The 56,570-nt window shown below is 59.6% G+C and carries 54 protein-coding genes and 1 riboswitch (2 of these 55 running past the window's edge); of the genes, 33 read left to right on the top strand and 21 right to left on the bottom strand.

Annotation, left to right across the window (positions count from 1 at the left end; translation table 11 throughout):
* The 4 genes in view from BKA12_RS11730 to mnhG are tightly spaced (each overlapping or abutting the next) and all read left to right on the top strand, a layout consistent with a single transcriptional unit that may run on beyond the window.
* Positions 1-778 carry the 3' portion of a Na+/H+ antiporter subunit D gene (locus BKA12_RS11730; protein WP_338087520.1) on the top strand. It extends 917 nt beyond the left edge of the window, so the window shows 778 of its 1,695 coding nt (coding positions 918-1,695); its start codon lies beyond the left edge, outside the window; the stop codon is at positions 776-778.
* The gene (locus BKA12_RS11735) at positions 775-1,383 is read left to right on the top strand and encodes a Na+/H+ antiporter subunit E (RefSeq protein WP_246361694.1); all 609 of its coding nucleotides are present in this window, start codon (positions 775-777) and stop codon (positions 1,381-1,383) included. The genes BKA12_RS11730 and BKA12_RS11735 overlap by 4 nt, the downstream gene beginning before the upstream one ends.
* Complete coding sequence (locus tag BKA12_RS11740) at positions 1,380-1,649, top strand: MrpF/PhaF family protein (RefSeq protein ID WP_183644109.1); 270 nt, start codon at positions 1,380-1,382, stop codon at positions 1,647-1,649. Before BKA12_RS11735 ends, BKA12_RS11740 begins: the two co-directional genes overlap by 4 nt.
* On the top strand, positions 1,646-2,065 hold the full coding sequence (gene mnhG / locus BKA12_RS11745; RefSeq protein ID WP_183644112.1) for a monovalent cation/H(+) antiporter subunit G: 420 nt from the start codon (positions 1,646-1,648) through the stop codon (positions 2,063-2,065). The genes BKA12_RS11740 and mnhG overlap by 4 nt, the downstream gene beginning before the upstream one ends.
* A gap of 63 nt (positions 2,066-2,128) precedes the next feature.
* On the opposite strand, the gene BKA12_RS11750 is transcribed toward mnhG, so the two are convergent.
* Complete coding sequence (locus BKA12_RS11750) at positions 2,129-2,398, bottom strand: DUF4235 domain-containing protein (protein WP_338087521.1); 270 nt, start codon at positions 2,396-2,398, stop codon at positions 2,129-2,131.
* A gap of 95 nt (positions 2,399-2,493) precedes the next feature.
* Positions 2,494-2,634, top strand: a riboswitch (TPP riboswitch).
* 40 nt (positions 2,635-2,674) lie between these two features.
* Here BKA12_RS11750 and BKA12_RS11755 point away from each other — a divergent pair.
* The 3 genes from BKA12_RS11755 (at position 2,675) to BKA12_RS11765 (ending at position 5,727) form a co-directional block, all read left to right on the top strand.
* Complete coding sequence (locus tag BKA12_RS11755; RefSeq protein ID WP_183644114.1) at positions 2,675-3,295, top strand: ECF transporter S component; 621 nt, start codon at positions 2,675-2,677, stop codon at positions 3,293-3,295.
* A 120-nt stretch (positions 3,296-3,415) separates the two neighbouring features.
* Positions 3,416-4,912 carry an ABC transporter ATP-binding protein gene (locus BKA12_RS11760; RefSeq protein WP_183645104.1) on the top strand — a complete coding sequence of 499 codons (1,497 nt, stop codon included), beginning with the start codon at positions 3,416-3,418 and terminating at the stop codon, positions 4,910-4,912.
* 56 nt (positions 4,913-4,968) lie between these two features.
* Positions 4,969-5,727 carry an energy-coupling factor transporter transmembrane component T family protein gene (locus BKA12_RS11765; RefSeq protein ID WP_183645107.1) on the top strand — a complete coding sequence of 253 codons (759 nt, stop codon included), beginning with the start codon at positions 4,969-4,971 and terminating at the stop codon, positions 5,725-5,727.
* 25 nt (positions 5,728-5,752) lie between these two features.
* On the opposite strand, the gene BKA12_RS11770 is transcribed toward BKA12_RS11765, so the two are convergent.
* Entirely contained in the window at positions 5,753-6,643 is an 891-nt protein-coding gene (locus BKA12_RS11770) for an aminodeoxychorismate lyase (RefSeq protein ID WP_183644116.1), read from the bottom strand.
* Between the two features lie 153 nt (positions 6,644-6,796).
* On the opposite strand from BKA12_RS11770, the gene cls reads away from it, so the two are divergent.
* Positions 6,797-8,209, top strand: a complete 1,413-nt coding sequence (gene cls, locus BKA12_RS11775; protein WP_183645110.1) for a cardiolipin synthase — start codon at positions 6,797-6,799, stop codon at positions 8,207-8,209.
* A 23-nt stretch (positions 8,210-8,232) separates the two neighbouring features.
* Here the strand turns inward: cls and pabB are convergent, their stop codons facing one another.
* Together pabB and BKA12_RS11785 are read right to left on the bottom strand one after the other, a co-directional pair.
* A complete protein-coding gene (gene pabB / locus BKA12_RS11780; protein ID WP_183644119.1) occupies positions 8,233-10,293 on the bottom strand; it encodes an aminodeoxychorismate synthase component I in 2,061 nt (686 codons plus the stop codon).
* Positions 10,293-10,829: a low molecular weight protein-tyrosine-phosphatase gene (locus BKA12_RS11785; RefSeq protein WP_183644121.1), complete on the bottom strand. Its 537-nt coding sequence runs from the start codon at positions 10,827-10,829 to the stop codon at positions 10,293-10,295. The genes pabB and BKA12_RS11785 overlap by 1 nt, the downstream gene beginning before the upstream one ends.
* Before the next feature lie 520 nt (positions 10,830-11,349).
* On the opposite strand from BKA12_RS11785, the gene BKA12_RS11790 reads away from it, so the two are divergent.
* A complete protein-coding gene (locus BKA12_RS11790; protein ID WP_183644123.1) occupies positions 11,350-11,817 on the top strand; it encodes a hypothetical protein in 468 nt (155 codons plus the stop codon).
* 206 nt (positions 11,818-12,023) lie between these two features.
* A complete protein-coding gene (locus BKA12_RS11795) occupies positions 12,024-12,683 on the top strand; it encodes a hypothetical protein (RefSeq protein WP_183644124.1) in 660 nt (219 codons plus the stop codon).
* A 93-nt stretch (positions 12,684-12,776) separates the two neighbouring features.
* Here the strand turns inward: BKA12_RS11795 and BKA12_RS11800 are convergent, their stop codons facing one another.
* Both BKA12_RS11800 and BKA12_RS11805 read right to left on the bottom strand, forming a co-directional pair.
* A complete protein-coding gene (locus BKA12_RS11800) occupies positions 12,777-13,808 on the bottom strand; it encodes a trypsin-like serine peptidase (protein WP_183644127.1) in 1,032 nt (343 codons plus the stop codon).
* Between the two features lie 151 nt (positions 13,809-13,959).
* On the bottom strand, positions 13,960-14,583 hold the full coding sequence (locus BKA12_RS11805; RefSeq protein WP_183644131.1) for a LysE family transporter: 624 nt from the start codon (positions 14,581-14,583) through the stop codon (positions 13,960-13,962).
* A 192-nt stretch (positions 14,584-14,775) separates the two neighbouring features.
* On the opposite strand from BKA12_RS11805, the gene dnaK reads away from it, so the two are divergent.
* From dnaK to BKA12_RS11830, 5 genes are all read left to right on the top strand, one after another.
* Entirely contained in the window at positions 14,776-16,638 is a 1,863-nt protein-coding gene (gene dnaK, locus BKA12_RS11810; RefSeq protein ID WP_183644134.1) for a molecular chaperone DnaK, read from the top strand.
* 12 nt (positions 16,639-16,650) lie between these two features.
* Complete coding sequence (locus BKA12_RS11815; protein WP_183644137.1) at positions 16,651-17,346, top strand: nucleotide exchange factor GrpE; 696 nt, start codon at positions 16,651-16,653, stop codon at positions 17,344-17,346.
* 143 nt (positions 17,347-17,489) lie between these two features.
* Positions 17,490-18,479 (top strand): DnaJ C-terminal domain-containing protein, encoded by a 990-nt coding sequence (locus BKA12_RS11820; RefSeq protein WP_183644140.1) that lies wholly within the window; start codon positions 17,490-17,492, stop codon positions 18,477-18,479.
* 14 nt (positions 18,480-18,493) lie between these two features.
* The gene (locus BKA12_RS11825; RefSeq protein ID WP_183644144.1) at positions 18,494-18,925 is read left to right on the top strand and encodes a heat shock protein transcriptional repressor HspR; all 432 of its coding nucleotides are present in this window, start codon (positions 18,494-18,496) and stop codon (positions 18,923-18,925) included.
* 123 nt (positions 18,926-19,048) lie between these two features.
* Positions 19,049-19,513, top strand: coding sequence for an SRPBCC family protein (locus BKA12_RS11830; RefSeq protein WP_183644147.1), 465 nt, complete (start codon positions 19,049-19,051; stop codon positions 19,511-19,513).
* On the opposite strand, the gene trmB is transcribed toward BKA12_RS11830, so the two are convergent.
* Positions 19,487-20,236 carry a tRNA (guanosine(46)-N7)-methyltransferase TrmB gene (trmB, locus tag BKA12_RS11835; RefSeq protein ID WP_183644151.1) on the bottom strand — a complete coding sequence of 250 codons (750 nt, stop codon included), beginning with the start codon at positions 20,234-20,236 and terminating at the stop codon, positions 19,487-19,489. The two genes, BKA12_RS11830 and trmB, sit on opposite strands and share 27 nt — an antisense overlap.
* 33 nt (positions 20,237-20,269) lie before the next feature.
* A complete protein-coding gene (locus BKA12_RS11840; RefSeq protein ID WP_183644154.1) occupies positions 20,270-21,772 on the bottom strand; it encodes a polysaccharide deacetylase family protein in 1,503 nt (500 codons plus the stop codon).
* A 265-nt stretch (positions 21,773-22,037) separates the two neighbouring features.
* On the opposite strand from BKA12_RS11840, the gene BKA12_RS11845 reads away from it, so the two are divergent.
* The 4 genes from BKA12_RS11845 to clpB all read left to right on the top strand — a co-directional run bounded on the left by BKA12_RS11845 (position 22,038) and on the right by clpB (position 26,979).
* Positions 22,038-22,502: a YccF domain-containing protein gene (locus BKA12_RS11845; protein ID WP_183644156.1), complete on the top strand. Its 465-nt coding sequence runs from the start codon at positions 22,038-22,040 to the stop codon at positions 22,500-22,502.
* A 24-nt stretch (positions 22,503-22,526) separates the two neighbouring features.
* Positions 22,527-23,030 carry a VOC family protein gene (locus BKA12_RS11850; RefSeq protein ID WP_183644159.1) on the top strand — a complete coding sequence of 168 codons (504 nt, stop codon included), beginning with the start codon at positions 22,527-22,529 and terminating at the stop codon, positions 23,028-23,030.
* A gap of 118 nt (positions 23,031-23,148) precedes the next feature.
* On the top strand, positions 23,149-23,700 hold the full coding sequence (locus BKA12_RS11855; RefSeq protein WP_183644162.1) for a YceI family protein: 552 nt from the start codon (positions 23,149-23,151) through the stop codon (positions 23,698-23,700).
* 690 nt (positions 23,701-24,390) lie between these two features.
* Positions 24,391-26,979, top strand: a complete 2,589-nt coding sequence (gene clpB, locus BKA12_RS11860; protein WP_183644164.1) for an ATP-dependent chaperone ClpB — start codon at positions 24,391-24,393, stop codon at positions 26,977-26,979.
* A 63-nt stretch (positions 26,980-27,042) separates the two neighbouring features.
* On the opposite strand, the gene BKA12_RS11865 is transcribed toward clpB, so the two are convergent.
* Positions 27,043-27,792, bottom strand: coding sequence for a hypothetical protein (locus BKA12_RS11865; protein WP_183644167.1), 750 nt, complete (start codon positions 27,790-27,792; stop codon positions 27,043-27,045).
* A gap of 238 nt (positions 27,793-28,030) precedes the next feature.
* Here BKA12_RS11865 and BKA12_RS11870 point away from each other — a divergent pair, with 238 nt between their 5' ends.
* Together BKA12_RS11870 and BKA12_RS11875 are read left to right on the top strand one after the other, a co-directional pair.
* On the top strand, positions 28,031-28,264 hold the full coding sequence (locus BKA12_RS11870) for a DUF3073 domain-containing protein (protein WP_183644170.1): 234 nt from the start codon (positions 28,031-28,033) through the stop codon (positions 28,262-28,264).
* Complete coding sequence (locus BKA12_RS11875) at positions 28,264-29,217, top strand: Sir2 family NAD-dependent protein deacetylase (protein ID WP_183644173.1); 954 nt, start codon at positions 28,264-28,266, stop codon at positions 29,215-29,217. The genes BKA12_RS11870 and BKA12_RS11875 overlap by 1 nt, the downstream gene beginning before the upstream one ends.
* A 35-nt stretch (positions 29,218-29,252) precedes the next feature.
* On the opposite strand, the gene purM is transcribed toward BKA12_RS11875, so the two are convergent.
* From purM to BKA12_RS11900, 5 genes are all read right to left on the bottom strand, one after another.
* Complete coding sequence (gene purM, locus BKA12_RS11880) at positions 29,253-30,425, bottom strand: phosphoribosylformylglycinamidine cyclo-ligase (protein WP_183644176.1); 1,173 nt, start codon at positions 30,423-30,425, stop codon at positions 29,253-29,255.
* Positions 30,422-32,089 carry an amidophosphoribosyltransferase gene (gene purF, locus BKA12_RS11885; protein ID WP_183644179.1) on the bottom strand — a complete coding sequence of 556 codons (1,668 nt, stop codon included), beginning with the start codon at positions 32,087-32,089 and terminating at the stop codon, positions 30,422-30,424. The genes purM and purF overlap by 4 nt, the downstream gene beginning before the upstream one ends.
* A gap of 84 nt (positions 32,090-32,173) precedes the next feature.
* Complete coding sequence (locus BKA12_RS11890) at positions 32,174-32,455, bottom strand: hypothetical protein (RefSeq protein WP_183644181.1); 282 nt, start codon at positions 32,453-32,455, stop codon at positions 32,174-32,176.
* Between the two features lie 93 nt (positions 32,456-32,548).
* Positions 32,549-32,917: a sterol carrier family protein gene (locus BKA12_RS11895; RefSeq protein WP_183644184.1), complete on the bottom strand. Its 369-nt coding sequence runs from the start codon at positions 32,915-32,917 to the stop codon at positions 32,549-32,551.
* A gap of 5 nt (positions 32,918-32,922) precedes the next feature.
* Positions 32,923-33,930 (bottom strand): asparaginase, encoded by a 1,008-nt coding sequence (locus BKA12_RS11900; RefSeq protein ID WP_183644187.1) that lies wholly within the window; start codon positions 33,928-33,930, stop codon positions 32,923-32,925.
* A 32-nt stretch (positions 33,931-33,962) separates the two neighbouring features.
* Here BKA12_RS11900 and purD point away from each other — a divergent pair, with 32 nt between their 5' ends.
* Positions 33,963-35,258 (top strand): phosphoribosylamine--glycine ligase, encoded by a 1,296-nt coding sequence (gene purD, locus BKA12_RS11905; RefSeq protein WP_183644190.1) that lies wholly within the window; start codon positions 33,963-33,965, stop codon positions 35,256-35,258.
* Entirely contained in the window at positions 35,255-36,160 is a 906-nt protein-coding gene (locus tag BKA12_RS11910) for a phosphoribosylaminoimidazolesuccinocarboxamide synthase (protein ID WP_183644193.1), read from the top strand. The genes purD and BKA12_RS11910 overlap by 4 nt, the downstream gene beginning before the upstream one ends.
* A 146-nt stretch (positions 36,161-36,306) precedes the next feature.
* Here the strand turns inward: BKA12_RS11910 and BKA12_RS11915 are convergent, their stop codons facing one another.
* Genes BKA12_RS11915 through BKA12_RS11930 form a run of 4 tightly spaced genes read right to left on the bottom strand, consistent with a single transcriptional unit; the run spans position 36,307 to position 43,262 of the window.
* On the bottom strand, positions 36,307-38,127 hold the full coding sequence (locus BKA12_RS11915) for an ABC transporter ATP-binding protein (protein WP_183644196.1): 1,821 nt from the start codon (positions 38,125-38,127) through the stop codon (positions 36,307-36,309).
* A complete protein-coding gene (locus BKA12_RS11920) occupies positions 38,128-39,951 on the bottom strand; it encodes an ABC transporter transmembrane domain-containing protein (RefSeq protein WP_183644200.1) in 1,824 nt (607 codons plus the stop codon).
* Between the two features lie 59 nt (positions 39,952-40,010).
* Positions 40,011-40,991: a metallophosphoesterase gene (locus BKA12_RS11925; protein WP_183644202.1), complete on the bottom strand. Its 981-nt coding sequence runs from the start codon at positions 40,989-40,991 to the stop codon at positions 40,011-40,013.
* 3 nt (positions 40,992-40,994) lie between these two features.
* Complete coding sequence (locus tag BKA12_RS11930) at positions 40,995-43,262, bottom strand: transglycosylase domain-containing protein (RefSeq protein ID WP_183644205.1); 2,268 nt, start codon at positions 43,260-43,262, stop codon at positions 40,995-40,997.
* 36 nt (positions 43,263-43,298) lie between these two features.
* On the opposite strand from BKA12_RS11930, the gene BKA12_RS11935 reads away from it, so the two are divergent.
* From BKA12_RS11935 to BKA12_RS11945, 3 genes are read left to right on the top strand one after another with little or no spacing between them, the layout of a single operon-like run.
* Positions 43,299-43,454: a Sp36 family protein gene (locus BKA12_RS11935; RefSeq protein WP_183644208.1), complete on the top strand. Its 156-nt coding sequence runs from the start codon at positions 43,299-43,301 to the stop codon at positions 43,452-43,454.
* A 53-nt stretch (positions 43,455-43,507) separates the two neighbouring features.
* Entirely contained in the window at positions 43,508-43,984 is a 477-nt protein-coding gene (locus BKA12_RS11940; RefSeq protein ID WP_183644211.1) for a RidA family protein, read from the top strand.
* A 4-nt stretch (positions 43,985-43,988) separates the two neighbouring features.
* The gene (locus BKA12_RS11945) at positions 43,989-45,011 is read left to right on the top strand and encodes an NUDIX hydrolase (RefSeq protein ID WP_246361695.1); all 1,023 of its coding nucleotides are present in this window, start codon (positions 43,989-43,991) and stop codon (positions 45,009-45,011) included.
* A gap of 113 nt (positions 45,012-45,124) precedes the next feature.
* On the opposite strand, the gene BKA12_RS11950 is transcribed toward BKA12_RS11945, so the two are convergent.
* On the bottom strand, positions 45,125-45,802 hold the full coding sequence (locus tag BKA12_RS11950) for a Crp/Fnr family transcriptional regulator (protein ID WP_183644214.1): 678 nt from the start codon (positions 45,800-45,802) through the stop codon (positions 45,125-45,127).
* A 289-nt stretch (positions 45,803-46,091) separates the two neighbouring features.
* Between BKA12_RS11950 and BKA12_RS11955 the strand changes: the two genes are divergently transcribed.
* Complete coding sequence (locus BKA12_RS11955; protein WP_183644217.1) at positions 46,092-47,324, top strand: MarP family serine protease; 1,233 nt, start codon at positions 46,092-46,094, stop codon at positions 47,322-47,324.
* 161 nt (positions 47,325-47,485) lie between these two features.
* On the opposite strand, the gene acs is transcribed toward BKA12_RS11955, so the two are convergent.
* Complete coding sequence (acs, locus tag BKA12_RS11960) at positions 47,486-49,432, bottom strand: acetate--CoA ligase (protein WP_183645116.1); 1,947 nt, start codon at positions 49,430-49,432, stop codon at positions 47,486-47,488.
* 293 nt (positions 49,433-49,725) lie between these two features.
* Between acs and BKA12_RS11965 the strand changes: the two genes are divergently transcribed.
* Genes BKA12_RS11965 through BKA12_RS11975 form a run of 3 tightly spaced genes read left to right on the top strand, consistent with a single transcriptional unit; the run spans position 49,726 to position 52,284 of the window.
* Positions 49,726-50,790 (top strand): hypothetical protein, encoded by a 1,065-nt coding sequence (locus BKA12_RS11965; protein WP_183644220.1) that lies wholly within the window; start codon positions 49,726-49,728, stop codon positions 50,788-50,790.
* Position 50,791: 1 nt separating this feature from the next.
* Positions 50,792-51,583, top strand: coding sequence for an endonuclease III (gene nth / locus BKA12_RS11970; protein WP_183644223.1), 792 nt, complete (start codon positions 50,792-50,794; stop codon positions 51,581-51,583).
* Complete coding sequence (locus BKA12_RS11975; RefSeq protein WP_183644227.1) at positions 51,580-52,284, top strand: NUDIX hydrolase; 705 nt, start codon at positions 51,580-51,582, stop codon at positions 52,282-52,284. Before nth ends, BKA12_RS11975 begins: the two co-directional genes overlap by 4 nt.
* Positions 52,285-52,288: 4 nt before the next feature.
* On the opposite strand, the gene BKA12_RS11980 is transcribed toward BKA12_RS11975, so the two are convergent.
* Positions 52,289-54,040 carry a bifunctional 3'-5' exonuclease/DNA polymerase gene (locus BKA12_RS11980; protein ID WP_246361696.1) on the bottom strand — a complete coding sequence of 584 codons (1,752 nt, stop codon included), beginning with the start codon at positions 54,038-54,040 and terminating at the stop codon, positions 52,289-52,291.
* 136 nt (positions 54,041-54,176) lie between these two features.
* Here BKA12_RS11980 and BKA12_RS11985 point away from each other — a divergent pair, with 136 nt between their 5' ends.
* The 3 genes in view from BKA12_RS11985 to BKA12_RS11995 are tightly spaced (each overlapping or abutting the next) and all read left to right on the top strand, a layout consistent with a single transcriptional unit that may run on beyond the window.
* Positions 54,177-55,364, top strand: a complete 1,188-nt coding sequence (locus BKA12_RS11985) for a CpaE-like family protein (protein WP_183644230.1) — start codon at positions 54,177-54,179, stop codon at positions 55,362-55,364.
* Positions 55,361-56,569 (top strand): TadA family conjugal transfer-associated ATPase, encoded by a 1,209-nt coding sequence (locus tag BKA12_RS11990; protein ID WP_183644233.1) that lies wholly within the window; start codon positions 55,361-55,363, stop codon positions 56,567-56,569. The genes BKA12_RS11985 and BKA12_RS11990 overlap by 4 nt, the downstream gene beginning before the upstream one ends.
* On the top strand, positions 56,557-56,570 hold the beginning of the coding sequence (locus BKA12_RS11995; protein WP_183644236.1) for a type II secretion system F family protein. 781 nt of this gene lie beyond the right edge of the window; only the first 14 of its 795 coding nucleotides appear in the window; its start codon is at positions 56,557-56,559; its stop codon lies beyond the right edge, outside the window. The genes BKA12_RS11990 and BKA12_RS11995 overlap by 13 nt, the downstream gene beginning before the upstream one ends.

Below are 56,570 nucleotides of genomic sequence, written 5' to 3' on the forward strand. Positions count from 1 at the left end.
CTTTACGCTGACGAGCCACATTGGATACATGCTGTTCGGCCTCGCGCTCGGCAACCACTTGGGGCTCGCTTCGGCGGTCTACTACGTGGCGCACCACATTATTGTGCAGACCTCGCTCTTCCTCGTGACGGGCTTGATCGAACGCCGCGCTGGCACGTCCAACGTGGACCGTTTGGGCTCTCTCGCAAAGCTCTCGCCGCTGCTCGCAGTCCTGTTCTTCATCCCAGCGATGAATCTTGCAGGCATCCCGCCGTTCTCCGGATTCTTGGGCAAGCTGGGACTCATTCAGGGTGGCGTGGAAAGCGGCACCCCGATTGCGTGGGTCCTCATTGCGGGCGCCATCCTGACGAGCCTCTTAACCTTGCATGCGATCGCTCGCGTCTGGAACCGCGCCTTCTGGCGCAAGGCGGAAGACGCCGAGAATCCTGACCCGCTCTTGACCACGCACATCCCGTCCCGTCGCGAAGCCAAGCGGAATAGCACGTTGGCTCGCGAAGCGGCGATGGTTGCGGCTGCCACGCAGAACCCGGCTTCCGCTGCCGTCAACAGTGACGTTGGGGAAGAGCCAGAAATTACGACGGCGAAGCTGTTGCCCGCACCCATGGTTCTGCCCACCGCGGCGCTAGTGGCACTTGGTGTGGCACTGACGGTTTTCGCCGGTCCGCTCTTTGATCTGGCTGACCGCGCTGCATCCAACATGTTGGACCGCTCGCCCTACATTGAAGCAGTCATGGGGTCGGCGGATGGCGTCCCAGAACATCACGGAGGCAACGAATGAGCCCTCTGAAGAGGATGAAGCAAGCGCGTGACCGCTCCAAGCTCACGCTCATCAACGAAGTTCCGCTGCTCGTCTGGCTCGTGTTTGTCTGGGTGGTGCTCTGGCAGAACTACTCGTTAGGCAATATCGCCTTCGGGCTGATTTTGGCGCTCGTGATCGTGAACTACTTCCGGTTGCCGCCAGTGGAGCTCTCCGGTCGGTTCAACATTTGGTACGCCATTCTGTTCGTGGGTGATTTCATCAAAGACATCTTCGTGGCTTCCTTCCAGCTCGCGTGGGCGGCGCTCACGCACCCCACGCGTATCAAGAATGCTGTGATCGGTGTGCCCCTCCAGACGCGTCAGGACTTGATTGTCACGTTCGTTGGACACGTCACCACGCTGATCCCGGGCTCGCTCGTGATCGACGTGGATCGCCGCACTTCCACCCTGTATTTGCACGTGTTCAACGTGAACTCCCAAGAGGACCTCGAAGAGATGCGACGCAAAGTCTGGCGCACAGAACGCCAAGTGCTCAGCATCATGGGCACTAAAGAGGAATATGAGGCGATGAAGGCCCAGCACAAGAACGCTCAGTCTAAGAAGGCCCCGGAGGTGGCCAAATGATGACCATCGTGTTGTGGATCTGCGGCATCATGATGTCGGCGGGAGCAATCGGAGCCATCTATCGAGTAGCAAAGGGCCCGTCGATTTTGCAGCGCGTTCTCGCGACGGACGTCTTGTTGGTCATCATCGCGAGTGCTCTAGCCATCGACATGGCCATCAATAAGCACACCAACCACATGCCGTTTGTGCTGATCGCTTGCGTGGCCGGTTTCATTGGCTCCGTCACGGTGTCCCGATTCGTCTACCAGCGGGACGGCATCAAATGATCACTCCAGAAAGCTGGGCTCCAGCCCGCGACATCATCGCCGCCATCCTCATGCTGATTGGCGCTTTCATGTCCATGGCCGCAGGCATTGGACTGTGGCGCTTCCCGGACTTGCTCTCGCGAATGCACGCCGCCACCAAGCCCCAGGTCTTGGGATTGTTCTGCTTCTTACTCGCCGTCGTGGTAGAGCTGAACCAATGGGTCTGGCTACCGGTCTTCGCGCTCGCATGGGGTCTGCAGTTGCTGACGTCTCCGGTCAGCGCGCACATGGTGGGCCGCGCGGCCTACCGCACCAAGCACTTGCGCCAGGACATCCTGATCAAGGACGAGCTAGCTGAAGTCGTGGATGCGGCCATGAAGAAGCAGGCCAAGATCAACAAGCAAGTGTCCAACAACCAAACAGACTCCAGTAATTAGGCACAAGAAAGGACGGTTGCCAGAGTTCCGCAAGTGGTCTCCGGCAACCGTCCTGAAAAGCGTTTAGACCTCGTCGAGGTTGCGTCCAAACTTCTGGATAGCGCGCTGCGTGCCACGGTTGGTCAGGACCTGGATGACGCCCATGACGATGGACGAGAAGACCGTGAAGGCCAAAACCTGCCGCAGCGACTGCTCACGCTGTGCATCGGCGTCCATCATGTTTGGCGACTCTTTGCCGGTCGACTTCTTCCACACAATGTCAACGACCTTCTTGCCGAGCATGCCAGCGGCGAGTGACGCAAGGGTTGCACCAAGCTTCAAAAAAACGTTCACGAGTTCTCTCCTGACGGTTCAATTCGGGTGACGACGCGAGGCATCGCCGTCGAAGTGTCTAGTGACAGCATATAGCGCGCTACACTGGTTCAACTGATAAACGACAGGGGAGCGCAAGGATTTTCCGGAACCAGAAATGGGGATGGGGAAGACAAAGCGCTGAGAGTGCGGTGAGCCGCAGACCCTCGAACCTGATCCGGCTAGTACCGGCGCTAGGGAGTCGAGTTTCTCGGGGTGCGCCGATGCACCCTCCCCTCCTTATACAAGGAGGATTCTTTGAGCACGTCACTATCCAGCCCCGCCAACAAGGTTTCACTCGCGTGGCGTCCCACGGACATTGTGGTGGCAGCGGTTCTCGCCGTCGCATGCGGCATCATCTTCTGGGCGTGGAACTCTTCGTACCAAGTCTTGGCCCCGCTTTGGGCGGCGTTCCCACCCGCTTCATCGCTGATCAACGGCATGTGGTTGTTTCCAGCAGTGCTCGGTGGCCTCATCATCCGTAAGCCCGGTGCCGCAGTGTTCGTCGAGCTCGTGGCCGCAGTGATTTCCGCATTCTTGGGATCCAGCTTCGGCATGACCGTGCTTGCCTCAGGCCTCGTTCAGGGCTTGGGCGCAGAGCTTGTCTTCGCGTTCTTCTTGTACCGCAAATTCCATGTGATCGTCGCAATTCTTGCTGGTCTTGCTACCGGTTTGTTCGGCGGCGTCAATGACGCATACATCTTCAACTGGTTCCCCGAATACTCGGAGACCTGGAAGCTCGTCTACGTGCTCGGCAGCATGGTCTCCGGCGCTATCGCCGGCGTGGTGGCATGGCTTGTCACTCGCGCGCTGGCCAAGACCGGCGCTCTATCCAGCATGCGTTCGCGTCACGCCGCCGTAGAACCAGCAACCCGCTAAAGCGGCCCGAGACTAAAGAGTCACCTCATTTCTGTTTTCGAAACAACCACAGTGACCAGTCGCGTCACCCCGGCCGACGTGCACGCTAGCCAATGGAGCTGGCGGCACGCCGGCCGGGAGATGCCGGCTGTCGCGAACCTGGACCTCGAAATCGAACCGGGCCAAAAGGTCTTGCTCGTGGGTCCTTCGGGCGCGGGGAAATCCACGCTGCTTCACGCCATGGCGGGCGTCCTGCACCCGGACGAAGACGTTGAATCCACGGGAACCCTGGAACTCAACGGCCAACCGGCATACGGCCAGCGCGGCATCGCCGGCCTCATGCAACAGGACCCAGAAACGCAAGTGATTCTCTCTCGCGTCGGTGACGACGTCGCGTTCGGCGCCGAAAACCTCGGCGTCCCACGCGAAGACATTTGGCCGCGCGTCCACGATGCGCTCGCAGCAGTGGGCCTCGACGTGCCGCTGGATCACTCGACCTCGCGCTTGTCCGGCGGTCAGAAGCAGCGCCTCGCGCTCGCGGGAATCCTCGCGATGCAACCTGGCCTCTTACTGCTCGACGAACCCACCGCAAACCTTGACCCCGATGGCGTCCTCGAAGTCCGCGACGCCGTCCTCCATTCCGTCGCGCGCACGGGCGCCACGTTGATCGTCGTTGAGCACCGCCTCGCCGTCTGGGCTCGCCACATGGATCGCGTGCTAGTCCTCGCTCCGCACGGCGGCATCACGCACGATCTTCCGCCCGCCGCGCTCTGGAACGATAACGCGTTGCGCCGCGAGCTCGCCGCCGCAGGTGTGTGGGTTCCGGATTTTGAGTACGACGACGCTGGCTCACCTCCCGCTGCCCCTTCAATTTCCGTTGCCCACTCATCAGTTGCGGAAAACTCAGAGCCGCTGCTGGCTGCCCTTGACCTTTCCGTATCGCGGGAGTCGCCTCGCAAGGCATCGCTCTTCCGGCGCCACGACCCGAAGCGCACACCGGCTGTTACCGGGATCGACCTGAGGCTAGCTCAAGGCGAAGCCGTCTCGATCGTGGGACATAACGGCGCCGGAAAGTCCACGCTGTTGCTCACGCTTGCGGGTCTGCTCGAAAAACATGCCGGTGTGGTGAAGGCGGGTAGCGGGGTGCGCGGAGTGCTTGCTTCAGCCGACCCCTTTGCTTGGAAAGCGCCGGAACTCGTGAGCCGCATCGGCACCGTTTTTCAAGAGCCCGAGCATCAGTTCGTCACGAACACCGTGCGCGACGAACTCGCGTTTGGCCCTCGCCATGCCGTGGACAAGACCACGGGCGAGCGTCTTTTCACGGATGAAGATGTAGCTGCCCGCGTCGAGGATCTCCTGACGCGTTTGCGGTTATCCGACGTCGCCGACGCCAACCCCTTCACCCTCTCCGGCGGAGAAAAGCGTCGCTTGTCCGTCGCTACGGTTCTCGCGGCTGGGCCCGAGGTCCTGCTGCTCGACGAGCCGACCTTTGGACAGGACGCCAACACGTGGCGAGTGCTCGTGGACTTGCTGCGCGAAGAACTCGCCGCGGGTAAGACGATCGCTGCAGTCACGCATGACACCGCGTTTTCAGAAGCCCTAAGTGCACGCATCTATCGGGTAGGTGCGGAATCTTGAGCGTGACGAATTTCGACATTTCAGCGGCCGACAAGCAGCGTCGCAGCGCGGTACTCATGCGGGCGAATCCGCTGTCCAAGCTCATCGCGGTACTCGCGGCCACCATCCCGCTGGTAGTCACTATGGACTTCGTGAGTGCGGCCGTGGTGCTCGTGGGTACGCTTGCTCTCTTGCCGCTGTCCGGCGTTTCGCCGCTCTTGTTCTTCAAACGCGCGTGGATCCTGGTGGTGGCTTCGCTCTTGACCGTATGGGGCACCGCGCTGATCGCCGAAGACTCGGGCCGTACGCTCCTGGACTTAGGCATCTACACGGTTTCGGAGGGCTCGCTCAGTCTGGCAGCGGCCACCGGATTGCGTGCGATTGGCATCGCGATTCCGGCCGTCTTGGTCATGGCTTCCACGGATCCCACTGACTTGGCTGATGCGCTGGCTCAGCGTGCCAAGCTCCCGCACCGCTTTGTCCTCGGGGCACTGGCGGCCATGCGATTGCTGGGACTGCTCGCCGAAGAGTGGAAGACCTTGGGCATGGCCCGGCGTGCTCGTGGCGTGGGTTCTTTCGGCTCGCCACTCGAACGACTCAAAGCGAACGCTGGTCAGGCGTTCGGACTGTTGGTCCAAGCTATTCGCCGGGCCTCACGCCTCGCGATGAGCATGGAGGCGAAAGGCTTCGGGGGAGCGCACCGCACCTGGGCACGCCCCTCCACTTTCTCGTGGCTAGACCTCTGGGTAGTCTTCGGCGGTCTAGCGCTAGGCGCACTCGCCGTGTGGGCGGCGATGGCCGCCGGCACGTGGCACGTCGTGTGGATGAACCACTAGGCCCCAACCTGCTCGGCAGGGCCAATTACATGATCTGGTCGACGAGCTCCTGAAGATCGCGGTGCAACTCGGCATCGCGGGAGATCTTGGTGCCATCGATCGAGTTGATCGGCGCCAGCAAGCGCACGGAAGACACGAGCCACACGGCGTCGGCTTCCATCAAGTGGTGTGGCTCCAGTGGACCGTAGCCCAAGTCCCAGCCAGCCTTCTCGGCAGCGGCAAAGATCGCGCCCTGAGTGGTGCCAGGGAGGATGCCGGTCTCAAGGATCGGCGTCGTCAAGGTCTTGACGCCGTCGACGGTGCTTGCGATCAGCACAGAAGACGTGGGGCCTTCAAGAACCAGCCCGTCCGTCGAGGTGAAGATGACGTCATCGGCACCCTGATGGTGAGCGTGGCGCAAAGCGGCCATATTCACGGCGTAGCTCAGGGTCTTGGCGCCCATCAACAGCCACGGCGCGCGGTCGGCGACGGTGGAGTCGTAACCGCGGTCCAAGAGGATCACGTCGATGCCCTTTTCGCGCTGCTCCAAGAGCGAAGCTGAAAGCGCCGAGACCATGACCCACGCGACGCCGTGGTCGGCGTCTTCGCCGCCTCGCGTCACTACAATCTTCACGGCCGCTTCGAGCGTGGCCTGAGCTGCGTCGTCGTAATCCTTCAAGAATTCGGCAACCGCGGTATCAACGGCGCCGCGCAAGGCCTCCTCCGAGGGAAGCTTGATTTCCAAAGCCGCCGCAGAGGCCTGCATGCGGGACAAATGCGCATCCAGTTTGCGGACTGCGCCGGCGCGGTAATGCGCGGTTTCGAAGATGCCGTCACCGCGGGTCACGCCCTGGTCCAAAACGGACAATTGGGGCTGCTGTGGGTCCGCAATGCGGCCCGCGGGAGATGCTGAATCGACAAAGACAAGAGCGGTCATGGCGTCCAGCCTATAACCGCGAGGGCGCGCTTGCGGAACCTAATAAGCTGTACTTCATGAAGATCCGTCCCGCTTGGAGTGCCAGTGTTTGATTTCGTCTGGCCGTGGGGCGAATTACCCGGCTGGGTGTCAACAGTCTGGACCGTCATTGACATGATGATTCGTATTGTCATGTTGGGTGTGGTGCCCGGTAACCGTAGGCCTACGACGGCGATGGCGTGGCTTCTAGCAATCTTCTTCATTCCCATTCTGGGCTTAGCGCTGTTCGTGCTGTTTGGGAATTACCGGATGTCTCGGCGGCGGACGCTGCGGCAAATAGTGGTGAACGAGCGTGTGCTCGAAGAGACCAAACACCTTGAGCTGGACGATGAAGACCAAGACGCCCCCGAGTGGGTACGCTCAGCCGTTCAACTGAACCGTCAGCTCGGCGCGATGCCGGTAGTTCAGGGCAACTCCGTGGAGTTCTTGACGGATTACCGTGAGTCCATTGTGGCGATGACCGAGGCGATCCGAACTGCCCGGAACTACGTTCATATTGAGTTCTACATTGTGGGCGAGGACGAAGAGGTCACCGGCCCGTTGCTGGATGCTTTGGTGGCGGCTGCTGATCGCGGCGTCAACGTGCGCTTCTTGTTCGACCACTTGGGAACCATGCGCGTGGCGGGTTACCGCAAGTTCTTGAAGCGATTGAAGGCGTCCAAGATCGACTGGCGCCGCATGTTGCCGCTGGCACCTGTGCACCGTCAGTGGCGGCGGCCGGATCTGCGTAACCACCGCAAGATCTTGGTGGTGGACGGAACCGTGGCGTTCACCGGCTCCCAGAACCTCATTGAACCTGGTTACCTTCGCAAGGCATCGCAAAAGCTTGGCCGCGAATGGGTAGAGCTCATGGCGCGCGTGCAGGGTCCGCTGGTTGCAAGCCTCGACGTGGTCTTCACCACCGATTGGTCTCAAGAAACTGACGAGAACCTGCTGGACGACGTCCGCGCCATCACGCCGCTCAACGTTCCGGGTGCCGTCACGGGTCAGGTTGTTCCGTCTGGTCCGGGATTCGCGGCGGAAAATAACCTGCGTCTGTTCACCACCCTGATCTACTCGGCCACACGCGAGCTGCGCATCACGAGCCCGTACTTTGTTCCAGACGATTCGCTGCTCTATGCCGTGACTACCGCTGCCCAGCGCGGCGTCAAGGTGAAGCTCTACGTTTCCGAGCGCGGCGATCAGGCGCTGGCACATCACGCACAGCAGTCTTATTACTTGGCGCTGCTTCAGGCGGGAGTAGAGATCTATCTCTACGAAGCCCCGCACGTGCTGCACACCAAGTGCTTCACCGTGGACCACGAGGTGGCGGTGTTCGGTTCTTCCAACATGGATATGCGTTCCTTCTCCCTCAACTTCGAAGTCAGCATGATGCTGTTGGGCTCTGAAATTGTGGATCGTCTCGATGCGGTCATGGACGAATACGAGGCCCACTCCAAGCGCGTGAGCCTAGGCATGTGGAATGCACGGAAGCCTTTTGAACGTTGGAAGGACAACGTCGCGCGACTGTCGGCGACCTTGCAGTAAGGACCGTTTTTCCTCACCGGTTCTTATCCGGGGAACTCCGTGCCCAGCGTGCTGAGCACGCCGAATGCCTTTGCGCGTAGCTCATCCCACTCTTCCTCGGGGTTGGAGTCCGCCGTGATGGCGCCGCCGATCCCCAGAGACAGGTCCCACGTGCCGTCCTCGAGGTGCTTCATGACGAGCGTGCGGATCACCACGGAGAGGTTCATGCCGCCGTTGCGTGAGAAGTAACCGATGGCCCCCGAATAAATCCCGCGAGGATGGCCGTCTTCGAGCCGGTCCAGAATACCCATCGTGGAAATCTTCGGGGCACCGGTCATGGAGCCCGCGGGGAACGCCGCTCGAACAGCCTCGGCGCGAGAGACTTCTGGGCGCAATTGGGCATCAATTGTCGAGACCATCTGATGAACGGTCGCGTAGCTTTCCACTGCGAGGAGCCGCGGAACTCGTAGCGTGGCTGGATCCGCCGAGCGCACCAGATCGTTGCGGAGCAGGTCCACGATCATGATGTTTTCCGCGCGGTCCTTCGTGGAAGTGGCAAGCTCTTCTTTCAGCCTCGCGTCTTCTGTTGGATCAGCTACGCGGCGGCGTGTGCCCTTGATCGGCTCGGCGCGCATGAGTCCATCTCGCGACATGGACATGAAACGTTCCGGCGATGAGCTCGCAATGCTCACGTCGCCGAATGTGCCGTATACCGCATACGGCGCGGGGGAGCGGTCCTTGAGCGCTTGATAGACCTGCCACGGTTGTACGTCCGTGGCCGTCGCATTCAGCGTGGTGGTCAAGCAGACTTCGTAGGTGTTGCCCTCGAAAATCTCCCGCTGCGCTTCCTGGATGTTGGCCACGTAGGAGTCGTGAGTATCGCGGACAGCAAAGCCATCCGAGAACGTTACTAATGAGGCGCCATTACTACTAGGTGTTTCTTCACCTAGTAAACTCATCGCCTTATCAACAGAGTCAAAGAAATTCGCGGAATCTCGGGCCTCAAGCGCCAATGCGTGAACATCATTCGTCTCGTGATCAACCACCACCGCACGTGCGGCATGAATGAGCGCAGCGTCCGGCGTCGGCGATCCGCCTACATCGGAACCACCAAATTCGCGCTTTAACTCGTACCCGAGCCAGCCCATCCATCCCAGCTCAAAATCCAAGCCTTCGAGCGCAACTGGGGGCTGCGTCGTCGTCATCCGGCGATCCCACGCATCATCCAGCCAGTCAAAAAATGGACCCGGCACCTTTGCCGTTGCGCCCTGATGGCGGATGGTGGTTTCGCCGCTGACATGGGTCGCGACAGCACCCAGCGCGCCTGAAGCGTCCGCCAAGATCGAATAGCGATTGCGCCCCAACGGATCAACCGCGCCGGCGGAGGAAGAATGCAGCAGGAACGCTTCGGGGGAGGCGCCAAACAACTTTTCAAAGAGTACGACGGCGCCATCTTGCGTCAGGCCGCTCGGCATCTGGAAGGTTTGGGCTTGCGCTGGGATGGCTCGCTGTTCTTCGATCTCTGGGCGGAAGCGCTCACGAACTGCGGGCAGCTCCGTGAGTGCGCGAAGTACGGCTTCGGCCTCGGCGGCGCTACCACGAGCGGTATTGACCTCGATGTCTGGGATGACTGGGCCATCTTCGGAGTTGAGCCAGCGCTCTTCTTGGTCGGCCCAACGGTCCCAATGGGGCGCGTAGGTGTCGCCGTCGCGCTCAAGCGCGCGCTGTTTGCGGTCCTCGTCATTGAGGGAGACCCAAATGTGCGCGTCGATGAAACGGGAGGCTTGGAGTGCGTTAGCGCCGACGCCTTCAATGATGACGACCGGAGCCGGGGCTGTGGTTCGCTTCTCGCCGTCACGATCCTGATACCAATCCCACGCGAACCAATGAGCGGTCTCGCCCCAGAAGAGTGGCTCGGCGACCTTTTTGGTGTAGCGCTCAATGCCTGCTTCTAGGCCATCCCACCCCGGATAGATGTCCTCGAGATGGAATAGAGCAACCGGCCGATGCTTCCGGAGGAGAGTGGCGAGCTCGAGAGCAAGCGTTGATTTGCCAGCGCCAGAGCGTCCGTCAATGGCGATGATGGTGCTTGAACTTCGGGACATTAGTCCTGATCGTTGTCCTCTCCGGGCGGTGATTGATGACGGCGCGGGTTTTCATGGATTTCCCGCACGTAGTCAATGATGCCCGGAATTGCGGCGGAAATGAGATCGCGCACGGTTTCGAAGTCGCTCATTTCGCCATACCAAGGGTCGTAAATGCCCTGAGCTTCCACGCCGTGGTGGGCAACCTTCGGGTCGAAAGCCCGAATCATGCGGACCTTGGCGCGGTCATGAGCAGTGGGGGCCATGTGGCGAAGCGTCATGTAATGCTCGGTGTCTAAGGCCAGCACCAAGTCCACGTTGTTGAACTCGACGACTTCGAACTGGCGGGCCACATGATCCTCGGCATCAAGGCCGAGTTCCCTCAAGATGGCGAGGGCCCGCGGGTCGATAGGATTTCCGACTTCCCAGCCGGTGGTTGCGGCCGAAGTGACGAAGACTTCGAAAAGTCCGGCCTCTTCTGCTGCGGCGCGGATCATGTGTTCTGCCATGGGGGAGCGACAAATATTACCTGTGCAGATGACGGCAATCAGAGTCATGAAATGAATGTAGTCCAGATTCCTCGGTTTGCAATGTGGGACCTCACTTTTACCCCAAGGTCAATGGGTAGTCATATTGCCGACATACTTACATTGCATGTCTCTGATAAGGGATAACTTCAAAATCAAGCGGAACACACCGGCTTCCCCACGGCCGTCCGTTCAACGAAATTCCCCATTTCTTGTCCTCACTTTTTTGTTTTACTCGCATAAAGGTTGAGCTATGTCCGAATCTACGGTTAACGCGCCTTCGCGACGCAAAGTCGCTCAAGGAATTGCGTGGTCTGTCCCTGTAATTGCAACTGCATCATTGGCACCGCTTGCTGCGGCCTCGCCGTCGCGATGCCCTAGTGTGACTCCTGGTGGATCCGGTGATCCGTGTGGGCTGAATGCACAGGTTTACACGAAAATCGATTACACCCATGTACTGGACGCAGACTCCCCATATCTGGAGATTACGCAACGCCTTCAGGTCCTTCTTCCCGTAGGGGCCACGCTGAACACGGGCCAGTCCGTCACGTTGACCATCGATATTGGTGGCGTGAAGACGGGAATTATTCCTTCTGCGATTCTTGATCCAGCGGTAAGTCAGCTTGACGTGACCGTCACAAAGACCTTAATCAACAGCGATACCGGAACACGCCTAGAGGTCGTCATTACGGCGAAAAATAACTACACGTTCAGCTCTGCAATTTATCTACTCTTGACGGTGAGGATCCCGGTGGGAAGCCTCGCAGTCGTCAACCCCGGCGGTGTCTTAGGCCAGGGAATTACCATTCAATTGGTAGCAGTCTCGGCGACGGGTGCAAGCGGCTGCGGAGGCACAGGAAGCATTCTGAATATTCCGATCCCACTTGGTAACGATCTAAATAATTTGACGCAACTTCGCAAATTCGTATTAGATAGGGTGGGCGCGCTGATAAATACCGGTCTCAACGTCTGCTTGCCGTTAGGACTTGGCAACCTGGTAGTGAATCTTAACCTTTAGCTGAAGAGGCAATCTTGTTCAGGCTTGGTGCGTGTGAACATCGCGTGAAGACTGGCTTAATTGTTGATTACTAAATACTTGTAGGTTTCTGTATTTCTCCCTATCCACATAGGATGAAGAGGAATCTCTAGACGCCGTCGCTGTATTTCAGCGGCGGCGATCTATTTGTCTCTCAGATTCTCGTGTCGTCAAAGGTTGGGCTCCACATGTCAGAAACCGGTTTGAGCGCGCCCAAGCGCCGCACTGTATCCAAGGGAATTGCCTGGTCGCTTCCCCTAATCGCCGCAGCTTCTGCTGCACCATTCGCCGCCGCGTCTCCGCGACGTTGTGCCGTTTTCTTCGATCCTTCAGCGTCGACTCCTCCAACAGGCTGCGTATCTCCGCCGCGGTCTGTTTTGACAAAGGTCGCGCACACATCCAATGGAAGCGCTAATCTCACCTATTACGTAAAATTCGGTGTGCCAAGCAGCATCGTTCTGAAAAAAGATCAAACGGTGACGTTCAACTTTACGGATGTATCTGCAACTATCGAATCGCCGCCCGTTTCTCCATCGTCGGACGCTAACTTTACATACACTGTAGCCCTCAGCGGGACTCAGATCACCGTGACGGCAACGGCTCGTCAAGACCTTACGGGACCCGTAGACTCTTCCTTTGCTCTGAAGGCAACGTTGTCAGGTTTCTCGCCTGAAGACATAAGCGCGTTCACCATGACGGGCACCACTACGTCAGGCGGAACGGGCTGCTCGGTTGGTAGCCCATACACGCGTACCATTCCGTTGTACAGAGGAAACAGCGCGAAAACCCTGGCCAACGCTTGCCGCGTGGGCAGCGCGGCAAATGCAACCTATTACCATTACGTCTAATAGGTTCTTCGAAATCAAGGTGTGGGGTCCGTCAGCTTTACCTGACGGACCCCACACTCTTTTTCTCTCTACAAACCGGTGTTGGCTTTTTGATTAGCGAACAGCGGCATCTTGGTAGGCCGACTGGATAACGCTGCCCCAGTACGGTCCGTACATCACGGTTGACTTGGATCCGTAGCCGTAGCTATTGACCGAGTTCTGGTATCCGCTCGAGGACGTTCCGAGGAACCAAGGACCACCTGAGGAACCACCCGTCATGTTGCACGGGATTCCCTGGCTGTTGAAGGCAGGGTTGTAAGGGTCGTTAGACGCTTTGCCCGTGCATGAGTACAGGGTTTCGCCGTTGAACGGCCGAGCCGCTGGGTAGCCGAAGGACTTGTAGGTCTGGCCACGGGAAGCATTGAACTGCACTCCGGAAGCACCGACGGCCTGCGAGAGCGTCTTGCCGCTGAGCGTATTCACGACGGCGAAGCCGGTGTCGTACTGCATGTCACCCTGCGAGCTCCACTGGGTAGGAGCAACGAGCGTGCGCGCGGTCCACTTGCCGTATGGTGCTGCACCGTTCTTGTAGGCCGGCACAAAGACGAAGTTAGTGGCGAATGCGCCAGGTCCTTCGTTGATGCAGTGGCCAGCGGTGGAGACCGTGGATCCGTTGGATGAGGTCACGGAGTTGCCAGAGCAGACGTAGTTGGCGCCGCCCAGGGTGAAGAACACCTTGCCGATGTGCCTGACGGGGTTTTCGCTCACTGCGCTGCTTGAGGAGCTGGCCTTGCGGTCTGTTGAGGCAAACTTCGTAGGCGTTCCGGACGCGTTGAATTTGTCGACTGCACCCTTCTGGAGCATCTGTGCGACGTCGTTCAAACTGCGCTGAACAGCGGTGGAGCCCGCTTTCAAGGTGAGGACGTCGCCTGGGATCGCACTCTTCATGCGATCTGCCGTCCAGTAAGAGGATGCAGCCTTCGCTTCGGAAGCGGAAATGTGGTGAGACTCTACAGAAGCCGCGCTTCGCGCCTTGGTGAGCTGCGCCGTCGTAGTATCAGCGCCAGCTGCCGTGGGAATGAAAGCAGCGGTAACCGCAAGAGACAAGGACGCGGTAACGGTAGCGCCCCAGTGCATTTTTCTCATCTCTATACCCTTCGTTGATCGGCCCGAGTGATTCGGTCTCGATGCATCGAAGCTACCGTTCAGTAAACGCTTCACGAATAGACAAATGGCTAAACTTTTGGGGCGAATTTATGAAATTTCTAGAGGCACCGCAAAGTGAACTAGTGATTTGTCAGTGCATGAGAAGTAGCAATCCTGCTACCAAAATAAAGAGCACGCCAAATGAGATATTCATGATGCACTGACCGCGGGCGGACCGCGTAAAACGGCGGAAAATCTTGGCTGCGGCGGCGAAAAAGAACCACATCACCAGGACGTCTACCAAGATGATCGTGCCGATGTAGATCAGATATTGCGAGAGCAGTGGTTGGTCGGGGCGAATGAATTGAGGTGTGAATGCGAGAAAAAATACGATCGCTTTGGGATTCAACAAATTTATCCAAACGCCACGCCTGAACATGGAAAAAGCAGGTTCATTTTTGCGAATATCTAATGCGGTTTCCTCCGAAACAGGCTTCGCAAGGATCGATTTGACGCCCAGGAACACCAAATATGCGGCGCCCGCATAGCGAACCACGTTGAACGCAGTGGGGGAGTTGGCGATCAGTAGGCCCACTCCGGCGGCGACGATGATGACGTGAATCAGGAGCGCGGCTTGCTGCCCCAGGATGCCCCAAAAAGATCGCCGGAATCCCTCGTTGATGGCGTTGGTCATGGTGTTAATGGCTCCCGCGCCGGGAGTGAAGCTAATGACAACGCTCGCACCGAGCAGGGATAACCATAGGGAAAGAGGCACCTAGAAAGCTTAGGGCGTGCCCGAATGTGCACAGAATTCGGTGGCGAGAGGTGACAAGAATTCGCCTGAAGTGAACTTGAGTCCACTTCGCTCAAGTTTGACTTGACATCCATTTCGGGGCGAGTAAAGTTGAGTCTAGATCGCTCAAGTGGGCGAAAATTTGACCAGACAAACATCGAAAGAAGGAATGCTATGTCCCGTGCAGTTGGCATTGACCTTGGAACCACGAACTCCGTTGTTTCCGTACTCGAGGGTGGCGAACCTACCGTCATCGCAAACGCCGAAGGCGGTCGCACTACCCCTTCCGTCGTCGCATTCTCTAAGGGCGGCGAAGTTCTCGTTGGCGAAATCGCCAAGCGTCAGGCAGTTAACAACATTGACCGCACCATCGCTTCCGTCAAGCGCCACATGGGCACTGACTGGACCGTTGACATTGACGGCAAGAAGTACACGGCTCAGGAAATCTCCGCTCGTACCTTGATGAAGCTCAAGCACGACGCCGAGTCTTACTTGGGCGAAAAGGTCACGGACGCTGTGATCACCGTTCCTGCATACTTCAATGACGCTGAGCGTCAGGCTACGAAGGAAGCTGGCGAAATTGCTGGCCTCAACGTGCTCCGTATTGTGAACGAGCCAACCGCAGCCGCTTTGGCTTACGGCTTGGATAAGGGCAAGGAAGACGAGCTCATCCTCGTATTCGACCTCGGCGGCGGAACGTTCGACGTTTCCTTGCTCGAAGTTGGCAAGGACGACGACGGCTTCTCCACCATTCAGGTTCGCTCGACCGCTGGCGACAACCGCCTCGGCGGCGACGACTGGGATCAGCGCGTTGTTGATTGGCTCTTGGCTCAGGCTAAGTCCAAGGGTGCTGACCTTTCCAAGGACAAGATTGCCCTTCAGCGTTTGAAGGAAGCTGCTGAGCAGGCTAAGAAGGAACTTTCTTCCGCCACCAGCACCAACATCTCCCTCCAGTACCTCTCGGTCACCCCAGAGGGACCGGTTCACTTGGACGAGCACCTTTCCCGCGCAAAGTTCCAGGAACTGACCGCAGACCTCTTGGACCGAACCAAGAAGCCTTTCCACGACGTCATCAAGGAAGCCGGCATCACGGTTTCTGACATCGACCACGTGGTTCTCGTTGGTGGCTCCACCCGTATGCCAGCCGTTGTTGAGCTCGTCAAGGAATTGGCTCACAAGGAACCTAACAAGGGCGTCAACCCTGATGAGGTTGTGGCTGTTGGTGCAGCTCTCCAGGCTGGCGTACTGAAGGGTGAGCGCAAGGACGTTCTTCTCATCGACGTCACCCCACTGTCCCTCGGTATTGAAACCAAGGGCGGCGTGATGACCAAGCTGATCGAGCGCAACACCGCTATCCCAACGAAGCGTTCTGAAACGTTCACCACGGCTGATGACAACCAGCCTTCCGTGTCCATTCAGGTCTTCCAGGGCGAGCGCGAGTTCACCCGCGACAACAAGCCATTGGGCACCTTCGAGCTGACCGGTATTGCTCCGGCGCCACGTGGCATGCCTCAGATCGAGGTCACCTTCGACATCGACGCCAACGGCATTGTCCACGTGTCCGCTAAGGACAAGGGCACGGGCACCGAGCAGTCCATGACCATCACCGGCGGTTCTTCGCTTTCGAAGGATGACATCGAGCGCATGGTCAAGGAAGCAGAAGAGCACGCTGCTGAAGACAAGAAGCGTCGCGAAGCTGCTGAGACCCGTAACGGTGCAGAGCAGTCCGCTTACTCCGTGGACAAGCTCCTCAAGGACAACGCTGACAAGCTTCCTGAAGAGGTCAAGACCGAGGTTCAGGCCGACGTCGACGCCCTCAAGGCAGCCCTTGAGAAGCAGGACAACGATGACGAAGTAAAGGCAGCTTTCGAGAAGTTGCAAGCTTCGCAGATCAAGATCGGTGAAGCTCTCTATGCTTCTGAGCAGGCTTCTGCTGCTCAGGGTGGCGAGTCCACTTCTTCCGCTTCGGCTGAGCCTGAAGAGGACGTTGTTGACGCCGAGATCATCGACGAAGAAAACGATTCTGAGAAGAAGTAAGGGGTAGATCTTATGCCGCACCACGGCAACGAGTTTGAACACGAGGCCGAGGAGCCGGTGCGCTTTACGGATAAGCGCAAGATCGATCCTGAGACGGGAGCTGTCCGCGGGGATTCCGCCGCGGACGCTCCGCAGTCCGGCGCCAGCGGAAACAACGGCGCGCCTCACGAAGATGTAGTTGAAGCTGGCGAAGCGCATGACACTGATGATGCGTTGAAGCAGGCTGAAGACATCCTCAACAACGCTTCTGCGGATGCTGGCACGTCAGATGCTGACGAAAGCGGAAGCACTCGCGAAGCTGAGCTCCGGACGGATCTTCTTCGACTTCAGGCCGAATACGTCAACTATCGCAAGCGCGTTGAGCGCGACCGCGAAGTTGTTCGTCACGACGCCACCCGCACAGCGTTGGCCCAGTTGCTCCCCGTGCTCGATGATCTCGACGCGGCCCGCGCAGCTGGCGACCTCGAAGAGGGGCCATTCGCCTCGATCGCCAACAAGTTTGAGCAGATCCTGACGAATACCGGCTTCGAGCGCATCAACGAAGTGGGGGTCCCGTTTGATCCCACCGTGCACGAAGCACTCATGCAGCAGCCCAACGCTGAGATCCCTGCGGATCACGTAGCGATGGTGTTGCGCAGCGGCTACAGCTACAAGGAGCGCGTTGTTCGCGCGGCCCAAGTAGTGGTCTCAACCGGACCGGCCGAGTAGCAATGTGAAGAGGGTGGGGGCTGAATAATCGGCCCCCATCTCGCTTTACCACCACATTCCACCAACGCAGTGGATAACAGACTTAACGCAACAGACAGTTCAGAGACCATAAACTCTTTTACTGAAGTGAAAGGAGGCGCCTTGTGGCCAGCCAGGATTGGGTAGAGAAGGACTTCTATGCGGTGCTGGGCGTCTCCAAGGACGCCAGCGCAGCGGACATCAAGAAGGCGTACCGCAAACTCGCCCGCAAGTACCACCCGGACACGAACTCCGGGGACGCGGCAGCGGAGAAGAAGTTTAAAGACATTACGGAAGCCAACGCCGTGCTTTCGGACCCCGAGGATCGTCAGCAGTACGACGCTATCCGCGCGATGGGCTCCGGCGCTCGCTTCCAAGCCCCAGGTGCTGGCGGACAGGCCGGTGCTGGCGGCTTCGAGGATATCTTTGGCGATATTTTCGGAGGCGGGGGAGGGCGCCGTCGTACTAGCTACAGCACCCAAGGCGGAACTGGCTTCCCCGGCGGCGGCATCCCACCGGAATTCGCGGATCTTTTTGGCGGTGGCGGCGGCTTCGGCCAGCAAGCCCCCACAAAGGGCCGTGACCGCACCGCGTCCACAAGCATTTCGTTTGAAGGCTCTATCAACGGCACCACGGTGTCCTTCCGCGAGAACAGCGGCGAAACCTTTGACGTCAAGATCCCTGCGGGCATCAAGGACGGCCAGAAGGTCCGCCGCCAAGGCAAGGGTGAGCCAGGAGCTGCCGGCAACGGCGATCTGATCATCACGGTCAACGTCAAGCCACACCCGTTCTTCAAGCGCGAAGACAACAACATCCGTATCCACGTGCCCATCACGTTCAACGAGGCGGCGCTCGGCGGCACCATCGAGGTCCCCACGATGACCGGCGAGAAGGTCAAGGTCAAGGTGGCCCCCGGCACAAGCTCGGGCCAAGTGCTCCGACTCAAGGGCCGCGGCGTGAAGACGTCCAAGGCGACGGGCGACCTGCTGGTAGTGGTTGACGTTGCGGTTCCGCAGAAGCTCAACGACGCTGCCCGCAAGGCCATCGAGGACTTCGCGGCCGCCACCACGGACGCTAACCCGCGCGAAAACCTTGCTGAAAAGGCCAAACTCTAGGAGACACGGTAACAATGGATAAGCACACGCCGATATATGTGATCAGCGTTGCTGCCGAGCTTGCCGATATGCACCCTCAGACTCTGCGGCAATATGACCGCATGGGCCTGGTCTCGCCATCTCGTCAAGGCGGGCGGCAACGCCGCTACTCGCGCCGCGACGTGGAGACGTTGCGAGAAATTCAGCGCCTCTCGAAGGATGGAGTGTCCCTCGAAGGCATTCGCCGCATTCTTGAGTTGGAGAATCAGGTGGACGCGCTGCGCAGCCGCGTACGCGAACTCATGATTGAAGTTCAAGAATTGAAGATCGATCGTGGCCCCGTTGAGGAGCTCGCCCGCATCTTTGCCGCGGGAATGGCCGGCGAAGTGGTGACGATGCCGCATTCGGCTCGTCCTGCTTCCCGCCGCTCGGATTGGATCTACGGTCCGCTCGCGATTGAGCCGTAAATCAGCAGATTCCATACAGGTAAAATCCAAAGACTCCGTGGCATAGTTTCCGCCATGGAGTCTTTTGGTTTTCAGCAACTGTCTGATCAGTCGTGGGAATTGAGCGGGGTCTACGCGCTACCGGTGAGCGCGGAACAAGCGTGGAATGCCGCGTTGTCCAACGACGGCTGGCGCGCATGGTTCCCGGCCTCGGTCAAGCCCGCACCAGAACAGTGGGATGTCGGCTCCAGCCTGTCCTACGCATTCGAAGACCACCAAGGCCTTGACGGCGGCTTCGGCGAAGTCCGGCACTTCCGCCAACCGGCGGCCGCGGAATTCACGTGGGGCCCGGACATGATTCGTTGCGAATTTTTTGAGGACGACGACGCAGCTTCAGCCCCGCAGACCCGCTTGCGGTTTAGCGCCACTCTCGATGAGCAGGGCCGTGGCGCACGCGAAGGCGCCGGTTGGCACGTGTGCGTGGCCTCGCTGCGTGAGGCTGCGGGCGGAGAGGTCAGTCCTGAAGAAAAGGACTGGAAGTTCCTCTTCGCGCACTATCAGGAGCTCTTTGGCCCCGAAGCGTCAACTGTTCTTCCGCCGGAAAGTTAGATCGTGAATGGTGCGGCCTGCGTTGTGAGCTTTGGTTTCGAAGCTCGTCACGATGCGGCCCTCGTAGCGAGGTGCCCACGACTCGTGCAGGTTCTCGAACTTCTCTGAAGCGCTCAAGACCTCGAGCATCTGATCTGCGTATTCGTCCCAGTCAGTGGCCAGTCGCCACAGTCCGCCGGGGCGAAGCACACGGGCAACTCGCTCTGCGAAAGTCTCATTCACAAGGCGACGCTTGTTGTGCTTGGCCTTGTGCCACGGATCTGGGAAAAACACCCACACCTCGTCAACGCTCGCATCTTCCAGCACATCGAAAACCTCGGGCGCGTTGGCCTGCACGCAGCGGACATTCTTGAGTCCTTGCTGGCCAGCCTTAAGCATCAACTGCGCGAGACCCGGACGGTACACCTCAACGGCTAAGAAATTGCGTTCAGGTTCTTCGGCCGCACGCGCAGCCATCGCTTCGCCCAATCCGGAGCCGACCTCAATCACGAGGGGAGCTTTGCGCTCAAAGTGAGCTGCGGCGTCGAAATCAAAATCCTTGCTGACCGACGTGTCCGCAATGTGGCGGGGAACCTCAATCAAATACTCGTCCGCGTACTTCTCCCACGCGGTCAATCGCCGGCCCTGGAGCCGCGTTCCGCGACGCACAAACGAAACAGGTTCCGCTCGATACAACTCTGCGTTGAATTTACGTGTAGTACCTGCGTCACCCTGTTCAGTCATGGGACAAGTTTAGTAAGTCCGCGGCTCTCGGGACTATTTGGCGGAAGCCGGACCACTGCTGTAGACAACGCCCGCAGCTGGGGACTTCGAGGAGAGCAACTGCGAGACCGTGACGAACTGGTAGCCCTCTGCGCTGAGTCGCTTGAGGATCTCCGGTACGGCGTCCACGGTGCTGGAGTGGATGTCATGCATCAGGACGATTGCGCCCGGGTGTGCGCTCGCTGTGGCCTCTTTGACCACGGCGTCACTGCTGAGGGACTTCCAGTCCACGGTGTCGACGTCCCAGAGGATCACGGGGTTGTGCGCCAGCTGGTTAACGCGCGAATTCGTAGCGCCGTAGGGTGGGCGAACCAGATTCGGGGCGTAGCCCAACACATTTGCGATGGCGTCAGAGGTGCTTTCGAGTTCTTGGCTCGCGCCTTCATCTGACAGCGTCGGCAAAGAGCGGTGGCTCCACGTATGGTTGCCGATCTCATGGCCGTTCGCGGCTTCCCTCATGAGGGTTTCTTTGTAGCGGCCCACGTTGGCGCCCACTACAAAGAAGGTGGCCTTCGCGTTGTATTGCTCCAAAGTGTCGAGCAGGCGCTGGGTGTAGGGGCCGGGACCATCATCAAACGTCAGAGCGATGCACTTGGTGACCGCGCAGTCCACCGAATTGCTACTCGGTGCAGCGGGAGCAGTCGGGGGAGCGGTGATGGTGGACGGAGCCGTGGTCTGCGCGCTTGAAGCTCCCGTGGAAGGGTTTGCAGCCGTCGTCTGAACGTTCGATGGAACCGTGGCGCCATTGGTTTGCGCGCTCATGCCTGCCTCGCGGGCGGCTTCACCTTGCTTGTTGAGCAAAGGGAGGAGGTCTTTCGCCGGAATGGTGATGACTTGAGGGCCCGCCGCGCCAGGTGCCACGGCGTACTCGTCAAACTCCACGAGACCGTTGCCGGCCGAGTCAAAGTTGAGGGACTTCAGGTACGTTCCATCGATCTGCTCAGCTTCCTCCGTGAAGGCGTCTGGGTCTTTCAGCAGTTCCGTCTTAGCGAGCTCAATCATGCGCTCGCGCGCCTCGTCATCTTTGAAAAGGTCGCGAGTGGTGAGGGCCTTGTGATCCTTCAAGAAATACCAAAGGGTTTGGAAACTGGTGGCGCCAGAAGCGCCCAAGAATTCGTAGCTCTCAAGCCGGACGCCGATGACGTCTTGAGTGGCTGCCGTGAGGACGGGCTGAATGTTCAGTTCTGGTTTGGCGACACCGGAGTCAAAAACCGGTTCGTGATCATTGGTGTAGTCATCAATCCACTGCTGAATGACGGCTTTTTGTGCGTCTCCGAGTTCCGAATGGCCAGCCAAGCTAAACCACCGGTAGAAGATGTGCAGATCTGCTTGCGAGGCGCTTTCTGGGTTCAGGCCGGGAACCGCATCCGTAGAAATGGTGGCCTGATCTTGGCCCGGCTCCGTGGAGATAGGGACTGGCGTGGTGACCGCGGCGGACTCGACAATGGATCCGCTGGAAGTGCTGCTGGAGGTGCTTGCCGGTGTGCACCCGGTCAAGAGAAAGGCGCTGATAGCTACTCCGCAGCTGGTTAAAAGGGCTGCTCGTGTAGTGAGTTTTCGGGCTCGACTAAGGCGGCTAGCGGGGTGAAGCATACCTATTAGTTTGTTCCGACAACCTCATACCTATGGACAAAAGTGGGGTTATTCAAGGAATTGTTATCTAACCGTTGTTCTCTGTTGTTCGTTGGAGGCGCAAAAGTCAGGGTCATTTTCGGGGTGCTTTGGGGTATCTCTTGGGCGGCGCATGCGATTAGATGGAGATATGCAAAACAGTCTATTAAGCACGGTTCTGAACGTCATTTGGCTGGTCTTTGGTGGTTTGTGGCTGGCGCTCGGCTACTTCTTGGCAGGCATCGTGTGCTGCCTTTTGATTGTGACGATTCCTTTCGGTATCGCTTCTTTCCGAATCGCCGCCTACGCGCTGTGGCCTTTTGGCCGCACCATCGTTGACCGCGGACCTACCCCTGGCGTGTTCTCCACTATTGGAAACGTCATCTGGATTCTGGTTGCTGGACTGTGGATCGCCATTGGCCACGTGGTAACCGCCATTCCAATGTTTGTCAGCATCATTGGCATTCCGTTGGGTATCGCCAATTTGAAACTTATCCCGGTGTCCTTGGTTCCATTGGGCAAGGTCATTGTCCCGAGCAACGCAATCTTCCCGCAGTATCAGCCGCGAAGCCCTGCTCCGTACGGAGCTGGAAGCTCTTACGGCGTTGGACGCTGATCGCACACTCTGATTGGAGTTGTCATGAAACCGTTGGTGACGTGCTTGTGGTTTGACGGGACCGCTTCGGAAGCCGTCCGGTTCTATACCGGACTCTTCGCGAATTCCACCTCGGGCGCAGCCGCAGCCGTTGCGGCAGAACAGGCTGGCGTGGCTGGTCAAAGTGAGCAGGAAGAACCCCTGGTCATTAACTTCACGATCAATGGTCAAGCCTTCCAAGCCCTCAACGGCGGACCACACTACAAGCCGACTCCGGCGACCTCTTTTGTGGTCAGTTGTAAGGATCAAGCAGAAGTTGACCATTATTGGGACGCCCTTACGGCTGATGGTGGCGAGGAATCCATGTGTGGCTGGCTCACGGATAAATACGGATTCTCATGGCAGATCGTCCCAGAACGCCTCGAAGAATTGATGACAACTTCGGATGCGGAAACCCAGCAACGGGTAGTGGATGCATTTATGAAGATGCGCAAACTGGATATTGCCGTCATTGAAGCTGCCGCAACAGGAAGTAATTCAAATTCTTAGAAGTTGTTATCTTTGAACAAACAAATGCGGCTATTCTTGGGGAAGCCGTAAATTAGTCGCGAGCATCAACTAGCAAACAGGCTGGAGCACCGCCCGCAACCACAGAAAGGCAAGTGACATGACGGAGCTTGATTCAAGCCTCAGTGGCATTTGGAATTTAGACCCAACCCACTCGCGCGTTGGCTTCCAAGCCCGCCACGCAATGGTGACCAAGGTTCGCGGTGCGTTCAATGACGTGCAAGGCCAGTTTGATTTCGATGCAAACGATATTTCGAAGACGAAGGTCGAACTCAAGGTCCGCGTTGAGAGCATCGATACCCGCAACGCCGATCGTGACAACCACTTGCGCACCAATGACTTCTTTGACGCGCCAACGCACCCGTACATCACCTTCGTTGGCAACAACGTTGACCAGGTGGATGAAAACTCGTTCATCATTTCCGGTGACTTGACCATCCGTGGCGTCACGAAGCCCATCACTGTTCCTCTCGAGCTCACGGGCATCCAGAAGGACCAGAATGGCGACATGCGCGCTGGCTTCGAAGGCTCCCGCCGCATTGACCGCCGCGATTACGGCCTCGAGTGGAATGTTCCTCTCGACCAGGGTGGCGTTTTGGTTTCCGAGCGCATCTCGCTTGAGTTTGAACTTTCTGCCGTAAAGCAGGGCTAATTTACCAGCAATTCTCGCTCTTTGAGTGGGGTTGGCAATCGCTTTTGGGCGGCGGCCAACCCCATTTTTGTTTTGCCAAATCTCTTAATTCCTTGAGTAGATTTCCCAAGTGACGCTCATCTCATTCATCGCCTAGCGAGCGATAGCTCAAGACATATCGATTCACTCCATTAGACCGGTGCGGATTCAGTCGGAAGTCCGCGACCAATCAAGACCACGTTCAATACCCCAGATCGCATTGACCGAAACCGTCGGGGGATCCGACTTGCGAGGCATCAAGACGACCGCCACCTAGGACCATGAAGACTGGGTTCTCAATGGAATCAAACTCTTCATCACCAATGGCATCAACTCACACTTGTTGGTTGTTGCGACATGGACTAACAATCCTTCCCCTCCGAATGTCGGCGGCATCCCCACCAACACGCTCACCGTCGTCAAGACGCCTAGTCTGGCAGCGTGTTGTAAAAAGCCGCGTGATCTGAAGAATCGCGCGCTGTGATGTCCGAGAAGAAGACGCTCTACAGAAAGCGCTGTGGAGCGTCTTCTTCTTACCAAAAATTGATGGGTGTTTTCGGGAACAATCACTATCTTCCAAGAGTTGAGTGAAGTAGACTCAAGTTTAGAAAATTGCTGAGCGGCGTCGTCGTAGTTTATGGCGCCACGCACCCTGAAAGGACAAGCAAAATAGTGGACACTAAATTCACCACCAAGAGCCAGGAGGCTCTTTCCGCGGCGGGGATGAATGCCTCCACCGCAGGAAACCCGCAAGTAGAACCCGCGCACTTGCTCAAAGCGCTCATGGATCAGCGCGAATCCGTAGCCGTGGCACTGCTCAAGGCCGCAGGGATTGATCCTGATTCGGTCTCGCGTCAGGCCAGCGCTGCCATCAAGTCATTGCCAACATCGTCTGGCACCTCGGTGGCTCAAGCGCAGTTCTCGCGCGGACTCCTGCAGGTTATTCAGGCTTCGCAACAGGCGGCCGAGCGCTACGGCGATACTTATGTTTCCACCGAGCACTTGCTGCTCGGCCTCTCCGCTGACAACGGCAAGGCCGGCGATGCTCTGCGTGAAGCCGGAGCCACCACTGATGCGCTGAACGCTGCACTCCCCGGAATCCGTGGCGACCGCAAGGTGGATAATCCGGACCCGGAGAACACCTTCCAAGCTCTCGAGAAGTTCGGCACGGACCTCACCGCCATTGCGCGGAGCGGAAAGCTGGACCCGGTCATTGGCCGTGACCAGGAAATCCGCCGCGTGGTACAGGTGCTGTCCCGCCGTACCAAGAACAACCCGGTACTCATCGGTGAGCCCGGTGTTGGTAAGACGGCTGTGGTTGAGGGCCTCGCCCAGCGCATGGTTGCGGGTGACGTTCCGGAATCGTTGCGTGGCAAGACGTTGATCAGTCTCGATCTGGGATCGATGATCGCTGGCGCCAAGTACCGCGGCGAATTCGAGGAACGCCTCAAGGCTGTTCTCGAAGAGATCAAGTCCTCTGACGGACAGATTGTCACGTTCATCGACGAGATTCACACCGTGGTGGGCGCTGGCGCTTCTGAAGGTGCCATGGACGCCGGCAACATGCTCAAGCCGATGCTGGCTCGTGGTGAGCTCCGTTTGATCGGCGCCACCACGTTGGACGAGTACCGCGAGAACATCGAGAAGGACCCGGCGCTCGAGCGTCGTTTCCAGCAGGTGTACGTGGGGGAGCCGAGCGTGGATGACACCATCGCGATCCTCCGTGGCCTCAAGGAACGCTACGAAGCGCACCACAAGGTCTCCATTGCCGACTCTGCGATTGTGGCCGCTGCTGCGTTGTCTGACCGCTACATCTCCGGACGTCAGTTGCCGGATAAGGCCATTGACCTCGTGGACGAGGCAGCTTCCCGACTGCGTATGGAGATCGATTCAGCGCCTGAGGAAATTGACCAGCTGCGCCGTGCCGTTGACCGTTTGACCATGGAAGAGCTCGCTCTCGAAGGCGAAACCGATCCATCGTCGGTGGAACGGCTTGCGGCGCTGCGCGAGGAAATGGCCAACAAGAAGGAAGAGTTGGACTCGCTCAATGCACGTTGGGAAGCCGAGAAGGCCGGCCTGAACATGGTGGGCGATCTCAAGGTGCAGTTGGATGATCTTCGCTCGCAAGCGGAGAAGTACCAACGCGACGGCGAACTCGAGAAGGCTTCGCGCTTGCTGTACGGCGAGATTCCAACGTTGGAAAAGCAGCTCGCGGAAGCACAGGCTGCCGAAGCCGATGACATGCCAACAGAACTCATGGTGTCCGAAGAAGTCACTGCAGATGACATCGCTGAAGTGATTCAGTCTTGGACGGGCATTCCGGCTGGCCGCATGCTCATGGGCGAATCGGAAAAGTTGCTGACGATGGAAGACCACTTGGGCGAACGCCTGATTGGCCAGAAGCACGCTGTTCAGGCGGTTTCGGATGCGGTTCGCCGTGCCCGTGCTGGCATCAGCGACCCCAACCGTCCTACCGGCTCCTTCCTCTTCCTTGGCCCCACGGGCGTTGGTAAGACGGAGCTCGCGAAAGCGCTCGCGGACTTCTTGTTTGACGATGACAAAGCGATGGTACGCATCGACATGTCTGAATACAGTGAGAAGCACAGCGTGTCTCGTCTCGTCGGCGCACCTCCGGGCTACGTCGGCTATGACGAGGGCGGTCAGCTGACCGAGGCCGTGCGCCGTCGTCCGTATTCCGTGGTGCTCCTGGATGAGGTCGAGAAGGCTCACCCTGAGGTCTTCGACATCCTCTTGCAGGTTCTCGATGACGGCCGTCTGACCGATGGCCAGGGTCGCACGGTGGACTTCCGCAACGTGATCCTGGTGCTGACCTCGAACTTGGGTAGCCAGTTCTTGGTGGACCAGACCATCGATGCCGCGGCCAAGAGGAGCGCGGTCATGAACGTGGTCAACGCGTCCTTCAAGCCGGAATTCTTGAACCGACTCGATGACGTGATCATGTTTGATCCACTGTCCCTCGAGGACCTCAGCCACATCGTTTCCCTGCAGGTCAGCCTGCTGGGCGAGCGCTTGGCAAGTCGCCGACTCACCCTCGAGGTGACGCCTGCGGCTTCGGATTGGCTAGCCTTCACCGGTTACGATCCCGCTTATGGCGCTCGTCCGTTGCGCCGCTTGGTGCAGCGCGAAATCGGCGACCGCATGGCCAAGGCCCTGCTTTCCGGCGAGATCCGCGATGGCGACAAGGTGCTTGTCGGCGTCAACGAAAGCGGCGACGGGCTGACGGTGACCGCTCACCACTAAGCCCGGATACACAAAGTGCCGCCGTCCTATCGAGGATGGCGGCACTTGCGTTTAATCGTGCGGTTAGCCCTTGCTGCTGGAACTTGGGCTTGGGCTAGGCGTTGCGGCCGGTTTGCTTGCCGGGGAGGACGACGACGCAGCTCCACTCTTGCTGGTCGGCGCGGCTGACGCGGCGGGCAAGAGAGAGGTTTTCGTGGTGGTTCCCTCAGACGTCAGGAAACAGCCGATCTCACGGTCGCCGGTTGCCCAGGTCTCTTTGGATGGGCGGCTGTATTCGTAGCGCCAGTTGACGCCACCCAGTGAAGCGACGTTGAGGGTGATGGCCTTGCATGCTTCGAGTCCGTCGGCGCTGACAGCCTCGTTGCCCGGGTAGCCGGGGTTCTGATTCTTGAGCTGTGGGTTGCCGATCAGCTGGGCGTTGTGATCGGTGGTGCAGGTAACCACAGTGGCTCTTTCGAGTGGACCAGCGAAGCTGCGGATGCAGTCACCCACCTGAAGCTGAGTGACGGGAACGTCCTTGGCGATGATGCCATCGATTCCAGGGTTGGCATTCCGTGACACCGTGGGCTCGTCCTCCGGCGTTGCTGAGGAGCGATTGATGGCGTTGAAGATACCGATCGCCAAGAGCGCAATCGCCACGACAGCCGCAATGAGCGCAAGAATGCGCTTTCGTGACCAACCTCCCTGTGGAGGCTCGTCCTGAGAGTCGTCGCTGTCCTCGTGCGGTTCATTGGCCATCTCGAAGAGCTGGTTATTGAGCGCGTTGTAGCGGTTTTCTGTCGGTTCTGGTGCGTCTGGAGAATCGTTCTTCACATTAGGTCCGAAATCGGTTGAAATAGTTTCAATCCAACTTTACGTGACCCTGCTCTCGAGACAATGTCATGCCTTGTAGGAGTGCACCTCTGCAAGGCATGTCTTGACGCGTCAAAAGCGGCAATTAGGGGTCAAACGTGTTAACCTTTACCTACGAAAGAATTGATACGGTCTTCCGGGGCCTCTCCCAGTTAATTGGGGGACCACCTCCGGATCGAGGAAAAAAGGGGGTCACGCCATGGGGCGCGGCCGTCAGAAGGCAAAAGCTACTCGTCAAGCCCGGGACATGAAGTATTACTCCCCGGCCACTGACCTGTCTGCCCTGGAGCGCGAACTTGGGGGAGCTCGCACCTCGAGCACCCGAAGCGCATCTCCAGTCGTACATGACGACTATGACGAGACTGATTACTCGTCATACGAGGACAAATATGCCGATTACGACGACGAGGACGACACCCGTCGTATCGGCTGATGCCCGATCGTAAAAACCAAGGCGATCCATTTTTGGATTCAGGCCATCAGGCTGCCCTACGCTCGATCGCTCGAGTTGTTCACGAAACCGCAACTGCCCATGATCCGTCATGGGCTTTAGAGGGTATTGTGAGCATGCTCGAGCGTCGGCGTGTCTTGGTCCTTACCGGCGCAGGTGTTTCCACCGACTCCGGAATCCCTGACTATCGCGGACCCAACGGTTCTCTCAAGCGTCACCGACCCATGACTTATCAAGAGTTCATGCATGATCCGGCGGCGCGGCACCGATATTGGGCCCGATCCTTCGTGGGCTGGCGCCATGTTGCCAAAGCTCAACCAAACTTCGTGCACCGCGCTATTGCTGCGCTTGAATCCCATGGTTTCGTCAGTGGCGTGGTCACTCAGAACGTGGACGGACTGCATCACGATGCCGGATCCACGAACGTCATTCCGCTTCATGGCGACCTCTCCATGGTCCAATGCCTCAATTGTGGTGCCGTGGAGGATCGCAGAAACTTCGATGAGCGGCTCGCAAGCGCCAACCCTGGCTACGTAGAGCGCATTGATCTAGATCCATCCGCCGTGAACCCAGACGGCGACGTAGCACTCTCTGACGAGCACGTAGCTGCATTCCACATGATCACCTGCTTGGTCTGTGGCTCTGAGGAGCTCAAGCCCAACGTGGTGTACTTCGGTGAATCAGTACCGAGAGATCGCAAGCAGCAGGTCAAAGAACTCGTGGACCAGAGCTCGTCCTTGCTGGTTATTGGCTCATCCCTCGCCGTTATGAGCGGCTACAAGTTCGTTTTGGATGCTGAGAAAGCCAATGAAGAAATTGGCATCATCAACGGCGGTCCAGGCCGAGGGGACCAGAAAGCCACGTACTTGTGGCGGACACAAATACGTCCCGCGATGACGCAAGTGCTTGATGCACTTGGTATCGCGGGACGCTAAGTATTTTTGACCTATTGGCAGTAACTGCCGGCCGGTTAGGCCAGCGCGTAGGCGCTTTGCATGACCACGGTTCCGCCGTCGACGCCCTTGGCACCCTGAACCACATCGAGTGGGTTCATGTGCTCGAAGTTCGCAGCCTTGGTGGCGTCCAAGGTCTCGACGCTACCCATGACCCAAGCGTTCACGCCGCGACTCGCGAGGCGAGCGATGGTCGTGTCAGCAGCCACTGGATCAACAATGGCAACCATGCCCACACCGAGGTTCAGCGTGCGCTCGAGGTCGTGCAGCGGCACGCCACCCAGCTGGGACACCAACGAGAAGACCGGTGGAAGCGACCACGTGGAGCGATCCACGGTAGCCACCAGGCCGGTAGGAAGAACGCGAGCCAAGTTCGCAGCAAGTCCACCACCGGTGATGTGGCTGAGGCCGTGCATCGGAGCCAAGGCTGGGTCCGAGGACGGCTGAGCGCCATTGAGGTAGCGGATCAGGTCCAAGCAATCGCCCGCGTAAACCTTCGTAGGCTCCAACAGTTCTTCGCCCAAGGTGCGGCCGAGTTCGCTGACTTCGCGCTCGAGTGCCCAACCTGCGTGGTTGATGACGCGACGAACCAAAGAATATCCATTGGAGTGCAGACCGCTAGACGCCATCGCGATGACGACGTCGCCGGGACGCACGCGCTCCGGGCCCAAGACCTGCGAAGCTTCAACGAGGCCGGTAGCCGCACCAGCGACGTCGTACTCATGCTCGCCCAGCAAGCCGGGGTGCTCCGCGGTCTCGCCACCAACGAGCGCGGTGCCCGCTTCTTGGCAAGCCGCGGCAATGCCGCTCACGATCGCCGCGATTCGCTCAGGCACCACCTTGCCGCACGCGATGTAGTCCGTCATGAAGAGCGGCTCAGCGCCGACCACCACAATGTCATCAACAACCATGCCCACGAGGTCGTAGCCGATCGTGTCGTGCTTATCGAGCGCCTGAGCGATTGCGACTTTCGTGCCGACGCCATCCGTGGACGTGGCCAAGAGTGGGCGCTTGTACTTCAGAAGTGCAGACGCATCGTAGAGACCAGCGAAACCGCCAACGCCGCCCAGAACGGAGGAGTTGTGCGTGCCCTTGATGGCTTCCTTCATGAGTTCAACGGCGCGGTCGCCGGCCTCCACATCAACTCCGGCGGAGGCGTAGGTGATGCCCTGTGGGACGTCTGACGTCATGCTTGTGATCCTTCCGGAGCGGGGGTGGTTGCTTTGATCGGCTCGCGATCTTGCGGCGTGAGGTCGGCTTCGAACTCGGCGTCTGGGCCGGGATCGCAACCGCCTTCGTAAGCGTCAACATCTACGGCAGATGCGGGCATGTCTTCAAGCGTCGCAGTTGGTGCGGCCTGAGTTGCTGGCGCAGCAGGTGCGGACTTGGCTACGGAACGCTCCAAGAAGTCCTTGCCGAGGCTGTCCTTGTTGGGCAGGTTGATGGGGTAGTTACCCGTGAAGCACGCGGTGCACAAGCGCTCACGCGGCTGCTGCGTGGCATCAATCATGCCCTCCTCGGAGATGTACGCGAGGGAATCCGCGCCAATCGAGGTGGTGATTTCAGCGATCGTGGCGCCGTTGGCGATGAGCTCCGCGCGGGACGCGAAGTCAATGCCGTAGAAGCACGGCCACTTGACCGGCGGGGAGGAAATCTTGACGTGAACCTCGGCCGCGCCAACTTCCCGCAGCATGCGCACGATGGCGCGCTGGGTGTTGCCGCGAACAATCGAGTCATCCACAACCACCACGCGCTTGCCCTTGATCACGGGCTCAAGAGCGTTGAGCTTGAGTCGGATGCCAAGCTGGCGAAGCGTCTGAGACGGCTGGATGAAGGTGCGGCCCACGTAGGCGTTCTTCACGAAGCCGTGCGCAAACGGGATGCCGGATTCTTCGGCGTAACCAATGGCGGCCGGGGTGCCGGATTCAGGAACTGGAATAACGATGTCCGCGGAAACTTCGCTTTCGCGGGCCAACTGACGGCCCATCTCTACGCGGGACTCGTACACGGAGCGGGCGTTGATGACGGCGTCCGGGCGAGCCAGGTACACGTACTCAAACACGCAGCCGGCGGGGGTTGCCTCGCCGAAGCGCGTAGAGCGCACACCGTTCTCGTCGATCGCGATCATTTCGCCGGGCTCTATTTCACGAATGAAGCTTGCGCCAACTGTGGCAAGGCCGGCCTGTTCTGAGGCAACAACCCAACCGTTGTCCAAACGGCCCAGCACCAAAGGACGCACGCCGTAGGTGTCGCGGGCCGCGTACAAGGTGGTCTCGTTCATGAAGACAAAGCAGAAAGCGCCGCGCAGTTTCGGCAGCAGCTCGAGTGCGGTCTCTTCGAGGGACTTGGATGGATCACCCTTGAGCAACGTGGTCACCAAAGCGGTGTCCGTGGTGTTGCCTTGAGCGATCTCGCCGCGTGGGCTGCCACCCTGCTCAGAGAACACCATGTCCATGAGTTCGGCGGAGTTGATGAGGTTACCGTTGTGCGCGAGGGCTACGGTGCCATCGGCGGTTGCGCCAAGAGTTGGCTGCGCGTTGGCCCAGTGGCTTGCTCCGGTGGTGGAATAACGGCAGTGGCCAACAGCAATGTGGCCGGTGAGAGCGTTCAGCGTGTTCTCGTCAAAGACCTGAGAGACCAAGCCCATGTCCTTGTACACATTGATGCGCTGGCCATCTGAGGTGGCAATACCAGCGGACTCTTGGCCGCGGTGCTGCAAAGCGTAGAGGCCGTAGTAGGCGAGTTTGGAAACTTCCTCGCCGGGCGCCCAAACGCCAAAGACACCACATTCGTCCTGTGGTCCCTTTTCACCGGGAAGTAAATCATGCGAAAGTAAGCCATCACCGCGTGCCATGGGGACTATTCTCTCATTCTTCGCAGGTCTGAGCCCCGCGCGTTAAGTTGGTGGGAAAAGCTGAACCCTGAAGGTTTTTCGCGATTACTGCTCGTCGACTTCGACGGCCGTCAATCGCGTACTCTTTCGAGCCAGCACGCGGTCCAAAACGAGGTACGCCACGGAGCCGAGGCCCGCGCCGACGATTCCTAGCAGGATCGCGAAATAGCCAAAGACTGACTGATCCGAAAATTCGTCCGTCGAGCTTTGAAAGCCCATGGTCACGATGAGTGCGGCGAGTACTCCCACGAGCGCTCCGCCAACAAAAAACGGCCAGAACTTAGGGGACAAGCGAACATCAACATCGATTTTTTCCGGAGAGGACATGCCTTAAGGGTACCCGCATCGCGCCGGCCCAAAGGCCCTCATGACGGACCAGAAACGTGAGCTTCGCGGCATCCTTGGGGCGAGCGGCACGCGTTAGAGCGGCAAATATGCGGAAAGATCCGCGCGCAGACCGGAAGCGTTCACTTTTCCCAGTACGACGGCGCCGTCCCACGTCTGCTGCCCCGTAGCCAGTTCCAGCCACGTGGCGGCGTCCATTTCGACGACGTTCGGTGGCGTTCCGCGCGTATGCCGCGGTCCGTCAATACATTGCGTCACGCCAAACGGGGGCACCCGGACTTCGACAGAATTTCCGGGTGCTTGCTCGGCTAGCTCTTCGAGAAGGTAGCGCACCGCCATCGCTAGCCGCGGACGAGGAAGCGTCTCTTCGGCTTCCTGCGCGCGCAACCACTGGCTGACCGCAAACTGACCATCCTCGGGTGAGATGCGTCGTCGTACTGCCATGGAATCTAGTCTTCCAACAGGTCCATCACGGGGCGAGCCAAGCGGATCTTGCCGTGCGGCTGGCCGCCGCCAAGCACGGGTGGAACCACCTTCGGTAGGACTTCTTGCACCTTCTCGACGGAGATGGCGCCGGCGTTGGCTAAGAGCGTGAGGCCTACGAGCGTTGCGGCGCGGCCGTTGCCGTCCAGCATCTTGATGGCGCACGCGGTGCCGTCTGGGGCGCCGAGGATGAGGACGCCTTCCGCGCCGAGCTTGGAGATGACCTCGAGCTCTTCCATGACCACGGTGTTTTCTTCGCCGTGACCTTGGACGGCCCAGGGGTAGTCCAGCATCGCGGTGGCGATGGTGGCAGCGCGGGCATCGGAGGACTTGTCGCCAGGAGCGGCCGCAAGCTTGCTCGTGGCGCGCGCCAAGCCAACGAGCTCGATGGCGGGAACGGGAGCGCCACAGCCGTCAACGGCAATGTTGGCGAGCGGGGACTCCGTGAATTCTTCGACGGTCTCGAGGACTGCCTGCTGCAACGGGTGCTTAGGGTCCAAGTAGTTTTCGATCGGCCAGCCGTTCTCCACGCAGGCCATGAGGAACGCTGCGTGCTTTCCCGAGCAGTTGAAGGCCAAGCGGTTTGGCTCGCCCGTGGTGCGGCTTATTTCGAGGCGGGTCTCGGCGTGCTTTGGCCACGCGGTAGGGCACTGAAGTGCTGACTCATCAAGGTTTGCGAGGTGCAACATTTCGAGTGCTGCGCGCTGGTGCTCGAAGGATCCCACATGAGAGGCGGAAGCGAGCGCAACGTGAGCGCCGCGCAAGGGCACGCCTGCGCGCATCGACGCAAGCGTCTGGAAAGGCTTGAGCGTGGAGCGAGGGAAGATCGACGCCCGGGAATCGCCCAGCTCAGCAATGATATTTCCGTCGCGACCAACGACCACGGCGGCTCCCGCATGTCGAGATTCCACCCATCCGTTACGTTCAACGACGGCCAATTCTTCGGAGCGCGACAAAGTCAGGGGGTAAGACATATATAGGAGTCTACGGGGCTAACGGTAGGGTTATGGGCGTGAAAGTACTTGTGTTGGGCCCCGGTGGTCGTGAACATGCAATCGTCAAAGCTCTCTTGCGGGATTCCGCGGTTACTGAGGTGCACTGTGCGCCAGGAAACGCCGGCATTGCCCAAGAGGTAACCGTCCACGCGATCAACGCGAGCGATTCTGCCGCTGTCGTGGCTCTTGCCCAGCAGCTGAGCGTTGACTTGGTGGTCGTCGGACCGGAAGCGCCGTTGGCCGCTGGTGTCGCGGATGCTCTCGTCGAAGCAGCCATTCCAGTCTTCGGCCCGTCCAAAGCGGCTGCGCAGCTCGAAGCCTCCAAGGCCTTCGCCAAGCAGATCATGGCTCAGGCCGAAGTGCCTACCGCTATGGCCCGCGTCGCTGAGAACGAAGCAGAAGCCGCCGAGGCGCTCGACGTTTTCGGTGCACCGTACGTGGTCAAGGATGACGGACTCGCTGCAGGCAAGGGCGTCGTCGTTACCTCTGATCGATACGAAGCGCTCGAGCACGCCAAGGCATGCTTTGCTGCCGGCGGCACCGTGGTCATTGAGGAATACCTTGACGGACCGGAAGTTTCCCTCTTTGTGCTCAGCGATGGACACCACGCGGTGCCGCTCGAGCCAGCCCAAGATTTCAAGCGCATCTTCGATAACGACGAAGGCGCAAACACCGGCGGCATGGGCGCCTACACGCCATTGCCATGGTTGCCAGCAGGTTTCGTGGACGAGGTCATCGACCGCGTGGCACTGCCCGTGATTCGCACGATGTCTGACCGCGGCACCCCGTTCGTGGGCGTCTTGTACTGCGGACTCGCGCTGACCTCTCGCGGCATTCGCGTCATCGAATTCAACGCTCGCTTCGGCGACCCTGAGACGCAGGCCGTCTTGGCTCGCCTCCAAACCCCGCTTGGCGGTTTGTTGCTTGCGGCAGCTCGCGGCGAACTGGACCAGATCGAAGCGCTCCGCTGGGATTCGAAGTCGGCGGTCGGCGTCGTACTGTCATCCCCGGGATATCCGGACGCGCCGACGACCGGCGGAACTCTCACGGGACTGCGCGAGGCCGAGGAAAACGGAGCGTCCGTCCTGCACGCAGGCACGGCGCTCAATGACGCGGGCGACGTGGTCAGCGCTGGCGGACGCGTACTGAGCGTTGTGGCACTTGGCGAATCATTGGAAGCAGCGCGCGACGCCGCCTACGAGGGCATCGCCAAGATCAGCCTCGACGGCGGACACTACCGCACGGACATTGCACAAAAAGCGATCAACGGTGAGATCACCGTGGCACGGGGAGCGCACAACGCATGAGCAACACCGCTAACGGCGTCCTAGCCCTCGAGGGCTGGGACCACATTTACTCGGGCAAGATCCGCGACCTCTATGTCCCGGCGGGAACCACCGTGGAAGAGGCCAACCGCGTCTTGGTGGTTGCAAGTGACAAGATCTCGGCCTACGACTTTGTGCTGGATTCCGTCATTCCGGACAAGGGCAAGATCCTCACGCAGCTGAGCCTCTGGTGGTTCGAGCAGCTCTCGGGCGTGCCAAACCACGTGGTTTCCACGGATGTTCCTTCTGAGGTCGCCGGGCGAGCCATGGTGTGCTCCAACCTGGAAATGTTCACGATCGAATGCATCGCGCGCGGATACCTTACCGGCTCTGGCCTTGCCGAATACCGCCAGTCCGGAACTGTGACCGGCTTGCCGCTTCCCGAAGGTCTCGAAGACGGATCTCGCTTGGAGCCGGCCATCTTCACTCCGTCGGCGAAGGCCGAGGTTGGCGAGCACGACGAAAACATCACCTTCGAACAGACCATTGACCGGGTGGGCGAAATCGTGGCCGAAGAGCTGCGCGAACTCACACTCAAGGTCTACAGCACGGCAGAGCGCATCGCTCGCGACCGCGGCATCATCTTGGCTGACACCAAGGTTGAGTTTGGTCGGGACCGCGAAACCGGCCGCATTACGCTGGGCGACGAAGTGCTGACGCCCGACTCCTCGCGCTTCTGGGACGGGGCAACCTATGCTCCCGGAAAGTCTCAGGACTCCTTCGACAAGCAATTCGTACGCGACTGGCTCACGTCGCCAGCCTCCGGCTGGGACAAGAACTCGGGCGAGAAGCCACCCGTGCTTCCCGAGGAGATTATCGAGAAGACCCGTGCGCGTTACGTCGACGCCTACGAGCGTCTGACCGGACTCACGTTCTCCGCATAACTCTTCTGAGCTCATCGCTCAACCAAAAGTGCCGCGTTAGAAATACACATGTTCAACGAATGAAGGCCCAACATCCACGCGAGTCGTGGAGCTGGGCCTTCTGTCGTTTAGCACTGCCGTCGGCGGACAGCCGTGGGTGTCGGCAGCTACGAAGCTCCGTGTCCCAAGCTGTCTTGCCATGCCTGATTGAGCGTCGCGTAGCGGCCACCGCCAGCGATGAGATCGGCAGGGGAACCGTCCTCGACGATCTCTCCGCCGTGAACCACCAACACACGGTCCGCGATCTCCACGGTGGAGAGGCGGTGCGCGATGATGATCGCAGTCCGGTTGCCCAGCAGCTGCTGCAGGCCGTTCTGAACTAGGCGTTCGCTCGGTAGATCCAGCGAAGAAGTCGCCTCATCCAGGATGAGAATCGCGGGGTCGGCGAGGAACGCGCGGGCAAACGAAATGAGCTGGCGCTGTCCCGCGGAGACGCGGCCGCCACGCTTGTGGACGTCCGTGTCATAGCCTTCGGGAAGCTTCTCGATGAACTCGTGTGCACCGACTGCGCGGGCAGCCAAGATGATCTCGTCACGCGACGCCGTGGGCTTTCCCAACGCAATGTTGTCCGCCACCGTGCCGCTGAAGAGGAAGGCCTCTTGAGTCACCATGACAATCGCGCGGCTCAGATCCTTTGCGGTGAGCTTCCGCAGCGGCACGCCGTCGATGAGCACTTCGCCGTCGCGCACGTCGTAGAAGCGCGCCACGATCTTGGCGAGCGTGGACTTGCCAGCCCCGGTTTGACCCACCACGGCGACGGTCTGCCCGGCCGGAATGGTGAGGTCGAAGTGGTCCATGACGGTGGGGCCGTTGCCGTAACCGAATTCGACGTTCTTGAACTCAATCCGTCCCTTCGCGTCCTTCAACTGGATTGGGTGCGGATCCTCCACGATCGTGGGCTCTTCCTCGAGGAGGCCGGAGACCTTTTCCAGTGCTGCCGTAGCGGACTGGAGTGAGCTGTAGAAGTTGGCGATTTCGTCGACGGGGGAGAACACACGCTTTGACGCGAGCAAGAGCGCCACCAGCGTTCCCACCATGAGCGTGCCTTCAATAACTCGCATGCCGCCGACGAGGAGCACAGCGGCGACGGTCAGGTTGCCAATCAGCACAAGAGTGGGCTGCAAGATGCCAAAGAGATTGATGGACTTGATGGAGTTCTCGCGGTAGTCCATCGCGACGTCGTGATAGGTCACGTCGTTCTCAGCCTCGCGGCGGAATGCTTTGACGGCACGGATGCCGGTCATGGTTTCCATGAAGGTCGAGATCAGTCGGGCCGACACCACACGGGATTCCCGGTAAAGCACTTCGGAGCGCTTTTGGTACCACCGGAAAATAATGGCGATCGGGATGCTAGCGACCACCACCACGAGGAAGCTCAACGGATCCAGGATCAGGATGGAAGCGCCGGTGAACACCACAAACAGCACGCCGGAGACCAGAGAGGACAAACCTTGGTCCAAGAACTCGCGCAAGGTCTCCACATCGGAGGTCTGCCGGGAAATGATGCGGCCGGAGGTGTACTTTTCGTGGAACTCGAGGCTCAGTCGCTGTGTATGGCGGAAGACCCGCAAACGCAGGTCCAGGAGCATAGCTTGGCTGACGCGCTTCGAGTTCACTTCGTACCAGCCCAGCAACGGACCGGAAGCAAGCGCAGCCAGCAAGTACAACCCACCCACCACGGCGAGCGGGACCCAGTCGTTTCGCTGGGCCGCAGGAAGCGCCCAGTCGATGGCCCACGCAATCAGCAGCGGGAAGGAGGTGCGGGCGAGCGTCGAGAGCACGATCAGCACCGTGGTGAGCACCAGCAGCGCCTTGGTGGGCGCGGCCAGAGAACCCAGCAATTTCAGCGACCGTCTCCGCACGCGCTTACGCTCGGCGGCATCGAGCTGGATGAGGTCTTCGTTGGCGACTCCGCGTACGTCGCTCATTTACAGAACCTCCTCAACCGTTGGTGCTTGTTCAAAGCTCGAGATGACATCCCGATAATCCGCATTGCGGGCCAGCATCTCGGCGTGTGTGCCCACGTCCACGATCGTGCCGTCCTTCAGCAGGGCCACGCGATCCGCGAGCACCACAGTGGAGGGGCGGTGCGCAACGATCAGCGTCGTCGTCCTTTGCAACGCCACCCGCAGATTCTCCGTGACCTTTTCCTCGGTGCGCACGTCGAGTGCGGACAGTGGATCGTCGAGCACCAGCACGCTGGGCTTCGCGGCGATGGCGCGGGCCAGCGAGAGACGCTGACGTTGACCGCCGGACAGCGAGAGGCCTTGTTCTCCAATCATCGTGTTCACGCCTTCAGGCAGCTCATTCACGAAGTCTGCTTCGGCAACCGCAAGGGCTTCCTTCAGAGCGGCTTCGGTGCGCTCAGGAGCGCCGAGAAGCACGTTGTCCCGCACTGTGGAGGAGAACAGGATGGAATCTTCAAACGCGATCGAGACTCGCGAGCGCACCGTCTCCAAATCCAGTTCGCGCAGGTCCACACCGTTGAGCAGAATGCGTCCGCCCGTGACGTCATAGAGCCGCGGGACAAGCTCGCACAGCGCGGACTTGCCGGAGCCCGTCACGCCCACGAGCGCCATGGTTTCGCCGGGGCGCACCGCGAGATTTACGTCCTTCAGTATCGGAGCGTCGGGGGCATCAGCGAACGCGAAGCTGACATTCTGCAGTTCCAGAGACGCAGATTTTGAGGACGACGCCGCAGCTGGGGTCCCACCGTCCACGTCCGGGAAGGGCTTGGGTTGCGCGGGGGACGTGATGGTGTTGACGGAATCGCGAACATCGAAGTAGCGATCAAGCGCCGTCTTGGTCGCAAATGTCATGCCGAGAAGCATGCCTACGCTTTCCACCGGTCGAGCCAGCACCGCGGCGGTGGCAAAGAACGCCACGAGGCCGCCCACAGTGAGCTGCTGGTGGACAACTAGCCACGTGCCAAGGATCAGGCCCAAGGCGAGGACGATTTCCGGCACTGACACGATAACTGCGAGGAAAGCGCCGAGAGTCTTTGCTTTAGAGATCTCGGTTTCGCGCAAGGTTTGAGCGCGGGTTTCGAAACCGTCGAGGGCTTCCTGGCCGCGGCCGAATGCCTTGAGAACGCGAATGCCTTGAACGGACTCTTCGACGTTGGTGGCGAGGTCGCCAGCTTGGTCTTGGGACAAACGGCTCACGACGCGAAAGCGATTACGGAAGTAGAAGCTGCGAATCACGACCGGGATAGCGCCGAGCAAATACAGCACGCCCAAGATCCAGCTCGAGCTGAACATGACGCCGAGACCCACGATGATCGTGACCGTCGAGACCACGAACATGATGGCACCGAACGCCAACCAGCGGCGGGTATGGCTCAAGTCCGCCATGGAGCGGGAGAGCAACTGGCCGGACGCCCACTTGTCATGGAAGCTCACGGGAAGTTGCTGCAAGTGCTTGAACAAGCCAATACGCATCTCAGCTTCGAGCAAGGAAGCGGGGGTGATGACGAAGACGCGGCGCAGGTAAATGAAGAATGCTTCGAGAGCGCCAAGAACGGCGACGATGGCAGTGACCCACAACAGCGCGGAGGTGGGAGTGCCTGGATGAAGAACGTTGTTGACGAGCTCACCCATGACCTGCGGAATGGCCAGGGCGACGATGCCCGCGGCAAGTGCGGCGAGGAATCCGCCGAAGAGGCGCCACGAATAAGGCTTAACGAAGGGGCCCAAGCGTTTGAGCGTGCCAAACAGCGTGGTGGTTTCTGCAGTTCTAGATTCAGTCTTCACTCGAATACATTCCGCGTTATCTCTCAACCAGATCCTGCGGGAGGCTGGCCGTTATTGAACTAAGCGGCTCGAGCGGTCAACCTCAACAAGACGGCCTCTGGGCGACAGGCCACACGGATGGGTGCAAACCGTGAGGTGCCAATCCCGGCGGACACTTCCAAAGGAATGGTGCGTCGAGTCGCAGCAGTGCCTGCCGACCACGTGCTCAAACCCCGAGCCTGACTGGTTGGCAGATCACAATTACTTACTAGAGCACCATACCCCGGGACGCACACTTGTCCACCATGAGTGTGCCCGGCGAGGACCATGTCTGCGCCTGACTCGGTGAAATAGTTGAGCACCCGTTGATACGGAGCGTGCGCCAACGCAATCCGCGGGCGGACCGCGGAAGGTGAGGCAGCGTCGTCGTTCTCTAATGGGCTTCCCTCAGCGGGCCAGCCAGCGTATTTCTCGTAACCCAAGTGAGGATCATCGACGCCAGAGAAATCAAACTGCTGCCCGGCGATCTCAGCAGTGAAGGTGGCGTTGGTGGCGTTGAGCCAACCCGCGTCCTCGAAGCCGCGGTGCATATCGCGCCAGGGCAATTCGAGGTCCTTTGGGGGAGCGCCGTCGAGAGACGAGGGGCCCTTGAAATAGCGCAGAGGGTTCTTCAACTTCGGCGCGAAGTAGCAATTGGAGCCCGGCACAAAAACTCCCGGGAAGCGCATAAGCGGCTCGAGTGCATCGAGGAGCGCGGGGACGGCCTCGGGATGGGAGAGGTTATCTCCCGTATTGATCACCACGTCAGGGGAGAGGTCCGCCAACTCGGCGAGCCAGCGCTTCTTCTTGGCCTGGCCGGGGATGAAGTGAATGTCGGAAATGTGCAGGACCGTGAGGTCGCGGTAGCCCGCAGGGAGGACCGGAACGGTCTCCTGACGGACCTTGAACTGGTTCTTTTCCCACAGCCCATAGGCGAGGCCAGCGGTGCCGGATAGGGCTAAAGCCCCCGTTGTGCGAACGAGGGCTTTAGCGAGGCGATGAGAAGTGCTCGGTGTGGTCACGGACTAGCCGTTACCGTTTCCGTTGTCGTTGTTACCGGTCGTGGAATCGTTCGACGTTCCATCGGTTTGACCTCCCGTGGTGGAACCGCCTTCATCGCGACCAGTGTTGGAAGGCGTGTAGCTCGATCCTGGAAGAGGCGTGATCGTTGAGCTAGGCGCCCGATCAGGTTCGCCGAAGCTCTCGGCTGGGTAGTACTTGACGACGTCCTTCATGTAGGCGAGCCAGAGTGGGCTAGCAAACGTTGCGGAGTCAGCGTATTCGTACGTACGGCCGTTGATCTTGGTGCCGAAAATGGACTTGTTGGAGTCGTTACGGCCTACCCAAGCAACCGTGGCGATGCCCGTGGAGTAACCAGAGAACCACGTGGAAGCCGCACCATTCGAGGTACCGGTCTTACCTGCGATCGGCGTATCGCTCATGGTGTTCTTAGCAACGCGCTGACCTGCGATCTTGGACAACGTACCGTTCAGGTTTCGAACCACGTTCTCGTCGAGAACCTTCTCGCACGAAACATCAGGAACCTTGTAGGTGTTGCCCTTGCGGTCCGTTACGGATTCAAGTGCGCGAGGCTCGCAGCGAGTGCCCTTGTTGGCGAAGGAGCTGAAAGCAGCTGCCGTTGCCAGTGGGGTCACGTTTTCCGTACCCAGCACGAACGGCGGGTTAGCCGCACGCTGGATTTCCTGACCCGTGCTTGGGTTCTTGTAGGTAGGAGTCATGAGCTTCAAACGAGCTGCAATGTCCTGAACCTTGCACAAGTCGATCTCGGCGGCCTCAGCCACCGTGGCGGTGTTGATAGACCAGTACAGGCCATACTCAACCGTCATCCTGCGCTTGAAGCCATCGGACGCGTTGTTGACATTCCATCCACCCTTTTCAGCGTTGATGGAGTGCGTGTAACCACGTGGCAAGCACGAGGCGGTCCAACGGTAATCGTTCGGATAGAAATCGCGGCTGGCGTCGATCTCGTCCCACATGTTCTTGCCGGACTCGAGCCAAGCCAGCGTGGTCATCGGCTTCATGGTGGAACCACCCTGGAAGCCGCCAGAACCACCCGTGGCGCGATCCGTGTTGAAGTTGTACTCCGTGTACTGGGAGCCGTCTTGCGGAGAGTAGATCTTGTTCTGAGCCATCGCAAGGATGTTGCCGGTCTTTGGCTCCACGGAAACGATGGCCGTGCCGAGCGTCGATTCGTCATCAGCCGGGATCGCCTTGCGGGTCTCCTTCTCGGCTTCCTTCTGGAGACGAGAATCCAACGTGGTCTTGATGGTCAAACCACCGCGGAACAGCAAACGCGTGCGATCAGCAACGGTTGCGCCAAATGCGGAGTCGTTTTCAATCAAGTGGGTGATGTAGTCGCAGAAGTTGTTCGCGTACGAAGCCGCGAAGCACCCGGACTTGATTTCCTTGACCTTGAGTCCCAGTGGGGACTTCACAGCGGAGTTGTATTCAGCCTGCGTGATCTTGCCCGTGTCCAACATCTTTGACAGAACCACGTTGCGACGCTTGAGGGTCAGCTCTGGGTTCTTGAGAGGGTTGAAGGCAACCGGGCGCTGCACCATTCCAGCGAGCATGGCGGACTGCTGGATGTTGAGCTTGGAAGCAGGAATGGAGAAGAAGCGCTGAGCCGCAGCCTCTACGCCGTAGGTGGTGCCGCTGAAGAGCACGATGTTCAAGTAGCCATCGAGAATTTCATCCTTTGTGTACTTGTTCTCAACGGCTACCGCGAGCTTTGCTTCGCGCAGCTTGTCCTGGATGTTCTTGTTTCCGGAGAGTGTGAGCTTGGAACGATCCACGCCGTTTTCAACGTCAGTGTTGATGAGGACGTTATTCACGTACTGCTGCGTGAGGGTCGAAGCACCCTGGGTGCTCGACGAAGTGAGGTTATTGATGAGCGCACGGCCGATACCGCGGGGGTCCACGCCGTTGTGCTCGTAGAAGCGCTCATCCTCGATGGAGATGATGGCGTCCTTCATGTTCTGCGAGATCTTGTCGATCGTCACAGGCACGCGGTTCTCCGCGTAGAACGTGGCGAGTACATTCCCGTCTTTGTCCAACACCTTGGAAGGCTCGGCGAGTGGAGACTCGTCCAGTTCCGCGGGCAGATTGCTAAATGCTTCGATGCCAGCTGTTGCGGCGTTGCCGGCGACCATAGCGCCAGGAACCAACAAACCGGCCGCGAGAACACCGCACAAGCCAGCGATGCCAAAGAAAGAAACAATTCTTCCCAGCGTCGTGGCAGTGTCAAAGAAGTGTGAATTACGCTGCGCCATGCGGTCTAGTTTACTCGGAGCGGCTAGCCTGAATTCATGACGACATGGGAATACCTCACTGCACCAGTGCTAATTCATAACACCAAGCAGATTTTGGACAACTTCGGCAGCGAAGGCTGGGAACTCGTTACGGTCATCCCTGGCCCGAATTCCAGCAACTTGGTGGCCTACTTCAAGCGACCTAAGCAGTAGCGCAAGAAGCGCTCGGAGCTTAATCAAACGCTAAGCAAACTCTAAGGAGAAACATGGAACAACAACCTGTGTCGGCTGTAGAGCGTCGCCTCGCCGAGCTCGGCCTCGAGCTCCCGGGCGTCGTAGCCCCCGTCGCCGCCTACCAGCCAGCAGTTGTCTCCGGAAACTACGTCTACACCTCGGGTCAGTTGCCGATGGTCAACGGTCAGCTTCCTGCCCTGGGCAAGGTCGGCGCCGGCGTCACCGCGGAGCAGGGCAAGGAACTTGCTGCGACGTGTGCGCTGAACGCCTTGGCCGCTGTCAAGAGCGTTATTGGAGATCTTGATCGGGTCAAGCGCATTGTGAAGGTTGTTGGATTCGTTGCTTCTGATGCAGAATTCACGGGACAGCCGGGCGTGGTCAATGGCGCTTCGGAGCTCTTGGGCCAGGTCTTTGGAGACGCTGGCACGCACGCTCGTTCGGCAGTTGGCGTCGCGGTTCTTCCGTTGGATGCCCCCGTTGAAGTGGAATTGATTGCAGAATTCGAGTAACCCGATGAGTGTCACGCCGGGTGAGGACGTCTCTCACCCGGTGACGGCACCCATTGCCATTACGCCGGCGAACAACACCAAGACAGGTGTAGTTCGTCGGCTTTTCCCCATTTCTCCCACCCAGCGCGAAGCTGCTGCGCAGTGGCTCTCGATTCCTGACCGCACGCCGCGAGCTGCCCGCCGGGCCTCGTCCGTGGTGCTCGTGAAGGACTCGCGGGAGGGCGTGCAGACGTGGCTGGGGTATCGCGGTCCTGAATCACCCTTGGGTCACGTTGCGTTTCCCGGCGGTTCGGTAGAAGAGAACGACGACGCAGCTTACGTCTGGCACGGACCGTCCGTTGCGCAGTGGGCTAAGAAATTGGGTGTGGACGATCACCGACTCGCAAAAATGTGGGTCACGTGTGCCATCCGCGAGCTTTTCGAAGAAACCGGCGTTCTTCTAGCCGGACCTGACTCGTTGTCCACCGCCGAGATTCGACGCGGTGAACTGATGGACGCTCGTCAGGCTGTTGCTACTCAAGACGCAAGCTTTGCGGAGATTCTCGCGCGGCGTGGATGGGGCCTCCGGACCGACTTGTTGCGTCCGCTTTCACGATGGGTCACGCCGGGCTTCATGCACCGTCGCTTTGATACGTGGTTCTTTGCCGCCGTGGTTCCAGCCGGTCAATCCCCGTCCTTGCTCGAAGGCAAAGGCGTGTGGGGAAGCTGGGTGGTCGCCAAGGACCTCATTGCGCAGCGCGCGACGAGCACCTTGGGAGACCAAGTTGCTGACGCTATTGATCTTGGCGTGGGAAATGCCAGCGGCGAAACGGATACTCGAGGTCTGCCGTTGAGTCAGATCACCACGCCTGCCGTGGAGGCGATCTTGGAAAAGATTGCGGCCACCAAGGGGAGCGTCGCGTACTTGAGCTGTGCTCGCGCCCTCAAGGAGTACGCTCCAGAGCTAGTCAATATTGGTGGCGAGTATTTGCTAGACATTTCCACCGCGAACGCCCCTGAGGGCGGCGCCATTACACGCAGCCTGTAAATCAGGTAGGGCGCTAGTCAACGCTGGCGTCGTCGTACTCAGTTTCAAAAAAAGCGAGCGGCCCACGGACTGAAGTCCATGGGCCGCTCGACTAATTGGTGACGGGTAAGTCTTTAGCGCGAACGCTGACGCAAGCGCTGGATGTCCAAGATGACCACTGCGCGGGCCTCGAGGCGCAACCAACCGCGCTGCACGAATTCTGCAAGAGCCTTGTTGACGGTCTCGCGGGAAGCGCCAACGAGCTGCGCAAGTTCTTCCTGCGTGAGCTCGTGAGCAACCAAGATGCCATCGGTCGCTGGGCGGCCGAAGCGATCTGCAAGGTCAAGAAGTGCCTTGGCAACACGACCTGGAACGTCAGAGAAGACGAGGTCTGCAAGGGACTCGTTGGTGCGGCGCAAGCGGCGAGCCAACGCCTGCAAGAGCTGCATGGAAACATCTGGGCTGGTGCGGATCACGCGGCGAAGGTTCTCATGGCGCAGGCCAGCAAGGCGCGTCTCAGAGATTGCGGTTGCCGTGGCGTTTCGAGGATTTGGATCGAAGAGAGCCATTTCGCCGAAGAGTTCGCCTGGGCCGAGCACTGCAAGAAGGTTTTCGCGGCCGTCAGGGGAGGTGCGTCCCAGCTTGATCTTGCCGGAGACGATCACGTACATCTGATCGCCCTGATCGCCCTCGCGGAAGACGGAAGCGCCACGCGAGAGGTCAACTTCGGTCATTTCTTCGGTGATTGCCGCAAAGACGTCGTCGCCTAGATTTGCGAACAAAGGGGCCCGACGCAACACTTCACTGTCCATTGCTTCTCCTGTAATACTGTTTATTTCGCTTCTGCCATTCTGCCGTACGGCAAGCAAATGTGAAGACCTTGCCCGAGATTCTCTACAAAAACTCGGATCAGAAAGCTCGTTCCGGTATCCAAAATACGCCTATGTGACTCAAACGAGTGTGATCTTCGCCGCCAGTCTCAGCTTTGGCACAGTAAACACATCTAAACTTAGCTAATCGCCGTGTGGCCGTACTTATTCCGACTTCTTGCACGAAGTTGAATATTCAAGTATAACGCATCGGCGAAAAACCGCCAGCGACATGAGAGTTTTGCCCTTGCCTTTTGCACCGGCCATCGTAGATTTCAACATCGCCCAACTCAACGTCTTAGACCTCGTGGTCCTTTTCATGCTGGTTCTTTTCTTCATCTCCGGTGTGCGAAAAGGATTCTTTGTGACGCTGGGATCCATCGCCGGCTTTGTCGCCGGTGGTGTTGCGGCCTTCTTCGCCATTCCCTTGGTTTCGGCTTGGGTGAGCGATCCGACCTGGCGCCTCTTTGCTGTTATTGCCGCCGCGGTAATCTTGATTGTCGCCGGTCAGGCCATTGGCGCGGCTATTGGAAATCGCATTCGTTTGTGGCTCAACCTGCCAGCGCTCAAAGGCATTGACCGACTCTTCGGCGGTATCGCCAACACGGCCGTTGCCGCACTGGTTATTTCGGCCATCGCGTTCTCGGTTTCCAGCATGGGTATTGGCGTTGTCTCCCAGCTCATTTCTGGATCCAAGGTCATCTCAGCTATTCGCACTGCCACACCGGATCCCGTCACTCGGGCCATGGCAGACGCTCGACTGCTGGTAATGGGCCGAACCATTCCAGAGCTCCTCGAGCCCTTTGCGCCAGTCACCACCGCGCCAACGGCCGACTCGCTGCCGGAGAACGCGCAGTTGGCGCAGGCCGCGAAGTCCGTGGTCCGCATCAAGGGAACCGCTTTCGCCTGTGGCGTGAACCAGACAGGTTCCGGCTTTGTTGCCGCCAAGAACCGCGTTATCACCAACGCACACGTCGTCTCTGGCATCCGCGAGCCCGTCGTGGAAACTCTGTCTGGCGAGGCTTTGCCCGCTCAAGTGGTCTACTTCGACGCAGCCAAGGACCTGGCCGTGCTCTCCGTGGAGAACCTGAATGAATCTCCGCTCTCTGTTGGCTCCCCACTGAGTGCCAACGAACAAGCCGTGTTCATGGGTTACCCGGCAGGCGGTCCGTTCAGAGCCGAACCAGCTACGGTGCAGTCGATGCGCAACGTGTCCGTTCAGAACATCTACGGCGCAGACCCTGCTCTCATGCAGGTGTACCAGTTGGCTGCGAACGTCCAACAAGGAAACTCGGGTGGCCCGCTCATGACACAACAGGGCGAGCTCATTGGCGTGGTGTTCGCGCGAGCTAAGGATGGTCTGTCCGTTGGCTACGCGATCGGCATGAAGGAAGTGCAACCAGTCATTTCCAAGGCCGAAAGCCTGACCACTCCGGTCTCCACGGGTGCTTGCTCGACGCACTAGATCAACGCCATAGTTCCACGCACTAGATCCACGTGTGAAGAGCCCGCGCTCTTCACACGTGAGAGGTCTTTCGCACAAAAAGGTAGGCCGCCAGTCTTTGATGAAACTGGCGGCCTACCTGTGTAAAGAGCGGGGCCGAGGGAGGTCAGCCCCGCGGTCTTTTACTTCTTGAGTGCCTCGGTGATCTGCTGCATGACGGACTGATCGGCGAGCGTGCTCGCGTCTCCGCCGGTGCGGCCTTCAGCGATGTCCTTGAGCAAGCGGCGCACGATCTTTCCGGAGCGCGTCTTCGGCAGCTCTGGAACCACCAAGATAGTGCGAGGCTTGGCGATCGGGCCGATCTCCTTGCCCACGTGGGCGCGTAGTTCTTCGACGATCGTGTCCTTGGCGGCTTCTTCTCCACGAAGGATCACGAACGCCACGACGGCCTCGCCGGTGGTTTCGTCGGCAGCGCCGACGACGGCGGCTTCGGCCACAGCTGGGTGTGAGACCAACGCGGATTCAATTTCGGTGGTGGAAAGTCGGTGTCCGGAGACGTTCATGACGTCATCGACGCGGCCCAAGAGCCAGATATCGCCGTCGTCATCCTTCTTGGCACCGTCACCAGCGAAGTACATGCCATCAAAGCGTGACCAGTAAGTGTCCTTGAAGCGCTCTGGGTCCTTCCAGATGGTGCGAGCCATGGATGGCCACGGATCGCGGATGACCAAGAGGCCGCCCTGACCGTTGCCGACAGACTGACCGGTCTCGTCAACGACGTCCACGGTGATGCCCGGGACGGGAACCTGAGCGGAGCCCGGCTTCGTCTCCGTGACGCCCGGAAGTGGGGCGATCATGTGAGCGCCGGTTTCGGTCTGCCACCAGGTGTCCACGATCGGAGCCGGGTTCTCGCGGCGCTTACCACCGCCAGCGTTGCTGCCGAAGACGTCGCGGTACCACATCCACGCTTCAGGGTTGATCGGTTCACCCACGGATCCGAGGACGCGGATGCTGGACAAGTCATGCGCGTCAACGAGCTCGCGGCCCCACTTCATCATGGTGCGGATTGCGGTTGGCGCGGTGTACATGACCGTCACGCCGTACTTCTCCACGAGGGAGGCCCAGCGATCGCGGCCCGGGGTGTCCGGGGTGCCTTCGTACATGAGCTGCGTGGAGCCGTTGACCAGTGGAGCATAGGTGACGTAGGAATGGCCCGTGATCCATCCGATGTCAGCCGTGCACCAGTACACGTCTGATTCTGGGTGGATATCGAAGGTATCGCGGTGGGTGACCGCAGTCTGGACGAGGTAGCCGCCCGTGGTGTGAAGAATGCCCTTAGGCTTTCCGGTGGTTCCGGACGTGTACAGGATGAACAGCGGGTGCTCGGAATCGTGAGGAACAGCGGTGTGCTCCTTGGAAGCAACGTCTACGACGTCGCTCCACCAGCGGTCCAGGCCTTCGTTCCAGACGATATCTTGGCCGGTGCGCTGCACCACCACCACGTTCTCCACCGTGTGACCTGGTTTCTCCAGCGAAGCATCCACAGCGTCCTTCAATGAGGATGCCTTGCCACGGCGCCACGTGCCGTCTGAGGTGACCACAAGCTTGGCTTCGGCGTCGTCGATGCGGCTACGCAAAGCTTCAGCGCTGAAGCCACCGAAAACAACAGAGTGAATGGCGCCGATGCGAGCACAAGCCAGCATCGTCACAACCGCTTCAGGAATCATCGGCAAGTAGACGGCCACGCGGTCGCCCTTCTTGACACCGAGGCCCTCGAAAGCGTTCGCGGCTTGCTTCACGCGCTCGGTGAGCTCTGCGTAGGTGATGGTCTGCTGGTCGCCCGGCTCGCCTTCGAAGTGAATGGCCACGCGATCGCCAATGCCGCGCTCCACGTGACGGTCCAGAGCGTTGTAAGCAGCGTTGAGTTCGCCGCCCACAAACCACTTGGCGAACGGGGCGTCGGAGAAGTCCAAGGTCTCGGTGAAGTCCTTGTCCCACGTCAATGTGGAACGAGCCTGGTCGGCCCAGTAACCCAAACGGTCCGCGGCTGCCGCCTCATACTTGTCAGCCTTGGCCACTGCCTGAGCAGCGAATTCTGGGCTCGGCGCAAACTTGCGGTTTTCCGTCATGAGGTTATCCAGTGTTGCGGATGCTTTTTCAGACACTACTGTCCCTTCCGTTCTGAATGATTCTGTGATTCAGGTTACATAGTGTGTGAGCTGGCGCATATTGCGTGACCCCAAAAATGGCATGAGCGGCGGAAAATGTGCGGTGAACGGAGGCGGTGCTCTCAGCGGACAAGTGCGAGATCTGGCACGTCTCCATCTGTCCGGGCGTTTCGCCGGGGTAATCTGAAAGTAACGCCGAAGTTGGGCGTTCTTGACTTTTTGAGGCCACGGAAGAAAACGCAGGGGAGCTCCGCATGAACGCTGGTTCGGACCGATTGACTGGGACGTTGGGAAAGCTGACGGTGCGTGACATCGTGGTGATGGGCGGTGCGCTGTTATGCGTGATCGCTTCCTTGATTCCTCGCTACGTAGCGTCGAGCACCACCGGGCTGTACCTCCCCGGCATCGATGGCTTGTGGATGAATAACTGGACGCTGACCTCGAACTTGTTCGAGAATCTCGTGAAGGGCGTGTTCCCGTTGGTGGTTGCGATCCTGTTTGTGATCCGCCGTTACGCCGACAAGTCCCGTTTCACGATTGGCTCGCTCTCGCTGGATCAGTTCGCTGCCGTCTCCGGTATCGCCGCGGCGCTTGCGCACGTTATCGAGTTCGCGAACATCATCAACATCGCCCCGGCCCTCGGCCTGATCGGCTCGGCAGCCATCATCCTAGGCACCTCGCTTTCTCGGTACGTGGGCCTCTTCCGCAAGGATTTTGTCCCGAGCGATCGCGCTCTTTTGAGCAGCGACGTCGTACTCACTGAAGCGCGCCCCCGCGCCCCGAAGCCGTCCAGCGCACCGCAGGAATCCGTTACCACGTACGACGACGCAGCTCACCTCCCAGCCGCAGCGGCCGCTACCAGCGCGGTTTCGCGCGAGACGGATGCGACGGATTCGGCTCCCGTGGAGACCGCGGGCCCGGAACCAATTCGTCCAGAGCCTGTCACGCCCGAGGCTGTGCGCGCCGAGTCCGCGAGCATTGAATCTGCAGCTTCGAAGTCTGAGCGCACGGAGTCTGCTCGCACTGAACCCGCACGCAAGGAGTCTTCACGCGAAGAGTCCATGAAGGAAGAGGACGAGGTTGAAGAGTTCGGCCACGTAGCTTCGGCTGATCGCCACGACGACGAGACCAGCGCCTTCTGGTTTGCTGTGCCGAGCGAGCGCCACGCGGTTGATCCGAACACGGGTCAGCAGCTCTTCGCGCTTGAGCCAGGAAGCTGGATTTTGGCCCTTGAAGATCGTGGCCAGGAATTCGTCGTGCAGCACACGGACGGCAAGATTGGCGTTCTCCGCGACCTCAGGGATGTTGAACGCGGATAACATGCGGAATTTTCAGGGTGAAAGCGAGCTAGGCCTCAAGCGTCGCGCTCGCAAGATCAACCGCGTTCTGGGGGAGACCTACCCCTATGCGGTGGCTGAATTGGATTTTGCTAATCCTTTTGAGCTGCTGGTTGCCACCGTACTTTCGGCGCAAACCACAGACGTGGTGGTCAATGACGTGACGCCAGTGCTGTTCGGCCGCTATCCCACGCCGCAAGCGCTCGCCGAAGCTGACTTGGCAGACGTTCAAGACATCATCAAGCCCACCGGGTTCTTCCGCACTAAAGCTGAGAACATCGTCATGCTCGCGCAGCGGCTGTATGTGGATTTCGATTCGCAAGTCCCGGGCCGTCTCGAAGACCTCGTGACGCTTCCGGGCGTGGGACGCAAGACCGCCAATGTAGTGCTGGGCAACGCTTTCGATACGCCTGGCATCACGGTGGACACGCACTTTGGCCGCTTGGCCCGGCGCTTTGGCTGGACGGAATCGGAAGACCCCGTGGCCGTGGAGCGCGAAGTCGCCGCACTGTTCCCGCGCAAAGAGTGGACCATGCTTTCCCACCACGTGGTGTTTCATGGGCGACGCATGTGTCATGCTCGCAAGCCTGCGTGTGGAGTCTGCCCGGTGGCTTCGTTGTGCCCGAGCTTTGGCGACGGTGAGGTTGACGAAGAGAAGGCCAAGAAGTTGTTGAAGTACGAGTGGGCGCCAGGGCGCGAAGAGCTCTTGCAGCTCATGCGCGAGGGCGCGACTCGACGCGAACTACGAGCCAAAGGGTACCGGTTATCTCAATGAGCGCACGCGAAGAGCTAATGCAGGTCGTCGACAATCATCGGGCCGCCGTGGAGCGGAACGAGCGGATTCCTATGCCAAGCGACTGGACGTTCGGCCGGGTTGACGACGAGACAGCTCGGCACGCGGCAGTGCTCATTCTCTTTGGCCACTTGGACAACGTTCCTGCGGTCTCTCACGACTCGACCGTCTCCGACGAGCTCGATGTGCTCTTGCTCGAGCGCGCTCGCACTCTGCGCAAGCACCCCGGCCAGATCGCGTTTCCGGGCGGCGGCGTGGATGACACGGACCGCGATGTCACGCACACCGCTCTGCGCGAGGCCGTTGAAGAGACGGGTCTGGATCCGGCTGGCGTGGACGTCTTGGGGCGTCTGCAACTCACCGAACTTCCCGTCACCAACTTCCTCGTTACTCCCGTGATCGGCTGGTGGACGAAGCCGTCACCCGTGGAGGCCGTGGACGTGAATGAGTCCCGGACCGTTTTCCGAGCTCCCGTGGCGGACCTCTTGAACCCGGAGAATCGGCGCAGCGTTCGTGTGGAACGCGACGGCCACACGCACTTCAGCCCAGGCTTTGTGGTGGGCGATCGAGTGGTGTGGGGCTTTACGGCGATTGTGCTGGACCGCTTGTTCAACGAAGCAGGCTGGACTATTCCATGGGAGCCGGCGGAAGAGATCACCCCGCCGTTTTCGAACCGACACTAGGGCGCTATTTGGCGTCGGAGTACTTGTCTACGATGGCTACGGTCAGCGGGAACTCCACCGTCGTATTGCCAAACATCCATTTCGTCGCTTGGGCGGCCGCGTCTTCGATGCAGGCTTGAGCGCGCTCGGCGTACTCTTCGGGCGTGTGAACCATGACTTCGTCATGCAGGAAGAAGACCAGCTCGGGGCGAGCTGCGGCGTCGTCGTCCTCCAAAAAATTGAAAGCTAACTGCCTGCGCAACTCCGCGATCCACATCAGCGCCCACTCTGCCGCGCTGCCTTGCACCAAGAAATTGCGGGTGTAGCGGCCGCGCGTGCGGGCGATGGTGCCGGCGCGGGACTGCTCTTCGTGCGAGGACGTCTGCTGGGAAGCGAGCCAGCGCGGGCCAGGTCGGGGCGTGGTGCGGCCCAAATGTGTGGAGACGACGCCGCCGGTCTCGCCTGCGCGCGCTGCCTTTTCCAAAGCCGCGATGGCGGTGGGGTAGAGCTTTCTGAGCGTAGGCATGAGACGTGCCGATTCGCCCGTGGTGGCTCCATACATGGCACCGAGCATTGCGACTTTGGCGTGCGCGCGATCGCCGCCGAAGCCCTGCGAAGCCACGGACTCGTAGAGGTCCTGACCGCGAGATGCCTGGCTCAGACCCTCGTCGCGGGACATCGCGGCAAGAATGCGGGGCTCCAGCTGAGACGCATCAGCAACTACCAATTTCCAGCCCTCACGGGGGCGAACGGCCTCGCGAATACCGCGCGGAATCTGGAGCGCGCCGCCGCCGCGGGACGCCCAACGACCGGTGATGACGCCGCCCACAACGTATTCAGGGTGGAAGCGACCGTCGCGCACCCACGTGCTGAGCCAGTGCCAGCCGTTTGCCGTATAGAGCCGGTACATCTTCTTGTAGGTCAGGAGTGGCTCGATGACCGGGTGGTTCTTGCCTTTGAGCTCCCATTTGCTCGAGGAATTCACAGGAATGCCGTTGCGCTGGAGCGCGCGCACGAGGTCCTGCGGGGAATCCGGATTCAGCCCCGGTGTGTAGAGTAGCCGGCCGATCTCTTCCGCGAGCGCTTGAAGTTTGGCGGGGCGGTGTCCGGGCGTGGTTTCGGGGCCGAGAGTCTCTTCGAGGATGTGCTTGTGCGCCTCTTCGTTCCAAGGGAGGCCGAAGAATCCCATCTCCGTGGCCGCGATGGCGCCTGCCGACTCGGCGGCGATCAGGAGCCTCAAGCGGGACCCTGCGGGAGTATGCGGGATGGCCGCCATCTGGAGTCGAAGTTCTGCGATCTGGTACTCGACGGAGGCGTTCTTCTCTTTATGAGGTTCGAAGAGCGAATCTTGGTGGGTGTCCTCAGCATCGGTGAGGAATTGAGTGAGCTCGCCGTGGTTTTCCTCGTGCCAGTCCTTACTGATCTCTTCAATGTAGGGAGTGCGCAGGGCAGTCTGTGCGAATCTCAAGAGGTTGCGGGTGAGGCGCAGATCGTGGGCACGCTGGATGGCGAGTGGGTGTTTGTGTGAGTCTCGTGCGTCCGCTTCAAGCATCCCGCGGTACCAGCGGGACGTGTCCGACCATACCCAGCGGGCGGTGGGGTGCTGTTCGGTGATGTCTCGGGCGGCGGAGGCTAGAGCCCGGGCGCCAAAGATGACCATGGGGTGGCCAATCTCTTTCAGGTCCGAGTCCAGGAACTGAATGACCGCAGAGGCTGCTTGTGATTCGAGTTCCGGCTGCTGCACCGAATGAGTCGCCACCACTACGTAGCTTGTCATGACCGGATACGACCTTCTGCCAGAGTGGAAATTCTTTCACTCACATTAGTGGGTTGTTGGCGCCGCGTGCTGGGTTCCATCCACAGAAGAGCCGGTTGTCCATTGTGGCGTCAGTGCGGCGCGCGAATCTTGGGTCATGAAAAATACTGCTTCTCCGGTGCGCGTCACCGACGACTCTATTTCCTTTACCAAGCGGCGTAAGACGGCGAACGTTCTGGTGGTCACCGATCTCGCCGCGCTCGCAGATGACATGGTGCTCTTGGCGACCGTCGCCGGGGTGGATGCCGTGGTGGTTCCCGTCGCTGAGGCTCGGGGTTCCTGGCTGCAAAACGGCATGGAACGCTTTGGGTGGGATCCTCGAGCGATTTTGGTGGGGCCTGATGCTTTGGATGCGGCTCCGCAGTCAGCCGCCGAAGCCGAAATGCACGAGTGGATCTTGCTGGGCAACGAACTGCAGCAAGCCTCGCTTTTGGCTGTTGCGGCAAGAGCCCCACGGATTCGTGTGGCTATCCTCCCGTTCTCCGCGGAATGGCTGGGCAATTTTCTGACCGAGTTGTCCCGCCGTGGCGGGGAAGCGGAGCACATGACGTTTCTGGGTTTGGCAGGTGGAGTCGGCACCACAACGGCAGCGGCGCTTTTCGCGGCTCGGTGTGTGGGGTCCGGCCAGTCCGTGGTGCTCGTGGACGCGGATCCGCTAAGCGGTGGGATGTGGGAGCGTCTCTCCATGGGTCCTCATGAGGATTCATCGTGGGAGTCTCTCAATCACCACGAGCCAGTTCCGTGGGGAGTGCACATCGCCGAAGTCTTGCCGCAGACCCACGGCGTTAGCGTCCTGACGTGGAATCCAGCCGGAGGAGAGCACGCCGCAACGCCGAATCTGCCCGTGGACTTCGTTGCCGAGACCATTCAGGAACTGCGGTCAGCGTTCGATTGTGTGGTGGTGGACGCTGGCCGTTTGTCCCCATCGTCTTTGGGACTTGCCGAAACGTCGACGCACAACGTGGTGGTGGCACACGCGAGCGGACTGGCCAGCGGCCAATCGGAAGTGCTGTATTCAGGCGCCCGGTTTGGAGCAATTCCTCGCCGCTATGGTCTGGCGATCATTGGCGCGCATCCGAAAGGTTTTGACGCCTATGCCCTCCTGAACCAGACGGACGCGAGCTACAGATCGAGCCTTCCGTCGGTGAAGCGCATTGCCCAGCTGAGCGCTCAAGGCCGGCTCCTCGAAGCCTCATCCCTTGGAACGGTGCGGTCATTTCTAGATGACCTCGCCTTCGCAACGTTCTTGAGCGAAGACCAGTTCTTCGATGAGCGGTACGCATGAGTGAGGAGCGAATCGAGTGGCAGCCTCTTCCGCCGGGGAGTCCGGCTAGCGACGAGGTGTTGCTGGCCCACGTTCGTGAGCAGGCGGCTCTCGTGGAGCGTCCGTTGACCACCGCTGACTTGGCCGATGCCGTGAGGGCCGTGGGGCGAGCAATCAATGGTGAGGCCGCAGCACGGACCGTCCTGATGTTGCGCGAGCACCTCACTGGCTTGGGTCCACTTCAGAAGTTTGTTGAGAAGGAGAGCGTGACAGATGTATTGGTGGACGGCCAGGGTCGAATCTGGACTGATGGTGCTGACGGGCTTACTGACCATGGAGTGGGCTTTGCGCAGCCTCTTGATGTACGTCAATTGGCAGTACGTCTAGCCTCTCGCGTAGGACGACGCCTCGACGACGCTCAACCTTTCGTCGACGCAATGGTTGCCGGATACCGTCTACACGCGGTGATACCACCGGTCGCCACCGAAGGAACCTTGATCTCCATTCGCCGCGCCACTCAAGAAACGATGACCCTGGCCGAGCTGTGCCGAGACGAAGACGAGCTGTGGTCTCAAGCGCTCACAGCCATCGTGGACGGCAAGCTCAATTTCCTCATCAGCGGCGGAACCGGCACCGGTAAGACCACGCTGCTCTCGGCACTTTTGACCACGGCTTCGCATACCGAGCGGCTGGTGATCGTGGAAGACACCCAGGAACTGCGGCCGAAGCATCCTCACGTGGTGTCACTGCAGTGCCGAACTGCGAACGTGGAGGGGAGCGGCCGCGTGACCCTAACGGACCTGGTGCGAAACGCCCTGCGCATGCGGCCCGACCGCCTGGTGGTGGGGGAATGTCGCGGTGAGGAAGTCGCTGACTTCTTGTCCGCGATGAACACAGGGCACGAAGGCGCAGGTGGAACCGTCCACGCCAACAATGTGGAATCCGTTCCGGCCCGGCTCTATGCGCTCGGGGCGCTCGCGGGTCTTGACCCTGTGGCGCTCGGCTTCCAAGCCTCCAGCGCCATCGACGTCATCATCCACATGAAACGCCGCGCAGGTCATCGGTTCCCTCAAGAAATTGCTCGGCTAGTGATGACCGATAACGGCCTCAGCGTCGAAAGCATCTTCAGCCGAGACTCTGACGGCACGTTCATTCCCGGCCCGGGCGCCGCTTGGTTCCAGAGTGCGCTCACTGAACGCGGAGTGGAGTTCTCATGCTCTGGTTGAT

The organism is Neomicrococcus lactis, assembly GCF_014200305.1.
Taxonomy (GTDB): Bacteria; Actinomycetota; Actinomycetes; order Actinomycetales; family Micrococcaceae; genus Neomicrococcus; species Neomicrococcus lactis.

Bases quoted from the DNA above. Each gene is read 5' to 3' on its own strand.
- BKA12_RS11735 (WP_246361694.1), top strand. From the start codon at position 775: ATGAGCCCTCTGAAGAGGATGAAGCAAGCGCGTGACCGCTCCAAGCTC.
- BKA12_RS11740 (WP_183644109.1), top strand. From the start codon at position 1,380: ATGATGACCATCGTGTTGTGGATCTGCGGCATCATGATGTCGGCGGGA.
- mnhG (WP_183644112.1), top strand. From the start codon at position 1,646: ATGATCACTCCAGAAAGCTGGGCTCCAGCCCGCGACATCATCGCCGCC.
- BKA12_RS11760 (WP_183645104.1), top strand. From the start codon at position 3,416: ATGCCGGCTGTCGCGAACCTGGACCTCGAAATCGAACCGGGCCAAAAG.
- BKA12_RS11765 (WP_183645107.1), top strand. From the start codon at position 4,969: ATGCGGGCGAATCCGCTGTCCAAGCTCATCGCGGTACTCGCGGCCACC.
- BKA12_RS11770 (WP_183644116.1), bottom strand. From the start codon at position 6,643: ATGACCGCTCTTGTCTTTGTCGATTCAGCATCTCCCGCGGGCCGCATT.
- cls (WP_183645110.1), top strand. From the start codon at position 6,797: ATGATGATTCGTATTGTCATGTTGGGTGTGGTGCCCGGTAACCGTAGG.
- pabB (WP_183644119.1), bottom strand. From the start codon at position 10,293: ATGTCCCGAAGTTCAAGCACCATCATCGCCATTGACGGACGCTCTGGC.
- BKA12_RS11785 (WP_183644121.1), bottom strand. From the start codon at position 10,829: ATGACTCTGATTGCCGTCATCTGCACAGGTAATATTTGTCGCTCCCCC.
- BKA12_RS11795 (WP_183644124.1), top strand. From the start codon at position 12,024: ATGTCAGAAACCGGTTTGAGCGCGCCCAAGCGCCGCACTGTATCCAAG.
- BKA12_RS11800 (WP_183644127.1), bottom strand. From the start codon at position 13,808: ATGAGAAAAATGCACTGGGGCGCTACCGTTACCGCGTCCTTGTCTCTT.
- dnaK (WP_183644134.1), top strand. From the start codon at position 14,776: ATGTCCCGTGCAGTTGGCATTGACCTTGGAACCACGAACTCCGTTGTT.
- BKA12_RS11815 (WP_183644137.1), top strand. From the start codon at position 16,651: ATGCCGCACCACGGCAACGAGTTTGAACACGAGGCCGAGGAGCCGGTG.
- BKA12_RS11825 (WP_183644144.1), top strand. From the start codon at position 18,494: ATGGATAAGCACACGCCGATATATGTGATCAGCGTTGCTGCCGAGCTT.
- trmB (WP_183644151.1), bottom strand. From the start codon at position 20,236: ATGACTGAACAGGGTGACGCAGGTACTACACGTAAATTCAACGCAGAG.
- BKA12_RS11845 (WP_183644156.1), top strand. From the start codon at position 22,038: ATGCAAAACAGTCTATTAAGCACGGTTCTGAACGTCATTTGGCTGGTC.
- BKA12_RS11850 (WP_183644159.1), top strand. From the start codon at position 22,527: ATGAAACCGTTGGTGACGTGCTTGTGGTTTGACGGGACCGCTTCGGAA.
- BKA12_RS11855 (WP_183644162.1), top strand. From the start codon at position 23,149: ATGACGGAGCTTGATTCAAGCCTCAGTGGCATTTGGAATTTAGACCCA.
- BKA12_RS11870 (WP_183644170.1), top strand. From the start codon at position 28,031: ATGGGGCGCGGCCGTCAGAAGGCAAAAGCTACTCGTCAAGCCCGGGAC.
- BKA12_RS11875 (WP_183644173.1), top strand. From the start codon at position 28,264: ATGCCCGATCGTAAAAACCAAGGCGATCCATTTTTGGATTCAGGCCAT.
- purM (WP_183644176.1), bottom strand. From the start codon at position 30,425: ATGACGTCAGACGTCCCACAGGGCATCACCTACGCCTCCGCCGGAGTT.
- purF (WP_183644179.1), bottom strand. From the start codon at position 32,089: ATGGCACGCGGTGATGGCTTACTTTCGCATGATTTACTTCCCGGTGAA.
- BKA12_RS11890 (WP_183644181.1), bottom strand. From the start codon at position 32,455: ATGTCCTCTCCGGAAAAAATCGATGTTGATGTTCGCTTGTCCCCTAAG.
- BKA12_RS11895 (WP_183644184.1), bottom strand. From the start codon at position 32,917: ATGGCAGTACGACGACGCATCTCACCCGAGGATGGTCAGTTTGCGGTC.
- BKA12_RS11900 (WP_183644187.1), bottom strand. From the start codon at position 33,930: ATGTCTTACCCCCTGACTTTGTCGCGCTCCGAAGAATTGGCCGTCGTT.
- purD (WP_183644190.1), top strand. From the start codon at position 33,963: ATGGGCGTGAAAGTACTTGTGTTGGGCCCCGGTGGTCGTGAACATGCA.
- BKA12_RS11910 (WP_183644193.1), top strand. From the start codon at position 35,255: ATGAGCAACACCGCTAACGGCGTCCTAGCCCTCGAGGGCTGGGACCAC.
- BKA12_RS11915 (WP_183644196.1), bottom strand. From the start codon at position 38,127: ATGAGCGACGTACGCGGAGTCGCCAACGAAGACCTCATCCAGCTCGAT.
- BKA12_RS11930 (WP_183644205.1), bottom strand. From the start codon at position 43,262: ATGGCGCAGCGTAATTCACACTTCTTTGACACTGCCACGACGCTGGGA.
- BKA12_RS11935 (WP_183644208.1), top strand. From the start codon at position 43,299: ATGACGACATGGGAATACCTCACTGCACCAGTGCTAATTCATAACACC.
- BKA12_RS11940 (WP_183644211.1), top strand. From the start codon at position 43,508: ATGGAACAACAACCTGTGTCGGCTGTAGAGCGTCGCCTCGCCGAGCTC.
- BKA12_RS11945 (WP_246361695.1), top strand. From the start codon at position 43,989: ATGAGTGTCACGCCGGGTGAGGACGTCTCTCACCCGGTGACGGCACCC.
- BKA12_RS11950 (WP_183644214.1), bottom strand. From the start codon at position 45,802: ATGGACAGTGAAGTGTTGCGTCGGGCCCCTTTGTTCGCAAATCTAGGC.
- BKA12_RS11955 (WP_183644217.1), top strand. From the start codon at position 46,092: ATGAGAGTTTTGCCCTTGCCTTTTGCACCGGCCATCGTAGATTTCAAC.
- acs (WP_183645116.1), bottom strand. From the start codon at position 49,432: ATGACGGAAAACCGCAAGTTTGCGCCGAGCCCAGAATTCGCTGCTCAG.
- BKA12_RS11965 (WP_183644220.1), top strand. From the start codon at position 49,726: ATGAACGCTGGTTCGGACCGATTGACTGGGACGTTGGGAAAGCTGACG.
- nth (WP_183644223.1), top strand. From the start codon at position 50,792: ATGCGGAATTTTCAGGGTGAAAGCGAGCTAGGCCTCAAGCGTCGCGCT.
- BKA12_RS11975 (WP_183644227.1), top strand. From the start codon at position 51,580: ATGAGCGCACGCGAAGAGCTAATGCAGGTCGTCGACAATCATCGGGCC.
- BKA12_RS11980 (WP_246361696.1), bottom strand. From the start codon at position 54,040: ATGACAAGCTACGTAGTGGTGGCGACTCATTCGGTGCAGCAGCCGGAA.
- BKA12_RS11985 (WP_183644230.1), top strand. From the start codon at position 54,177: ATGAAAAATACTGCTTCTCCGGTGCGCGTCACCGACGACTCTATTTCC.
- BKA12_RS11990 (WP_183644233.1), top strand. From the start codon at position 55,361: ATGAGTGAGGAGCGAATCGAGTGGCAGCCTCTTCCGCCGGGGAGTCCG.